At 66.7% G+C, this 55290-nt stretch carries 55 protein-coding genes and 1 tRNA gene (2 of these 56 running past the window's edge); 31 read left to right on the top strand and 25 right to left on the bottom strand.

Annotated features, from left to right (window positions below):
- The 5 genes from ACT531_RS10875 to ACT531_RS10855 all read right to left on the bottom strand — a co-directional run.
- Positions 1-321: the 5' end (the start) of a PepSY domain-containing protein gene (locus ACT531_RS10875; protein WP_476017427.1), read on the bottom strand. The gene continues 1239 nt to the left of window position 1, outside the view; only the first 321 of its 1560 coding nucleotides appear in the window; the start codon lies at positions 319-321; its stop codon lies beyond the left edge, outside the window.
- 19 nt (positions 322-340) lie between these two features.
- Positions 341-2554, bottom strand: a complete 2214-nt coding sequence (locus tag ACT531_RS10870; protein WP_476017426.1) for a TonB-dependent receptor — start codon at positions 2552-2554, stop codon at positions 341-343.
- A 135-nt stretch (positions 2555-2689) separates the two neighbouring features.
- A complete protein-coding gene (locus tag ACT531_RS10865) occupies positions 2690-3046 on the bottom strand; it encodes a DUF2946 family protein (protein WP_309822162.1) in 357 nt (118 codons plus the stop codon).
- A gap of 243 nt (positions 3047-3289) precedes the next feature.
- Positions 3290-4729, bottom strand: a complete 1440-nt coding sequence (locus ACT531_RS10860; RefSeq protein ID WP_476017425.1) for an aldehyde dehydrogenase family protein — start codon at positions 4727-4729, stop codon at positions 3290-3292.
- 309 nt (positions 4730-5038) lie between these two features.
- Complete coding sequence (locus tag ACT531_RS10855; protein WP_476017424.1) at positions 5039-5767, bottom strand: FadR/GntR family transcriptional regulator; 729 nt, start codon at positions 5765-5767, stop codon at positions 5039-5041.
- A 122-nt stretch (positions 5768-5889) separates the two neighbouring features.
- Here ACT531_RS10855 and ACT531_RS10850 point away from each other — a divergent pair, with 122 nt between their 5' ends.
- From ACT531_RS10850 to ACT531_RS10805, 10 genes are all read left to right on the top strand, one after another.
- Complete coding sequence (locus ACT531_RS10850; protein ID WP_476017423.1) at positions 5890-6708, top strand: NAD-dependent epimerase/dehydratase family protein; 819 nt, start codon at positions 5890-5892, stop codon at positions 6706-6708.
- Positions 6709-6716: 8 nt separating this feature from the next.
- Complete coding sequence (locus tag ACT531_RS10845) at positions 6717-7598, top strand: SMP-30/gluconolactonase/LRE family protein (RefSeq protein ID WP_476017422.1); 882 nt, start codon at positions 6717-6719, stop codon at positions 7596-7598.
- A gap of 42 nt (positions 7599-7640) precedes the next feature.
- A complete protein-coding gene (locus ACT531_RS10840) occupies positions 7641-8618 on the top strand; it encodes a TRAP transporter substrate-binding protein (protein WP_015015561.1) in 978 nt (325 codons plus the stop codon).
- 73 nt (positions 8619-8691) lie between these two features.
- Positions 8692-9180: a TRAP transporter small permease gene (locus ACT531_RS10835; protein ID WP_015015560.1), complete on the top strand. Its 489-nt coding sequence runs from the start codon at positions 8692-8694 to the stop codon at positions 9178-9180.
- 204 nt (positions 9181-9384) lie between these two features.
- Positions 9385-10680 carry a TRAP transporter large permease gene (locus tag ACT531_RS10830; RefSeq protein ID WP_060986924.1) on the top strand — a complete coding sequence of 432 codons (1296 nt, stop codon included), beginning with the start codon at positions 9385-9387 and terminating at the stop codon, positions 10678-10680.
- A gap of 139 nt (positions 10681-10819) precedes the next feature.
- Entirely contained in the window at positions 10820-12394 is a 1575-nt protein-coding gene (gene garD / locus ACT531_RS10825) for a galactarate dehydratase (RefSeq protein ID WP_476017421.1), read from the top strand.
- Between the two features lie 83 nt (positions 12395-12477).
- Complete coding sequence (locus ACT531_RS10820) at positions 12478-13407, top strand: DMT family transporter (RefSeq protein WP_476017420.1); 930 nt, start codon at positions 12478-12480, stop codon at positions 13405-13407.
- A gap of 9 nt (positions 13408-13416) precedes the next feature.
- A complete protein-coding gene (locus ACT531_RS10815) occupies positions 13417-14529 on the top strand; it encodes an aldose epimerase family protein (RefSeq protein ID WP_476017419.1) in 1113 nt (370 codons plus the stop codon).
- A 79-nt stretch (positions 14530-14608) separates the two neighbouring features.
- Positions 14609-15592, top strand: a complete 984-nt coding sequence (locus ACT531_RS10810; protein ID WP_476017418.1) for a catalase family protein — start codon at positions 14609-14611, stop codon at positions 15590-15592.
- Positions 15593-15745: 153 nt separating this feature from the next.
- Complete coding sequence (locus ACT531_RS10805; protein WP_015015554.1) at positions 15746-17269, top strand: DegQ family serine endoprotease; 1524 nt, start codon at positions 15746-15748, stop codon at positions 17267-17269.
- Positions 17270-17320: 51 nt separating this feature from the next.
- Here ACT531_RS10805 and ACT531_RS10800 read toward each other — a convergent pair whose 3' ends face one another.
- Positions 17321-18364 carry an ABC transporter substrate-binding protein gene (locus tag ACT531_RS10800; RefSeq protein WP_015015553.1) on the bottom strand — a complete coding sequence of 348 codons (1044 nt, stop codon included), beginning with the start codon at positions 18362-18364 and terminating at the stop codon, positions 17321-17323.
- Between the two features lie 203 nt (positions 18365-18567).
- Here ACT531_RS10800 and ACT531_RS10795 point away from each other — a divergent pair, with 203 nt between their 5' ends.
- From ACT531_RS10795 to ACT531_RS10785, 3 genes are all read left to right on the top strand, one after another.
- Positions 18568-19227, top strand: coding sequence for a response regulator transcription factor (locus tag ACT531_RS10795; protein WP_015015552.1), 660 nt, complete (start codon positions 18568-18570; stop codon positions 19225-19227).
- Positions 19227-20576, top strand: a complete 1350-nt coding sequence (locus ACT531_RS10790; protein WP_476017417.1) for an ATP-binding protein — start codon at positions 19227-19229, stop codon at positions 20574-20576. The genes ACT531_RS10795 and ACT531_RS10790 overlap by 1 nt, the downstream gene beginning before the upstream one ends.
- A gap of 227 nt (positions 20577-20803) precedes the next feature.
- On the top strand, positions 20804-21796 hold the full coding sequence (locus ACT531_RS10785) for a 2-dehydropantoate 2-reductase (RefSeq protein ID WP_476017416.1): 993 nt from the start codon (positions 20804-20806) through the stop codon (positions 21794-21796).
- A gap of 20 nt (positions 21797-21816) precedes the next feature.
- Here the strand turns inward: ACT531_RS10785 and ACT531_RS10780 are convergent, their stop codons facing one another.
- On the bottom strand, positions 21817-22308 hold the full coding sequence (locus ACT531_RS10780) for an Lrp/AsnC family transcriptional regulator (RefSeq protein WP_056066136.1): 492 nt from the start codon (positions 22306-22308) through the stop codon (positions 21817-21819).
- 100 nt (positions 22309-22408) lie between these two features.
- On the opposite strand from ACT531_RS10780, the gene ACT531_RS10775 reads away from it, so the two are divergent.
- Together ACT531_RS10775 and ACT531_RS10770 are read left to right on the top strand one after the other, a co-directional pair.
- Complete coding sequence (locus tag ACT531_RS10775) at positions 22409-23311, top strand: EamA family transporter (protein WP_476017415.1); 903 nt, start codon at positions 22409-22411, stop codon at positions 23309-23311.
- Positions 23312-23449: 138 nt separating this feature from the next.
- Entirely contained in the window at positions 23450-23845 is a 396-nt protein-coding gene (locus tag ACT531_RS10770; RefSeq protein ID WP_436074594.1) for a hypothetical protein, read from the top strand.
- A 120-nt stretch (positions 23846-23965) separates the two neighbouring features.
- On the opposite strand, the gene ACT531_RS10765 is transcribed toward ACT531_RS10770, so the two are convergent.
- The 7 genes from ACT531_RS10765 to ACT531_RS10735 all read right to left on the bottom strand — a co-directional run bounded on the left by ACT531_RS10765 (position 23966) and on the right by ACT531_RS10735 (position 33511).
- Positions 23966-24040 (bottom strand) — tRNA-Arg (locus ACT531_RS10765).
- Positions 24041-24094: 54 nt separating this feature from the next.
- A complete protein-coding gene (locus ACT531_RS10760; RefSeq protein ID WP_476017414.1) occupies positions 24095-28501 on the bottom strand; it encodes a translocation/assembly module TamB domain-containing protein in 4407 nt (1468 codons plus the stop codon).
- Positions 28501-30438, bottom strand: coding sequence for an autotransporter assembly complex protein TamA (locus ACT531_RS10755; protein ID WP_476017413.1), 1938 nt, complete (start codon positions 30436-30438; stop codon positions 28501-28503). Before ACT531_RS10755 ends, ACT531_RS10760 begins: the two co-directional genes overlap by 1 nt.
- A 137-nt stretch (positions 30439-30575) precedes the next feature.
- A complete protein-coding gene (locus ACT531_RS10750; protein ID WP_015015544.1) occupies positions 30576-31763 on the bottom strand; it encodes a vWA domain-containing protein in 1188 nt (395 codons plus the stop codon).
- Positions 31764-31787: 24 nt separating this feature from the next.
- A complete protein-coding gene (locus tag ACT531_RS10745; protein ID WP_476017412.1) occupies positions 31788-32384 on the bottom strand; it encodes a GNAT family N-acetyltransferase in 597 nt (198 codons plus the stop codon).
- 20 nt (positions 32385-32404) lie between these two features.
- The gene (locus ACT531_RS10740) at positions 32405-32656 is read right to left on the bottom strand and encodes a hypothetical protein (RefSeq protein WP_110960167.1); all 252 of its coding nucleotides are present in this window, start codon (positions 32654-32656) and stop codon (positions 32405-32407) included.
- A complete protein-coding gene (locus ACT531_RS10735) occupies positions 32657-33511 on the bottom strand; it encodes an AAA family ATPase (RefSeq protein ID WP_015015541.1) in 855 nt (284 codons plus the stop codon).
- 106 nt (positions 33512-33617) lie between these two features.
- On the opposite strand from ACT531_RS10735, the gene ACT531_RS10730 reads away from it, so the two are divergent.
- Positions 33618-34280: a c-type cytochrome gene (locus ACT531_RS10730; RefSeq protein WP_110960166.1), complete on the top strand. Its 663-nt coding sequence runs from the start codon at positions 33618-33620 to the stop codon at positions 34278-34280.
- 67 nt (positions 34281-34347) lie between these two features.
- On the opposite strand, the gene ACT531_RS10725 is transcribed toward ACT531_RS10730, so the two are convergent.
- A complete protein-coding gene (locus tag ACT531_RS10725; protein ID WP_295938156.1) occupies positions 34348-34836 on the bottom strand; it encodes a DUF3429 domain-containing protein in 489 nt (162 codons plus the stop codon).
- A 217-nt stretch (positions 34837-35053) separates the two neighbouring features.
- Here ACT531_RS10725 and ACT531_RS10720 point away from each other — a divergent pair, with 217 nt between their 5' ends.
- The gene (locus tag ACT531_RS10720) at positions 35054-36316 is read left to right on the top strand and encodes a putative Na+/H+ antiporter (RefSeq protein WP_476017411.1); all 1263 of its coding nucleotides are present in this window, start codon (positions 35054-35056) and stop codon (positions 36314-36316) included.
- A 62-nt stretch (positions 36317-36378) separates the two neighbouring features.
- On the opposite strand, the gene ACT531_RS10715 is transcribed toward ACT531_RS10720, so the two are convergent.
- Positions 36379-36840: a hypothetical protein gene (locus ACT531_RS10715; RefSeq protein ID WP_476017410.1), complete on the bottom strand. Its 462-nt coding sequence runs from the start codon at positions 36838-36840 to the stop codon at positions 36379-36381.
- Between the two features lie 64 nt (positions 36841-36904).
- Positions 36905-37339, bottom strand: coding sequence for a DUF1841 family protein (locus tag ACT531_RS10710; protein WP_056066079.1), 435 nt, complete (start codon positions 37337-37339; stop codon positions 36905-36907).
- 225 nt (positions 37340-37564) lie between these two features.
- Here ACT531_RS10710 and ACT531_RS10705 point away from each other — a divergent pair, with 225 nt between their 5' ends.
- Positions 37565-37786 (top strand): hypothetical protein, encoded by a 222-nt coding sequence (locus ACT531_RS10705; RefSeq protein WP_015015527.1) that lies wholly within the window; start codon positions 37565-37567, stop codon positions 37784-37786.
- A gap of 149 nt (positions 37787-37935) precedes the next feature.
- On the opposite strand, the gene ACT531_RS10700 is transcribed toward ACT531_RS10705, so the two are convergent.
- On the bottom strand, positions 37936-38736 hold the full coding sequence (locus ACT531_RS10700; protein ID WP_476017409.1) for an IclR family transcriptional regulator domain-containing protein: 801 nt from the start codon (positions 38734-38736) through the stop codon (positions 37936-37938).
- Between the two features lie 100 nt (positions 38737-38836).
- Here ACT531_RS10700 and ACT531_RS10695 point away from each other — a divergent pair, with 100 nt between their 5' ends.
- From ACT531_RS10695 to ACT531_RS10675, 5 genes are all read left to right on the top strand, one after another.
- Positions 38837-39538 (top strand): 3-oxoacid CoA-transferase subunit A, encoded by a 702-nt coding sequence (locus ACT531_RS10695; RefSeq protein WP_476017408.1) that lies wholly within the window; start codon positions 38837-38839, stop codon positions 39536-39538.
- Positions 39539-39567: 29 nt separating this feature from the next.
- A complete protein-coding gene (locus ACT531_RS10690) occupies positions 39568-40230 on the top strand; it encodes a 3-oxoacid CoA-transferase subunit B (RefSeq protein ID WP_476017407.1) in 663 nt (220 codons plus the stop codon).
- Positions 40231-40273: 43 nt separating this feature from the next.
- Positions 40274-41482, top strand: a complete 1209-nt coding sequence (pcaF, locus tag ACT531_RS10685) for a 3-oxoadipyl-CoA thiolase (RefSeq protein ID WP_476017406.1) — start codon at positions 40274-40276, stop codon at positions 41480-41482.
- Positions 41479-42222, top strand: a complete 744-nt coding sequence (locus tag ACT531_RS10680; protein ID WP_476017405.1) for an SDR family NAD(P)-dependent oxidoreductase — start codon at positions 41479-41481, stop codon at positions 42220-42222. Before pcaF ends, ACT531_RS10680 begins: the two co-directional genes overlap by 4 nt.
- Before the next feature lie 145 nt (positions 42223-42367).
- Complete coding sequence (locus ACT531_RS10675; protein ID WP_476017404.1) at positions 42368-43372, top strand: Bug family tripartite tricarboxylate transporter substrate binding protein; 1005 nt, start codon at positions 42368-42370, stop codon at positions 43370-43372.
- Positions 43373-43468: 96 nt separating this feature from the next.
- On the opposite strand, the gene ACT531_RS10670 is transcribed toward ACT531_RS10675, so the two are convergent.
- Positions 43469-44071: a short chain dehydrogenase gene (locus ACT531_RS10670; protein ID WP_476017403.1), complete on the bottom strand. Its 603-nt coding sequence runs from the start codon at positions 44069-44071 to the stop codon at positions 43469-43471.
- Positions 44072-44202: 131 nt separating this feature from the next.
- On the opposite strand from ACT531_RS10670, the gene ACT531_RS10665 reads away from it, so the two are divergent.
- Positions 44203-45090, top strand: coding sequence for a LysR substrate-binding domain-containing protein (locus tag ACT531_RS10665; RefSeq protein WP_476017402.1), 888 nt, complete (start codon positions 44203-44205; stop codon positions 45088-45090).
- Positions 45091-45138: 48 nt separating this feature from the next.
- Here ACT531_RS10665 and ACT531_RS10660 read toward each other — a convergent pair whose 3' ends face one another.
- The 4 genes from ACT531_RS10660 to kefC all read right to left on the bottom strand — a co-directional run bounded on the left by ACT531_RS10660 (position 45139) and on the right by kefC (position 49051).
- A complete protein-coding gene (locus ACT531_RS10660; RefSeq protein ID WP_476017401.1) occupies positions 45139-45600 on the bottom strand; it encodes a PaaI family thioesterase in 462 nt (153 codons plus the stop codon).
- Positions 45600-46286, bottom strand: a complete 687-nt coding sequence (locus ACT531_RS10655; protein WP_476017400.1) for a transglutaminase-like domain-containing protein — start codon at positions 46284-46286, stop codon at positions 45600-45602. Before ACT531_RS10655 ends, ACT531_RS10660 begins: the two co-directional genes overlap by 1 nt.
- 104 nt (positions 46287-46390) lie before the next feature.
- Entirely contained in the window at positions 46391-47035 is a 645-nt protein-coding gene (locus ACT531_RS10650; protein ID WP_476017399.1) for a trimeric intracellular cation channel family protein, read from the bottom strand.
- A gap of 99 nt (positions 47036-47134) precedes the next feature.
- Positions 47135-49051 carry a glutathione-regulated potassium-efflux system protein KefC gene (gene kefC / locus ACT531_RS10645; protein WP_476017398.1) on the bottom strand — a complete coding sequence of 639 codons (1917 nt, stop codon included), beginning with the start codon at positions 49049-49051 and terminating at the stop codon, positions 47135-47137.
- Positions 49052-49308: 257 nt separating this feature from the next.
- On the opposite strand from kefC, the gene ACT531_RS10640 reads away from it, so the two are divergent.
- The 4 genes from ACT531_RS10640 to ACT531_RS10625 all read left to right on the top strand — a co-directional run bounded on the left by ACT531_RS10640 (position 49309) and on the right by ACT531_RS10625 (position 52228).
- The gene (locus ACT531_RS10640; RefSeq protein ID WP_296338209.1) at positions 49309-49947 is read left to right on the top strand and encodes a LysE family translocator; all 639 of its coding nucleotides are present in this window, start codon (positions 49309-49311) and stop codon (positions 49945-49947) included.
- 128 nt (positions 49948-50075) lie between these two features.
- Positions 50076-50693 carry a ParA family protein gene (locus ACT531_RS10635; protein ID WP_056066024.1) on the top strand — a complete coding sequence of 206 codons (618 nt, stop codon included), beginning with the start codon at positions 50076-50078 and terminating at the stop codon, positions 50691-50693.
- Between the two features lie 96 nt (positions 50694-50789).
- On the top strand, positions 50790-51254 hold the full coding sequence (locus tag ACT531_RS10630; RefSeq protein ID WP_056066019.1) for a MaoC family dehydratase: 465 nt from the start codon (positions 50790-50792) through the stop codon (positions 51252-51254).
- A gap of 32 nt (positions 51255-51286) precedes the next feature.
- A complete protein-coding gene (locus tag ACT531_RS10625; RefSeq protein WP_056746814.1) occupies positions 51287-52228 on the top strand; it encodes a LysR family transcriptional regulator in 942 nt (313 codons plus the stop codon).
- On the opposite strand, the gene ACT531_RS10620 is transcribed toward ACT531_RS10625, so the two are convergent.
- Both ACT531_RS10620 and ACT531_RS10615 read right to left on the bottom strand, forming a co-directional pair.
- Positions 52221-52748: a tRNA (cytidine(34)-2'-O)-methyltransferase gene (locus ACT531_RS10620; RefSeq protein WP_015015510.1), complete on the bottom strand. Its 528-nt coding sequence runs from the start codon at positions 52746-52748 to the stop codon at positions 52221-52223. The two genes, ACT531_RS10625 and ACT531_RS10620, sit on opposite strands and share 8 nt — an antisense overlap.
- Before the next feature lie 116 nt (positions 52749-52864).
- Positions 52865-53587 (bottom strand): ComF family protein, encoded by a 723-nt coding sequence (locus ACT531_RS10615; protein ID WP_476017397.1) that lies wholly within the window; start codon positions 53585-53587, stop codon positions 52865-52867.
- A 35-nt stretch (positions 53588-53622) separates the two neighbouring features.
- On the opposite strand from ACT531_RS10615, the gene ACT531_RS10610 reads away from it, so the two are divergent.
- From ACT531_RS10610 to coxB, 3 genes are all read left to right on the top strand, one after another.
- Positions 53623-54525 carry a methyltransferase domain-containing protein gene (locus ACT531_RS10610; RefSeq protein WP_476017396.1) on the top strand — a complete coding sequence of 301 codons (903 nt, stop codon included), beginning with the start codon at positions 53623-53625 and terminating at the stop codon, positions 54523-54525.
- A gap of 152 nt (positions 54526-54677) precedes the next feature.
- Entirely contained in the window at positions 54678-55154 is a 477-nt protein-coding gene (locus tag ACT531_RS10605; RefSeq protein ID WP_056066007.1) for a DUF2244 domain-containing protein, read from the top strand.
- A gap of 59 nt (positions 55155-55213) precedes the next feature.
- Positions 55214-55290 carry the start of a cytochrome c oxidase subunit II gene (gene coxB / locus ACT531_RS10600; protein WP_015015506.1) on the top strand. The gene runs 1093 nt beyond the window's last position, so 77 of the gene's 1170 nt are visible here — the first part of the coding sequence; it begins with the start codon at positions 55214-55216; its stop codon lies off the right edge, out of view.

The following is a 55290-nucleotide window of genomic DNA, read 5'->3' as shown; positions in this document are numbered from 1 at the left end:
TGGTGCGGTGTCGCCGGTGGGGGCGGCGGGCACCACCAGGTACACCGCGCGCCCGCCGCTGGCCACGGCCAGCCGCAGGTCCTGCAGCGGGCCTGCCAAGCCTGCGCGCGCCAAGGCGTCAGCAGGCTCCAGCAGGCGCTCCGTGCCCAGCGTGGCGCTGCGAAGGGGCGGCAGATGGGCCAGGCGCTCGGCCTGGGTGAGCTTGGGGTAGCCCACGTACATCATCACCACGCCCGAGAGGAACCACATGGCGAAGAAGGCGCACAGCAGTACGCCCAGCCAGCGGTGGACGAGGTACAGCCAGCGTTTGGCGTGTGGCATGTCGGGTGCTCCGCCTGCGTCAGAACGCGGTGTGCAGCGTCACGTCCAGCGTACGCGGTGCGCCCAGGTAGACCTGGTCGCGCGTCTCGGCCGCGTAGATGCGGTCGGTGGCGTTGCGCACGCGGCCCGTGAGGGTGGTGGTCTTGTTGATCTTCCACGCCAGGCCCAGGTCGAGCAGCGTGTACGACGGCCAGAACTTGGTGTTGGCCGCGTTGCCATACACCTTGCCCACATGGCGCACGCCCGCGCTGGCCGTGACGGTGGGCGTGATCGCGTACGAGGCCCACAGGTTGGCCACCTGCTGCGGCACCAGTTGGGGCACATTGCCCGCGCGCGAGACGCCGCCCTGCACAAAGTTTTCATACCGTGCGCGGGTCAGCGCCAGATTGCCCTGCAGCTGCCATTGCGGCGTGGGGCGCACGCCTGCCGACAGCTCGATGCCCTTGGACGACTGCTCTCCCACCAGCACCGTGAGGTTGGGGTTGGACGGGTCTTGCGATGCGATGTTCTTGCGGCGAATGTCAAACACTGCCACCGTGGCGCTGCCCTTGCCGTCCCAGAAGTCGAACTTGCTGCCCACCTCGACCTGGCGGCCCGTGGTCAGCTCACTGTTGTTGCGCACATCGGCAAACGAGGCCGAGGCCAGCGAGCCCGAGGGTGGATCGGCCGCGTTGGAAGCCTGCGCATACAGGTTGGCGCCGGGCGCAATGTCCCACACCACGCCCAGGCGGCCGGTGGTGGGGCTGTAGTTGCGGCTGAAGGTGGCGGGGGATGTGGCCGTCACCGCACGGCGGTTCACCAGGTCGAGGTCGATGCGCTCGTGCCGCAGTGCGGTGATGAGGTTCACCCCTGAGGCCACCAGGGTGCGGTTTTCCAGGTACAGCGCGGTGTTGGTGATCTTGTTGTCCTTGTCGGGGTTCAGGACGGGCGACATGCCGGGGATGTCGAAGAAGTTTTCAGTGGTGAAGTTGTAGGGATTGACCGTGCTCACGGTGACCGAGGGACCGAACGGGAAGCGCGTCTGCTTGTTCACGCTGACATCGAGGCCAAAGGCCCAGTCGCTCTTTCTGCCTGCGAGCTGGCCCTGGTAGGTGACCTCCAGCCGGTCGCCCACCAGCTGTTGATCGTGGCGTTGCAACAGCGGGGATGTGCGCGTGACCGTCGTGTTGGCAGCGTTGAAGGTGTAGGTCTCCACGTTGCGGTAGTCGCGCAGCGCGTCGTACACGTAGAACGTGTTCTTGAGCTGCAATGCATCGGACACGCGCCATTGCGCCACCGAACGCAGCCACTGCACGCGGTGCTCGTACAGGCTGTCGGCGCTGTTGTAGTTCTTGAAGCGCGTGGCGGGGTCGATGGTCAGTGCACCCACGGCGGGGTTCAGCACCGGCGTGCCCCAGTAGGGGCGGTCCACATGGTCCTTCTGGTATTCGTAGGCCAGCGTGTGGATGAAGCCGCCGCCCAGGTCCGACAGCAGCGAGGTGGCGAGCTGGGTGGACTGCGTCTTGGTGCCCTCAGTCCAGCTGCCTGCGTCGCGGTGATTGAGGTCGATGCGTGCGTAGTGCGCAGGGCCCGTGCCGCCATCGCCGCCTGCGATGCGGCGGTTCAGGCCTACCGACACTTCCTTCATGTCGTAGGAACCCAGGCGCAACTGGCCCTCTGCAAAGTCACTGCGCTCGGCCGTTTTGGTGATGTAGTTGATGGAGCCGCCCACACCGCCCGAGCCGTACAAAAAGCTTGAGGCACCGCCGATGGCTTCCACGCGGTCGTAGATCCAGCTATCGACCGCACGCGTGGCGCTGCCGTATTGCGGATTGATGCCGTTGTAGAGCTGTGCGACCGAGTTGCTGGTAAAGCCCCGGTAGTGCGCAGACATCGAACCCGGTGCGTTGTGCGCCACCACACCCGGCACGGCGCGCAGGATCTCCTGCGTGTCTTGCGCGCCGCGTGCGTCGATGGTGGCGCGGTCTACAACGGTGACGGAGGCGGGGTTCTCGCGCACCGTCAGACCCAGGCGGCTGCCGGTGTCCACGGGCGTGTCCAGGTTGAGCTTGCCGTTGGGAGATGCGGCGGCATCGACCACATCCACGGCCTGCAATGTGGGTGTAGTGGGCTGCTGTGCATGGGTAGCGACTGAGGCCAGCGCACAAGTGGCAAACACGGCCAGACACAAAGGGGAAAGGGGCAGGCGCGGCAAGGCCGCAGCGCTGCGCGAAGCAAAGGAAATACGGGACATGAAAACGCTCTTGTCTTGAAGCGACAGCGCAGCCACGCCCGCGTGGGGTGCACGCAGGGCTGCGCCATCTGGAAACCAGCGGGAACAAGGCAGCACCCGACCACCAGGTACCGGGCACTGCCAACAAGCTTCAGATCAAGAGCGCGATGGGGGCCCGCGTGCGGGCAGGGGGGCTGCAGTGGCGGCCGCAATGCGGGCCGCCTCGACGGGCTGCAGCGCATGGGCCAGGGGGTGGGGCGGCAGCACGGCGGCTACCGGTGTGGGGGGCGGGGCGCTGGGGGTGAAGCACAAGGGGCAATCCATGCCCATTGCGCCCATTTCGACGGTGCCATCGTCGGTCTGCACCATCAGCTTGATGGCGCCCGTGCCCGAGCAGATCACTTCAAAGGCCTGGGGGTGCACCAGCGGCGATGCGATGGCCACCCCCATCGACGCCACGAACCATGCGAGCACCCACAGGCGCAGCGCAGAGAAGGTTCGGAGGGCGGTCATGGGGCGCGATGATAGCGGCTGCCGTCGTGGCCGGAATCAGCGGCGCAGAGCCGATGGATTGCTTTTGCTATACAAATAATAGCTATCAGCGCATGGTTCACTAGCGCTTGCGGTCGATTTGGCTGAAGACCGTTGGCGAATGACCTTTGCGATGCCCGTCCGAGCCAACGCGGTGCAGGCGCCTGGCCCCGCCACTCCGGGGCTGGAGTGGCGTCGCGGGCGCAGGCTTGTGTCGCGCCCGCCTCAGGCCTGCGTGTACGCGGTCTTCACCGTGGTGTAGAACTCGGCAGCGTAGCGCCCCTGCTCACGCGGGCCGTAGCTGCTGCCCTTGCGGCCGCCGAAGGGCACGTGGTAGTCCACGCCCGCTGTGGGCAGGTTCACCATCACCATGCCGGCTTGCGCGTGGCGCTTGAAGTGCGTGGCGTGCTTGAGGCTGGTGGTGGCGATGCCGCTGGCCAGACCGAAGGGCGTGTCGTTGGCCAGGGCCAGCGCCTCTTCGTAGTTCTTGGCGCGCAACACGCTCACCACGGGGCCAAAGATCTCTTCGCGGTTGATGCGCATGCCGGGCATGGTTTCGGTGAACAGCGCGGGGCGCAGGTAGAAGCCGGGTGCGCCGTCGGCGTTCTTCTCCAGTGCTTCGCCGCCGTAGGCGAGCTTGGCGCCTTCCTGCTGGCCGATGGCGATGTACTCCAGGTCTTGCGCCAGCTGGCGGTCGTCCACCACGGGGCCGATGTCGGTGCCGGCCTTGCGCGCGTCATCTACCTTCAGGGTCTTCATCTTCTCGACCATGGCGGCCACGAAGCGGTCGTGGATGCCTTCGGTCACGATCACGCGGCTACTGGCCGTGCAGCGTTGGCCGGTGGAGAAAAAGCCGCTGTTAATCGCAGCGCCCACGGCCACGTTCAGGTCCGCGTCGTCCAACACCACAAACGGGTTCTTGCCGCCCATCTCCAGCTGCACCTTGGCGCCGCGTGGCACACAGGCCGCCGCCACACGCTGGCCGGTGCCGACGGAGCCGGTAAAGCTCACGCCCGCAATGCGCTCGTCTTCGAGCAGCACGGCGCCCACGTCTGAACCGCGACCCATCACCAGGTTGAACACACCGGCGGGCAGGCCCGCGCGGTGCAGGATGTCGGCCAGCGCCCAGGCAGAGCCGGGCACCACCTCGGCGGGCTTGAACACCACGCAGTTGCCATAGGCCAGGGCCGGGGCGATCTTCCAGGCCGGGATGGCGATGGGGAAGTTCCACGGCGTGATGATGCCGATGATGCCCAGCGGCTCGCGTGTGATCTCGATGCCCACGCCGGGGCGCACGGAGGGGATCATCTCGCCGCCGGGGCGCAGCGCCTCGCCCGCAAAGAACTTGAAGATGGCAGCCGCGCGGCCCACTTCGCCAATGGCCTCGGGCAGGGTCTTGCCTTCTTCGCGGGCCAGCAGGTCGCCCAACTCTGCCTTGCGGGCAATGATCTCGTTGCCCACCGCGTCGAGAATGTCAAAGCGCTGCTGGGGCGTGGACAGGCTCCAGGCCGGGAAGGCCGCGTGTGCTGCGGCCACGGCGTCGAGTGCCTGCTCGCGGCTGGCCACGGCGTAGTCGCCGATCACGTCGCGCGTGTCGGAGGGGTTGGTGTTCTGGTACGTGCGGACGCCTTCGGTCCAGTTGCCGGCGATCAGGTTTGCGTGCATGGCGGTGGTGGTGTGAAAGGGTGGGTGGTTGAAGAAAGTCGGATCAAAGCCCAGGGGCCAGGACGGCGTGGCCGAGAGCGCTGTCCGCTGCGGGCGGCGCCCATCCAGGCCACTTGGGGTACCAATGCGGGGTAATGGCGGATTTGTTGTATGTCATCGTACAACATAAGCGCATCCATGGGTACTTCGGGTAACTACTCATGGGATCACTCCCTGCCGTCTGGGCCCTCTGGGCCTGTCTGGCTCATCGGACCCACAGGTCAGCAGGTCGGCGCGCAGGGTGGACGGCATTGCCAGGCCCCTTGGTTTTCAGCCGGCCTCGGCCTGCGCGCGCCGGCGCCGTTCGCGGCTGTTGGCCAGGTGGGTGCGCATGGCCGCGCGGGCGGCGTCGGGGTCCTGGCCGACGATGGCGTCGTAGATGCTTTCGTGCTCGCCATTCACGCGGCGCAGGTACTGCCTGCGCTCGTCATTGGGGCCCTCCACCGAATCCAGCCGCGCGCGCGGAATGATCATGCTGCCCAGCGTGCCCATCAGCTCGGCAAAGTGGCTGTTCTGCGTGGCGCGCGCGATCTCCAGGTGGAACTGAAAGTCCGCCGCCACCGCGTCGCGCCCGGCATCCACGGCCGCTGCCACGGCGTCGAGCGCCTCGCGCATCGTCTTGAGGTTGGCGGGGGTGCGGCGCTGCGCTGCCAGCGCGGCGGCCTCGGTTTCTACGCCGATGCGCAGCTCCAGCACGGCAATCACATCGCGCAGGGTGCTGAACTGGTCGGGGGTGATCTTGAAGCCCGGTGCCTGCCCGAGACCCAGCACAAACGTGCCGATGCCATGCCGTGTCTCCACCAGGCCGGACGCCTGCAGCTTGGAAATGGCCTCGCGCACCACCGTGCGGCTGACGTTGAACTCGGCCATGATCGCGGCCTCGGTGGGCAGCTTGTCGCCCAGTGCCAGGCGCCCGTCGCGGATGCGGTCACCCAGGGAGTCCACCAGCTCCAGGGCCAGGGTGCGGGGCTTGCGGCGTGGGGCAATGTCGGTGCTCATGTCTCGGTGTTATCCCTATGTGTTGGACGGGTTGAAAGGAGTACATTGCCTCCTCGTTGTATGACAACTGATGACGTTCAACCACTTGTAACGCCACTGTACCAAGAACCTCCGCAAAAGCCATGCCCTGTCACCCGACACCGATCCGTTTTCAACGCTTGTTATTGACCGGGGCCGCTGGCGGACTGGGGCGTGAATTGCGCACGCGCCTGAAGGCGTACTGCACCACCTTGCGCCTGTCCGACATCGCCGACCTGGGCAGCGAGGCGCCGGGCGAAGAACTGCGCCCCGCGCGGCTGGAAGACGCCAGTGCCATGTTGCCGCTGCTCGAAGGGGTGGACGCCGTGGTGCACCTGGGGGGCGTGTCCACCGAGCAGCCCTGGGACCCCATCCTGCAGGCCAACATCATGGGGGCGTACAACCTCTATGAGGCCGTTCGCAAGCAAGGCGTCAAGCGCGTGGTGTTTGCCAGCTCCAACCATGTGACCGGCTTTTACCGCCAGGACGAAGTGGTGGGCCTGCGCGACCCGGCGCGGCCCGATGGCCTGTACGGCCTGTCCAAGGCGTTTGGCGAGGACCTCTCGCGCTTTTACTTTGACCGCTACGGCATCGAAACCGTGTGCCTGCGCATCGGCTCCTCCTTCCCCGAGCCGCGCAACCGCCGCATGCTGGCCACCTGGATGAGCTACGACGACCTGGAGCGCCTGGTGGTGGCCAGCCTCACGGCGCCGGTGGTGGGCCACAGCATCATCTATGGCATGGGCGACAACACCACCACTTGGTGGGACAACACACTCGCCCGCCACATTGGCTACCGCCCGCAGGACAGCTCCGAGCCCTTCCGCGCCAAGGTAGAGGCCGCAGACCCGCAGCCCGACCTGACCGACCCGGCCGTGATCTACCAGGGCGGGCCGTTTGTGCGCACCGGTCCGTTCGAGTGAGCGAGCCGATGGAACTCTTGCTGCCTCACCACCAGGACCAGGTGGGCGAAAGCCCGCTGTGGAGCCCTGCCGAGCAGGCGCTGTACTGGGTGGACATTGAAGGCCGCGCGCTGCGCCGCCTGCGCTGGGCCGATCGGCAACTGATGAGCTGGACGACCCCTGAGCGGCTGGCCTGTATTGCGCTGCATGCGAGCGGTGGGCTCATCGCCGGCATGGACACCGGCGTCTTCCACCTGCAGCCTGCCGACGACGGCACTTTGGTCTGCACCCTTATCTCTGCCGTGCAGCACCCGCAAGCCGGCATGCGCTTCAATGACGGCCGCTGCGACCGCCAAGGGCGCTTCTGGGCTGGCACCATGGTGCGCGACATGTCGCTGGCCCAGCCTGCGGGCGGCCTGTACCGACAGGATGCACGCGGCCTCTCGGCGCCGCAAGTGCAGGGCCTGGTCACCCAGAACGGCCTGGCCTTCAGCCCGGATGGCGCCACCATGTACCTCAGCGACAGCCACCCCAGTGTGCAGAACATCTGGTCGCTGGACCTGCACGACGACGGCAGCCTGGGGCCGCGCCGCGAGTTCGTGGACATGCGCGAACTGCCGGGCCGGCCCGACGGCGCTGCCATCGACACCGACGGTTGCTACTGGATCTGCGCCAACGATGCAGGCCTGGTGCATCGCTTCACGCCATCGGGCGTGCTGGACCGCTCGCTGGCCGTGCCGGTCAGCAAGCCCTCGATGTGCAGCTTTGGCGGGCCCGACATGGACCTGCTGTTCATCACCTCCATCCGCCCCGGCCAGCCGCAGGGCAACGATACAGCCCACGGCGGCGCGGTCTTCGTGACCCGCCCGGGCGCCCAAGGGCTCGCAGAAGCCCCGTACCAGAGCGCGTGAGCGCAGCGCGCCGACCCCATTCAACCCAGGAGACAAAGCACCATGAACGTTCCACACCTCTTTGGCCGCGTGGCCATCGCCGCCGGCATCCTGCTTGGCAGCCTGGCCGCGCAGGCCACCGAGTTCCGCTCGTCCGACATCCACCCCGAGGACTATCCCACCGTGCTGGCCGTGCGCCACATGGGCGAGACGCTGTCCAAGGCCACCGGCGGCAAGCACAGCATCAAGGTGTACGCCAAGGGCTCGCTCGGCATCGAGAAGGACACCATCGAGCAGACCAAACTGGGCGCCATCGCCATGACGCGCGTGAACGTCGCGCCCATGAACAACATCTGTCCTGCCACCATGGTGCCCACCATGCCGTTTCTGTTCCGCGACAAGGAGCACATGCGCAAGGTGCTGGACGGCGCCATCGGCGACGAGATCCTGAAGGACTGCGAATCGCAGGGCTTTGTGGGCCTGGCGTTCTATGACTCCGGCGCACGCTCGATCTACACCGTCAAGAAGCCCATTAAGACCCTGGCCGACGTGAAGGGCCTGAAGGTGCGCGTGCAGCAGAGCGACCTGTGGGTCTCGCTGCTGGAAGCCATGGGCGCCAACGCCACCCCCATGCCGTTCGGCGAGGTCTACACCGCGCTCAAGACCGGCCTGGTGGACGCCGCCGAGAACAACTACCCCAGCTACGAAAGCTCGCGCCATTTCGAAGTGGCCAAGTACTTCAACAAGACCGAGCACTCGATGGCGCCCGAGATCCTGTTGTTCAGCAAGCGCGTCTGGGACAAGCTGAGCGCCGACGAGCAAAAGGCGATCCGCGCAGCCGCGAAGGAGTCGGTGGTGTACATGCGCAAGCTCTGGGACGAGCGGGAGGAGAAGTCGCTGGCCGTCGTCAAGGCCGGTGGCGCTGACATCGTGGAAGTGGACAAGGCGCCCTTCAAGGCGGCCATGAAGCCGGTGTACGACAAGTTCCTGAAGGACCCCAAGCTCCAGGACATGGTCAAGCGCATCGACGCGGTCCAGTGACCCTGGCCATCCCTGCCGCAGGGCCCGGCGCTCTGCGGCAGGTTTCTTTGTTTGTCTTCTGAATGTTCCTTCTATGTACACGCGACTCTGTGCCTTCATCGCGCGCACCTGCCTGAAGCTTGGCGTGGGGGGGCTTGTCCTCCTGGTGTGCGCCGTGCTCTACCAGGTCATCGGCCGCTACATCTTCAACGACACACCCACCTGGGCCGAGAGCGGCGCCGTGCTGCTGGTGCTGTACGTGACCATGCTGGGCATGGCCGTGGGCGTGCGTGACGCGGGCCACATCGGCCTCGAATCCTTCCTGGTGCTGGCGCCCGACTGGCTGCGCACCAAGCTCGAGTTGCTGATCCACGCCCTGGTGCTGCTGTTCGGCATCGTCATGGCCTGGAACTGCGGTGTGCTGGCTGAATCCGTGGCGCCTTACAAGATTCCCACGCTGGGCATCTCCGAAGCCTTCAAGTACGTGCCGCCCGCCATGGCCGGCGTGCTGGTGGCCATGTTCTCGCTGGAACACATCATCGCCATCCTGCGTGGCGTTGAAGTCGAGCCTGCCTGGCACTAAAGAGACTGGGAATCCCTTGTCCATGCCCGCCTTGCACGCCAAAACGCCCCGGCTCGTCGTTGCAAATGCTCGCCATAGCGCTGGCTATGGCTGCGCTTTGCGCCTAGATCCGGAGCGTTGTGGCGCGCCTTTCGGGCACGGCCAAGGAGTTCCCAGCCTCTAAGCCCGCTCCTTAAACGTCTTCATAAAAATTCCATCACCATCATGGCGTTGACCATCCTGTGCGTGAGCTTCACGCTGCTGCTGCTGCTGGGCGTGCCCGTGGCCTTCTCGATCGGCCTGTCCTCGCTGGCCACCATCCTGTATGAAGGCCTGCCGCTGGCCGTGGGCTTCCAGCAGATGATTTCGGGCATGAACCCGTTCTCGTTTCTGGCGATCCCGTTCTTCATCTTCGCGGGCGAGATCATGATGTACGGCGGCATTGCCGACCGCATCGTCAACTTTGCCAAGAGCGTGGCGGGCCATGTGCGTGGCGGCCTGGGCATGAGCAATGTGCTGGCTTGCACGCTGTTTGGCGGCGTCTCGGGCTCGCCGGTGGCCGACGTGTCCGCCATGGGCGCCGTGCTCATTCCGCAGATGAAAAAAGAGGGCTACCACGCTGACTACGCGGTGAACGTGACCACCCACGCCTCGCTGGTGGGTGCGCTCATGCCCACCTCGCACAACCTGATCATCTTCACGCTGGCTGCTGGGGGCAAGGTGAGCATTGCGGCGCTGATCCTCGCGGGCATCGTGCCGGCCCTGCTGCTGACCATCTGCAATCTCGCAGCCGCCTACTTCGTAGCCGTCAAGCGCGGCTACCCCGCCGGCACCTTCCCGGGCTGGGAGATTGTGTGGATCTCGTTCCGCGCCTCGGTGCCCGGCCTGGCGGTGGTGGTCATCATCATCGCGGGCATTTTGTCGGGGGCGTTCACCGCCACCGAGTCGGCGTCAGTGGCGGTGCTGTGGGCGTTGATCCTTTCGGTCTTCGTCTACAAAAAGCTCACGCGCGAGCAGTTCCTCAAGGCCGCGTCCAAGGCCGTCAAGACCACGGGCACGGTGCTGCTGCTCATTGGCATCTCGTCCATGTTCGGCTACCTCATCGGCCTGTACGGCGTGGCTGAGCTCACCGGCGATGCGCTCAAGTCCATGAGCACGTCGCCCTGGGTGATCTTCCTGTCGGTGAACATCATCCTGTTCGTGCTGGGCACCTTTCTCGACATGGCGGCCACCATCCTCATCTGCACGCCCATCTTTTTGCCCATCTGCCAGCAGTTCGGCATGAGTACCGAGCAGTTCGGCATCGTCATGCTCATCAACTGCGCTCTGGGCCTGAACACGCCACCCGTGGGCACCACCCAGTTCATCGGCTGCACCATCGGGGGCGTGTCGGTGGGTGAAGTGATGAAGACTATCTGGCCGTTCTACAGTGCGCTCATCGTGGCGCTGATGCTGGTGACCTATGTGCCCCAGTTTTCGATGTGGCTGCCAGACCTGGTGCTGAAAGGAGGCACCCCCTGAGCCGCTTCGCGTCTTCCCCCTCTCCTTCGGGAGGGGTACGCACCCAGTGGCCTGGCGAAGCCAGTTCCACGGGTGCACTGGCTTGCGCTGCGCCGATTTTGCCGGCCGCTGACGGCGCCTTGCGCCATGGAACACTGAGATGAGCAGTCCTTTGACCATCCGCATGCATGCGGAAGACAACGTCGCCATCGTCGCCAACGACGGTGGCCTGCCTGCAGGCACCCTGCTGCCAGCCGGTGTGCCGGGCGCAGGCATCACGCTGCGCGACAAGGTGCCGCAGGGCCACAAGGTGGCGCTGGCAGACATCCCCGAGGGCGGCGTGGTGCGCCGCTACAACGTGCCCATCGGCTATGCGCTCAAAGACATCGCGGCGGGTAGCTGGGTGCACGAGCGCCTGCTGCAGATGCCCTCAGCCCGCGCGCTCGAAGGCCTGCCCATGGCCACCGTGAAGCCCCCGGTGCTCGAACCCCTCACGGGCTACACCTTCGAGGGTTATCGCAATGCCGATGGTTCGGTGGGCACGCGCAACATTTTGGCCATCACCACCACCGTGCAGTGCGTGGCCGGCGTGGTGGCGCAGGCCGTGCGCCGTATCAAGGCCGAGCTGCTGCCTTTGTACCCCCATGTGGACGATGTGATCGGCCTGGAGCACACCTACGGCTGCGGCGTGGCCATTGATGCACCTGACGCCATCATCCCCATCCGCACGCTGCGCAACATCAGCCTCAACCCCAACTTTGGGGGCGAGCTCATGGTGGTGAGCCTGGGCTGCGAAAAGCTGCAGCCCGACCGCCTGCTGCCCCCAGGCAGCTTCCCCATCACCGACGAGCGCGACGCGGCGCTGGGCCCCGAGACGGTGTGCCTGCAGGCCGACGAGCATGTGGGCTTCATGTCCATGCTCGACCACATCGTGCAAAGCGCGCGGCCCCACCTGGAGCGTCTGAACGCACGCCGCCGCGAGACCATCCCCGCCAGCGAGCTGGTGCTGGGTGTGCAGTGTGGTGGCAGCGACGCGTTCTCCGGCGTCACCGCCAACCCGGCCGTGGGCTTCTGCGCCGACCTGCTGGTGCGCGCGGGCGCCACCGTGATGTTCAGCGAGAACACCGAAGTGCGCGACGCCGTGGAGCAGCTCACCAGCCGCGCCGCCACGCCCGAAGTGGCTGACGCGATCGTGCGCGAGCTGGGCTGGTACGACCGCTATCTGGACCGGGGCCGTGTGGACCGCGCGGCCAACACCACGCCGGGCAACAAGGCGGGTGGCTTGTCCAACATCGCCGAGAAGGCCATGGGCTCCATCATCAAGAGCGGCACCGCGCCCATTGCGCATGTGCTGGCCCCGGGCGAGAAGCTGCGCCGCGACCAGCGCGGCTTGGTGTATGCCGCCACGCCCGCCAGCGACTTCATCTGCGGCACGCTGCAACTGGCTGCCGGCATGAACCTGCACGTGTTCACCACCGGCCGGGGCACACCCTACGGTCTGGCCGAGTGCCCTGTGGTCAAGGTCGCGACGCGCACTGATCTGGCCCGCCGCTGGCACGACCTCATGGACATCAACGCCGGCAAGATCGCCGATGGCGAGGCCACTATCGAACAGCTGGGATGGGAGATGTTCCACATGCTGCTCGACGTGGCCAGCGGTCGCAAGAAGACCTGTGCCGAGCAGTGGCAACTGCACAACGCGCTGGTGCTGTTCAACCCGGCGCCCGTCACCTAAACCCAGCCGGGCCCTGGCCCTTTGTGTTCCCCCTTCAACAGCCCTTGCCTGCAAGGGCTGTTGTCCTTGAAAGACCGCATCTCATGGGGCATTCCCGATTTTCTGACCGCAAGGTCGTGGTGGCGCTGGCGCTGCTGTGTTGCCTGCTCTGGGGCAGCTCGTACCCCGCCATCAAAACCGGGTACGCCTGGTTCGGCATCTCACGCAATGACATCCCCGCGCAGCTCGTATTCGCAGGCTGGCGGTTTCTGGGCGCCGGGTTGATCCTGCTGGCCTGGGCTGTAGCCACGCGCAAGGTCATCTGGGGCCTGGGGCCCGGGGCCGGGCGCCAGTTGGTGGTGCTGGGCTTGGCGCAGACCACGCTGCAGTACGTGTTCTTCTACGTGGGCCTGGCGCATACCACGGGCGTCAAGGGCTCCATCATGAATGCTACGGGCACGTTTTTCAGCGTGCTGCTGGCGCACTGGGTCTATCACAACGACCGCCTGAGCCACGCCAAGCTGTGGGGCTGCCTGGTGGGTTTTGCGGGCGTGATGGTGGTGAACCTAGGGCGTGGCACGCTGGACCTGGACTTCACGCTGCTGGGCGAAGGCTTCGTGGTGATCGCCGCCCTGGTGCTGGCCGCGGCCAGCATTTACGGCAAGCAGGTGTCGCAGCGCATGGACTCGGTCGTGATGACGGGCTGGCAGCTGGGCCTGGGCGGCGTGGCGTTGTTGGCCATTGGCTGGTCGCTGGGTGGTTCGCTCACGGGCTTCACCTGGGGCTCTACGGTGCTGCTGGTGTACCTGGCGCTGCTGTCGTCGGCCGCGTTTTCGCTGTGGAGCATTCTGCTCAAGCACAACCGCGTGAGCCAGATCACGGTGTTCAACTTCACCGTGCCGATCTTTGGCGCGGCGCTGTCGGCACTGTTTTTGGGCGAGGCGCTGTGGGAGTGGAAAAACCTGCTGGCCCTGGTGCTGGTGTGTGTGGGCATATGGCTGGTCACGCGCGATACGGCCAGTGCCACCAAATAGACTCGGCCCATGGCTTACACACTCTCCCGCGACGCATTCCAGCGCGACCTGCACGGCCAGCGCACCGACCTGTTCACCCTGCGCAGCCCCGGCGGCCTGCAGGTGGCGGTGAGCAACTACGGCGCCCGCCTGGTGCAGGTGGCGGTCCCCGATGGGCAGGGCGGTCTGGCCGATGTGGCGCTGGGCTACGACAGCCTGCAGGGCTACCTGGACGGGCAGCTCTCCATGGGTGCACTCATTGGCCGCTGGGCGGGGCGGCTGCGTGCGGGCACGCTGACCCTGCCGGATGGATCGCGCCAGCAACTGCCCACCAACAGCGGGCCACACCATCACCACGGCGGCCCGCTCGGCAGCCGCTTTCAGGTGTTTGCGGTGGAGCAGGTACAGGCTGATGCACTCACCCTGAGCCACACCTTCCGCACCGAAGACGACGGCGTGCCCGGCACGGTGTGCGTGCGGCTCCACCTGCAGGTCACTGCCGACAACGCGCTGCACATGGCCTGGACGGCCGAAGTGCTGGATGCGCCCACGGTGCTTAATCTCACCGGGCATGCGTTCTTTAACCTGGCAGGCCAGGGCAGCACCCACGGCCACACCCTGCAGGTGCCCGCCAGCCGCTACGTGCCATTGGCCGCTGACGTGTGCCCCACGGGCGGGCTGTCGGGAGTGCAGGGCACGCCGTTCGACTTCCGCCAGCCCCGCCGTGTGGCGGATGCCATCGCAACACCCCATGAGCAGCTGGCTGTGGCGGGCGGGCTGGACCACTACCTGGTGCTGGACGAACAGGCTCCGCCCCTTGCCCCTCCGTCGTCATCCATCACGCCACCGGGCTTGCGCCTGGCCGCGCTGCTGGGCGAACCGGTGAGCGGCCGCGCGATGGAGGTGTGGAGCACCGCGCCCGGCGTGCAGGTGTATGCGGGCCACGGCCTCAAGGCCGACCCCTCGCGGGACCGGGGGCGTGGAGTGGGGCAGGGCGGCTGGCTGTGGCAGCCGGGCGACGGTATCTGCCTGGAGCCCATGGAGTACCCGGATGCACCCAACCACGCAGGCTTTCCGGTGCGCTGGTGGCAGCCGGGCGAGGTGGTGCGGGGCGCTATCGTGTACCGCTTCGTCAGTGGTTGAAGGCCCGTAGTGGGTTGGCATGGGAGGCCCGTGCCGCGCTACCATGCCGCCTGGCTTTTAACCAAGGTGGCTCATGCACATGTCCAACGCCCCCAGCACCCAGTGGAAAGAAGTGGTGGCACCCGATGAAGCGCAGCGCTTTGCGGGCTATGCGCGCCAGTTTGCCGAGCTGCAGGCGCGCAAGTCGCAAAAATACGGCGCTGGGCGGGGGCTGCACCGCAAGCAACTCACGGCCGCGTATGGCCGCCTGGAGGTGCTGGGCGATCTGCCCGCGTTTGCGGCCCAGGGCTTGTTCGCGCAGCCGGCGCAGTACGACGTGCGGGTGCGGATGAGCAACGGCGGCATGGACAAGGCGGCGGACCACAAGCCCGACATCCGGGGCTTTGCGATAAGTGTGCGGGGCGTGCAGGGCGACTCTGCCTTGGGCAACGGGCCCGCAAATAGCCAGGACTTCCTGCTCATCAACCAGGAAAAGTTCGCCTTCCCCCAGAGCGCAGAGTTTGTGGATTTTGTGGTCGCTGCGTCGCACGGCGGCGGCGCGCTGATCAAGTTCCTGGTGCAGCGCCATGGCTTGCTGGGTGCGGCCCGGCAGATCGCCAAGACGGTCAAGACCTTTGGGCGGCCCTTTGGGGGCTTTGCATCCCATCCCATGTTCAGCGCTGCGCCCATTGCCTGCGGGCCCTATGCCGTGCGTGTGCGCCTCGTGCCCCATGCATCCAACGGCGCGCCCGTCAGGCAGGTACAGCACGACTGGGATGCCGAATTCTCCGGCCGCCTGCGCCAGCAGGACCTGCAGTGGGACCTGCAGCTGCAGCCTTTTGTGGACGAGGCCACCACCCCCATTGAAGACGCCAGCGTGGACTGGCCCACGCCCTACACCACCGTGGCCCGGCTCACCCTGCCAAGGCAGGACCCGGCTGCCGACGCAGCCCTGGCCGCCGAGGTGGAGGCCGCCGTGTTCGACCCCTGGCAGGCGCTCGCTGCGCACCGGCCCCTGGGCGACGTGATGCGGGCCCGCAAGGTGGTGTATTTCGAAAGCCAGAAAGGCCGTGGCGCCGCGTGACCTGCGGGGTGCTGCGATCGTGGCGCTTCGTGAGGAGCGCTCTCACATGACTCAGAAAAGCAAACAGGGACTTTGAACAGGTTCTAAGTTTCGTCTAAGTGTTGGTGCCCACACTGCCCTCCATCGCAACTCCGATTGGAAAGGCACCACACCATGAACACGACAACGCTGACCTCCACCCCCCGCCGCCTCATCCTGGCCCTGGTGGCCGCCGGTGCGGTGGGTGCCACGGGCGCAGGCCTCATCACCGGGCACCAGGCCCGCGCCCTGACCCCGCCCCCCGCCATCGTGGCCCAGACGCCCGCCGCCCCCGGCGGGGCCTTGCCCAGCTTCGCTCAGATCACTGCGCAAAACGGCCCGGCAGTGGTCAACATCAGCGTGACGGGCAGCACCAAGGCCGCCATGGCCGATGACGACGGTGAAGACGAAGGCCAGCCCGCCGCGCGCCAGGGCCGGGCACCGCAAATGGACCCCAACGATCCGTTCTACCAGTTCTTCCGCCAGTTCGGCTTTCCGGGCGGCATGGGGCCACAGGCCCAGCCCAACGTACCCACGCACGGCCAGGGCTCGGGCTTTATCGTCAGCCCCGATGGCCTGGTGCTGACCAACGCGCATGTGGTCAAGGGTGCCAGCGAAGTCATCGTCAAGCTCACCGACCGGCGCGAGTTCCGCGCCAAGGTGCTGGGCTCTGACCCCAAGACCGACGTGGCCGTGCTCAAGATCGACGCCAAGAACCTGCCCACCGTGCGCCTGGGCAGCACCCGCGACCTGCAGGTAGGCGAGTGGGTGCTGGCCATTGGCTCGCCCTTTGGCTTTGAAAACAGCGTGACGGCCGGCGTGGTCAGTGCCAAGGGCCGGTCGCTGCCCGACGACAGCCTGGTGCCCTTCATCCAGACCGACGTGGCGGTCAACCCCGGCAACTCCGGTGGTCCGCTGTTCAACGCCCGTGGCGAGGTGGTGGGCATCAACTCGCAGATCTACAGTCGCTCGGGCGGCTACCAGGGGGTGTCGTTCTCCATCCCCATCGAGCTGGCCGCCAAGATCAAGGACCAGATCGTTGCCACCGGCAAGGTGCGCCACGCGCAACTGGGCGTGGCAGTGCAGGAGGTGAACCAGGCGTTTGCCGAGTCGTTCAACCTCGACAAGCCCGAAGGCGCGCTGGTGGCCAGCGTCAGCAAGGGCAGCCCGGCTGAGAAGGCCGGCCTGCAGGCGGGCGACGTGATCCGCCAGGTGGACGGCCAGCCCATCGTCGCTTCGGGCGACCTGCCCGCCTGGGTGGGCCAGGCGCAGCCGGGCCAGCAGGCCAAGTTGTCGGTGTGGCGCCAGGGCAAGCCGCTGGAGCTGACCGCCACCCTGGGCGACGCCAGCGACAAGGCAGTCAAGCAGGCGCGCAACGATGACGCCGTGGGCAAGGGCCAACTGGGTCTGTCGCTGCGCCCGCTGGACCCGCAGGAGCGGCGTGCGGCGGGCCTCAATGAAGGCCTGGTCATCGAGCAGGCACGGGGCCCCGCTGCTGCGGCCGGTGTGCAGCCGGGCGACGTGCTGCTGGCCATCAACGGTGCGCCCATCAAGGACATCACGCAGGTGCGTGCCGCCATGGCCAAGGCGGGCAAGTCGGTGGCGCTGCTGATTGAGCGCGACGGCGACAAGATCTTTGTGCCTGTGCGCCTGGGCTGACCCATGGCCTGCGCCCGCCGTCGGTTGGTACCCTGCGGCGGGCGCTGCGCATCAGCGCGGCAGGGGCTCTACTTCCTTCGTCCAGCGGTCGATCAGGCGGCGGCGTTCGGCAGCCTTGCCGTATTTCTCGAAGTCGTATTTGATGAGCTTCACGTTGTCCAGCGTCGGGATGCGCGGGTCCATCTTGAAGGTCTTGTTGGCAGGCACCTGGTAGCTGCCCACCTGCGCGCCCACGGCCTGACCTTCGGGGCTCATCAGCCAGTCGTAATATTTTTTGGCGTTGTCCATGTTGCGCGCGCCCTTGACCAGCGCAATGCCGCCCACCTCGTAGCTGGTGCCTTCACAAGGCGCCTGGGTTTTTACCGGGTACTTGTCGGCCTTCCATTTTTCAAAGTTGAACATGAAGGTGATGCCCACACCCACCTCGCCCTTGGCCACGTTGGGCGCCTGCGCCTGGCCGCTGCGGGTGTAGGTGGTGGTGTTCTTGTGCAGGGCCTTGAGGTAGTCGAACGCCTTGTCTTCGCCCATCAGCTGCACCAGCCCCGCAATCACGGTGTAGGCCGTGCCGCTGGAGGCGGGGTGCGAGATTTCTACCTCGCCCTTGTAGGCGGGCTTGATCACGTCGGACCAGCACTGGGGCTCGGGCAGCTTTTTCTTCTTGAGCGTTTCGGTGTTGTAGCCAAAGCCGATGGCCGAGCTGTAAAAGCCTCCGACCTGGTGGCCCGACATGGCGTACTGGCGCACACTCCAGCTATGCAGGTCATGCAGGTAGGCAGGGCGGTATTCGGCCAGCAGGCCCTGCTCGGCCGCCTGCAGGAACGGATCACCCGTGCCTCCCCACCAGATGTCGGTCTTGGGGTTGTTGGCCTCGGCGCGCAGCTGCGCGGCAATCTCGCCCGTGCCTTTGTGAGCCTGGTTCACCTTGATGCCGGTCTTCCGGGTGAACTCCTTGGCGGCTGCTTCGCACCAGGGGGCGTCGGTGCTGCACAGCGCGTTGACCACGCCCTGTGCCTGGGCGCCCGTGGCAGACAGCGCGGCCAGCGCAACGGCTGCAGCAACGTGGTGGAGAGGAGGGAATGTGATTGGAATTGCCATCGGTCTTGCTCCTTGTGTGTTGTCGTAATGGCCCGGCCCCTGGGGCGGGCGGTGTGCGCGTGGCGCTTTCATTGTGACAGTGATGTGTCAAATTTAAGTCGTTCTGGCAGCCCGGTGCTGCGCCAGCGCCCATGCCGCCGCTATCCTTGGCAGCCAGCCCTTTTACTGAACTCCTGACCGACCGATCTTTCTGCCCCTTTGCCATGCGCCTGCTGCTTGTTGAAGACGATTCCATGATCGGCGAAGCCGTGCTGGACCTGCTGCGCGCCGAGCAGTACGCGGTGGACTGGGCGCGCGATGGCGATGCGGCCGATACGGCACTGCGCACCCAGGCATACGACCTGGTGCTGCTGGACCTGGGCCTGCCCAAACGCGACGGCCTGGCCGTGCTGCGCGACCTGCGCGCCCGCAAAAACCGCACCCCCGTGCTGGTAGCCACCGCGCGCGATGCCGTGGCGCAGCGCATCGAGGGGCTGGATGCCGGGGCCGATGACTACGTGCTCAAGCCCTACGACCTGGACGAGCTGCTGGCCCGCATCCGCGCCCTGCTGCGCCGCGCAGCGGGCCGGGCCGAACCGGTGTACGAGCACCAGGGCGTCAGCATCAACCCTGCCACGCGCGAGGTCACCGTGCGCGGCACGCCCGTGGTGCTGTCGGGGCGCGAATGGGCGGTGCTGGAGCCGCTGATTGCGCGGCCCGGCATGGTGCTGTCGCGCCAGCAGCTGGAGGACAAGCTCTACGGCTGGGGCGACGAGGTGAGCAGCAACGCGGTGGAGGTTTATATCCACGGCCTGCGCAAGAAGCTGGGGCCCGAGCTGGTGCTGAACGTGCGCGGTGTCGGGTATCTGGTACCGAAGATGTGATGGAAAAAATCTTGCGCACCTTCCAGGGCCTGCTTCCGCGCTCCTTGCGCATGCGGCTGCTGATGTTCTTGCTCGCCGCCATCGTGCTGGCCGGGGCGGTGCAGGGCGCGCTGGCCTACCGGGGCGCGCTGGAAGAGGCCGATGCGCTGTTCGACTACCACATGCAGCAAACCGCGCTGGCCCTGCGCTCGGGCCTGCCGGTGGATGCGCAGGGTCTGGGCCCCGGGCTGGACCCCGAGGACGAAAACCACGAATTCATCGTGCAGGTGTGGACTAACGAGGGCCTGCGCATTTTTGAATCCGCCGTGGGCGCGGCGCTGCCGCAGATTGCCGTGCTGGGCTTCACCAACGTGCAGGCGCGCGGCGGCACCTACCGGGTGTTCTCCATGCAGACGCGCTCGCAGGTCATCCAGGTGGCGCAGAACATGGCCGCGCGGCGCGACATGGCCCGCAGCCTGGCACTGCGCACGCTGGCGCCGCTGGCCATCATGGCGCCGCTGCTGGTGCTGGCCGTGTGGTGGGGCGTGAGCCGGTCGCTGGCCCCGGTGGAGCGCGTGCGCCGCCAGCTGGCAAAGCGCCAGGCCGACGACCTCTCGCCCGTGAGCGACGCGCAGCTGCCCGACGAGGTGCAGCCGCTGGTGAGCGAACTCAACCTGCTGTTCGAGCGTGTGCAGCATGCGTTCGAGGCACAGCAGCACTTTGTGGCCGACGCCGCGCACGAGCTGCGGTCCCCCCTGGCCGCACTGCGCCTGCAGCTGCAGGGCCTGCAGCGTGCGGGCGACGACGCCGCGCGGGCGGCCGCCGTCGAACGCCTGTCGGCCGGCATCGAGCGCGCCACGCGCCTGGTCGAGCAGCTGCTCACCCTGGCGCGGCAGGAGGCCAGCACGGCCGTCAACGATCCGGTTGACCTGCGCGCCACGGCGCAACTGGCGCTGGCCGACGTGGCCCCCGCCGCCCAGGCGCGCAGCATGGATGTGGGCCTGCTGGAATCGGACGCCGCCACCGTCACCGGCAACGCCGAGGCCCTGCGCATGCTGGCCCGCAACCTGCTGGACAACGCCATCAAATACAGCCCGCCTGGCGGCCAGGTGGACCTGCAGGTGCGCCGCGAGGGCGACCACGCCGTGCTCACCGTGGAAGACAGCGGCCCCGGCATTGCCCCCGAGCACCGCGAGCGGGCCATGCAGCGGTTTGTGCGCGTCACCGCCGACGGTGTCCCCGGCAGCGGCCTGGGCCTTGCCATCGTGCAGGCCATTGCCCAAGGCCATGGCGCCACCGTGGTGCTGGACAGCTCGCCGCGCCTGTGCGGCTTGCGGGTGACCGTGCGGTTTGCAGCCGCCAAGCCTTGAGCTGTGTGATGAACTGTTTGCTATTAATTACATAGCTGTTCAGGCAAGTTGCACTAGCGCTACCGGCCAAAAAGCCTTCAAAAGCACCCGCAGAGCGCTTCAATGCGCCTCGTCACGTGTGCGCCACGCCGCCAGGGGCCTGCCCCGCACAATGCGGGGTAGCGCGCAGGCTGTGCCGGTTCCCGGTCTGCCTGCGTCCACTTCCACCTCAGCACACACGCATCGGCATGAACTTCATCGTTTTGGGCGCAGGCGCCATTGGTTGTTATGTGGGTGGGCGCCTGGCCGCGCACGGCCAGCCCGTGTGCCTGGTGGGCCGCCCGCATGCGCTGGAGCCCATCGCGCAGCACGGCCTGAAGGTCACCGACCTGGACGGCTTTGACCGCACCGTGCCCGCGTCCGCACTGCAAATGGCCCCTACGCTGGCCGATGCCGCGCCCGGTGCCGACAGCGTCATCCTGCTGTGCGTCAAAAGCGGCGCCACCGAGTCGGCCGCGCGCGAGCTGGCGGCGGCCTGTGCGCCCGGCACGCCGGTGATCTCGCTGCAAAACGGCGTGGACAACGTGGCCCGCATCGCAGCCTTGGCGCCCGGCCTGAACGTGCTGGCGGGCATGGTGCCCTACAACGTGGTGCTGCGTGGCGCGCAGGTGCACCGCGCCACCGCAGGCCATTTGCAGCTGCAGCGTGACGCGGTCACCGAGCGCATCGCGCCCCTCTTCAACGCCGCCGGTCTGGCCACCATGCTGCCGCCAGACATCCGCGCCGTGCAGTGGGGCAAGCTGCTGCTCAACCTCAACAACCCGGTCAACGCGCTGTCCGACCTGCCCCTGCGGCAAGAGCTGCTGGACCGCGACTGCCGCCGCGTCTTTGCCGCGCTGCAGACCGAGGCGCTGCGCGTGATGGCGCGCGCGGGCATCACCCCCGCCCAGGTCACCGCCGTGTCGCCCACGCTGCTGCCCCATGTGCTGCGCCTGCCCAACTGGTTGTTCACCCGGCTGGCAAAGCGCATGCTGCAGATCGACGCTACGGCCCGCTCGTCGATGTGGGACGACCTGGAGGCCGGACGCGTGACCGAGATCGACGCCCTGTCTGGCGCCGTGGTGCGGCTGGCGGCGCAACACGGCATCGCAGCGCCGCTCAATGCGCGCATGTGCGAGCTGCTGGGCGGGCCGCGCCAGCGCCTCACGGGCAAGCAGATGCGCCAGATGCTTGGGCTGTGATCGGGGTTATGGCCTCGTGATCAGGCCGCGGGTGCTGCGCTGTCCAGCGGCACGCGCAGCCCGGTCTTGAGGCTGGCCAGCGCCACCGAGGTCCGAAAGCGCTTGATGTTGTCGTCCCCCTCAAACAGCCGCCGCGTCAGCGCCTCGTAGTCTGCCATCGACGCCACGTTCACCACCAGCAGGTAGTCTGCCTCGCCCGTCACGCTGTAGCACTGCTGCACCGCGTCTTCCGCCGCAATGCGCGCGCGCAGCGGGGCGGTGCGGTCGGGGCGCTCGTTGTCCAGGTGCACCTCCAGCACGATGGTCAGCGGCTTGCCCACCTTCACCGGGTCCAGCACGGCCACGTTGGCGCGGATCACGCCGCTGTCCTTGAGCCGCTGAATGCGCCGCTGTACCGCAGGCGCCGACAGGTTCACCGCCTGCGCAATCGCGCGCTGGGGCGTGGTGTTGTCGGCCTGCAGGATGTCGAGGATCGCGAGGTCGAAGCGGTCAAGTGCTGCCGGGGTGGACATGGGGGTTCCTTGGAACGGGGTCTCAGGGTGAGCGAAAGTTGCGTGCAGGCCCCGAAATTCGAGCCAAAAGCACGCTGGGGTCGCACTATATTTTCAGCCCATGAGCGCTTCCCCCCTCCGTTCTCTTCTGCACCGGTTCTTCCCCTTCCTGGCCGTGCTGGGTTCCGTCACCGCATTGGGCATTGGCACTTCGTGGGCCAAACACTGGCTGTTTCCGGTGGTCGGGGCGCAGGGCACCACCGCCGTGCGCGTGGGTTTTTCGGCGCTGCTGGTGCTGCTGCTGTGGCGGCCCTGGCGCTGGTACCTGTCGCGCGCCGACGCGCGGGCCGTCATGCTGTACGGCGCGGCGCTGGGCGGCATGAACCTCATGTTCTACATGTCGCTGCGCACCCTGCCGTTTGGCCTGGCGGTGGCCATCGAGTTCGCAGGCCCGCTGGCGGTGGCGATCTGGTCATCGCGCCGCGCGGTGGATTTTGTGTGGGTGGCGCTGGCCATCGCGGGCTTGGGCATGCTGCTGCCGCTGGGGCTCAACGGCAGCACACTGGACCCGGTGGGCGTCTTCTACGCCCTGGGCGCGGCCGTGTTCTGGGGGCTGTATATCGTGTTCGGCAAGCGCGCCGGGCATCTGCACGCGGGGCATTCGGTATCGCTGGGCCTGCTGGTGGCCGCGCTGGTGGTGGTGCCCGTGGGCGTGGTGCATGCGGGCACGGCGCTCTTGTCGCCCGCTGTGCTGCTCATTGGCGTGGCGGTGGCGGCGGTGTCGAGCGCCATCCCGATCTCGCTGGAGATGATGGCCCTGAAGCGCCTGCCCAAGGAGGCCTTCGGCATCATGATCAGCATGGAGCCTGCGGTGGCTGCACTGGTGGCCATGGCGCTGCTGGGCGAGCACCTGAGCGTGGTGCAGTGGCTGGCCATTGGCTGCATCATGGCCGCGTCGATGGGCAGTGCGATGACGGCTGCCCGGCCCGCTGCTGCAGACCGCGCGGCACCGCAGGCGGCCTGAGGGCGGTGCCATGGCACGGCGCATTGCCTGACAGTGGTGTGGTCTGCAGGCTGGCAAGGGCGGCCTAGCTGCAGGGCTAAAAAAGGGACAGTGACGGCACCCCGTTGGCGCCGTCGCCCCATGTCCAAGGAGCCGATCATGATTCCATCCACCATCCATTCCGCTGCGACCGCCACACCGGTGGACGAAGACCTGGCCGAGCAAGCACGCCCCGGCTACGGCATCCCATCGCAAGACCCCCGGACCGGCGCACAGACCGCGTTGGAGCCTGAAGACGCAGAGCGCGAAGCCCACTCCGCCTTGATGGGCGGCGGCATGATGGCTGGCGCCGCAGCCGGCGCCGTCGTGGGCGTGGCCGTCGCGGGCCCGGTGGGGGTGGTGGTTGGGGGCACTTTGGGCGGCATCGCCGGTGCGCTGGGTGGTGCCGCAGCGGGCACCCTGGTCAGCCCGGACGATCTTTCGTCCGATGCTGTGGCCGCAGAACACCTTGCGCTGCCCCTGCGAGGGCCGGAAGGCAGGACAGACCCGAAGTAGGGTGTGCGGGGCTCACTACAGGCTGGCTGGTGCAGCGTACGTAGTGTGTGAGTCTGCTTCAAATTTGATAGCTTACAGCGCATATTGCACTAGCGCTTGCCGCTATTTTGGCTGTGAATTTGGTCCCCTCGACAGGAATCGAACCTGTATCTAGCGCTTAGGAGGCACTCGTTCTATCCATTGAACTACGAGGAGCAAGGCAGCCGCGCATTGTAGTGGCGCGCGGGTGCCTTCCTGGCCGGTTGCGCCTCAGTCGTACTTCACGGTGTAGATGATGTCCACCGCGCTTTTCTCGCCAGTCTGCCCGCGCAGCGTGAGGCGGCGGGACAGGTCGTAAAAGATGTACAGCGTGCCCAGCGTGCCCGACAGGCTGCGCTCATATGTCACGTACAGGTCTTTGGACAGGCGCTTGCCGAAGGTGAGGGCGGCGGCGCTGGCGTCTTCGCCCGTGGTGGCGCCGCGAAAGCCGATTTCGTCCAGGCCCAGGCGGCTGGCGGCGTTGGCCGTGGGGCTTTGGCCGCCGTTGCGGCCCAGCAGCGCCAGCGCGGCCTGTTGCAGCACGGCCGCTTCGGCGCCTCCGGCCGAGGCATTGCGGCCCAGGACCACCCACGACAGCTTTTCGGCATCGGGCAGTTCAGGGTCGGAATACAGCGTGACGCGTGGCGCCTGCGCGCTGCCGGTGACCTGCACGCCCGCGCGTACGCTGATGTTGGGGCGCAGCGCCAGGATGTCGAGCGAGGGGTTGTTGTACGGGCCGTTGAAGCGGATCAGGCCCGTCTCCACGTCCAGCATCTGGCCCCAGGCGCGGTAGCGGCCCTGGTCGGTGCGCACCTCGCCGGTCACACGCGGCGGGGCGCCGGGCACGGCGCTGCTGCGGATGTCCACCTCGCCGGTCAGCCGGGTGGTGATGCCCTGGCCTTGCAGCGCAAAGTCGCGCCCCAGGTTGAGGGTGACGGCGATGTCGGGCGGCTTGGCGGTCTCTGCCTGCGCGGCCACCTGGTTGGCCTTGGCGGCGGCCTGGGCCTTGGCCTGGTCTTCGCGGTCCTTGGCGGCGGAGCGCACGACCACGTCCGAGCCCAGGCGCGGCGCGGATTCGTCCGGCAGGATGATGGTGGCGCGGTCGGTGGTGAGCTTGCCGCGCAGGCTGATCTGGCCCTGCTGCAACTGGGCCTGCAACTGGCCCGACACGCTGACCTGCCGGTCGGCACGCACCAGCACCTGCAGGGCCTTGGCCTCGGCCTGCAGAGACATGGTGATGCCTGACATGCCCGTGCCTGCAGTGGCGCTGTCGCCCCAGGCCACGCGGCCGGTGGCGGTCAGCGTGCCGCCGTCTTGCGCGGCGGCTGTGCGGTTGCCGCTGAAGCCTGCGATGCGCGCGCTGCTGCCCCGCCCGCCTTGCAGGCGGAACTCGGTGATGTGGAGCTGGTTGCCCTGCAGCGTGGCGCGAAGTCGGCCGCCTTGCAGGTCCACGCCGTCCACCACCGATCTCACTGCCATGTCATCGGCGCCCAGGGTGCCCGCCCAGCGCGGCGCATCGCGCGTGCCCGACAAGGTCGCACTGGCGTCCAGCGTGCCGCGCACGCGCCAGCCGGGTGGTGCCAGCGCAGACCACACGCCCACGTCGGGCAGGCGGGCGCGCAAGGTGCCGGCCAGTGGCGCGTCGGCAGGCCAGGTGAAGGGGGCATCGGCGTTGGCGGCGGCGAGGCGCGTGCTGGCGGTGGCGTCGATCTCGCCTGCGCGGTCGCTGGCCCAGAGCAGGCGCGCGCGCAGCGTGTCGCCTTCGGCGGTGACCGTGATTTCTGCCTGGCGCACGCCGGCGGGAGTGCCTGGGGCGCTCGATGTGCTGGATGCACCTGCAGGCGGGGTGGCCGCAGTCGCCAGCACGGTGGTGGCTCCGGCGCCGGTGCCCTGGCCGCTGCTTTGCACCGCTGTGACGGCCGTGGCATCGCCCGCCAGGATGCGCAGGTCGCCACTGGCGCGGCGCAGGCTGACGCTGGCGCGCAGGGCGTCGCCCGTGGTGTCCACGTTCCATTGCCCGTCGAGCACGACGGTGCTGGCCAGCCCCATGCGCGCAAGTAACGGCTGCGCGGGCCGGCCCGCGGCGGCGGGCGTCTCGCCTAGGCCCAGCGCATCCACCCAGGCCATGGGCAGGCCCTGTAGCGTGCCCTGCGTCTGCAAGCGCGAGAGGGCGCCCGGTGCCGTCGCTGCTGACCATTGCACCGGCGACCAGCGCAGGGTGACGGTGCCCGGCAAGGGACCGGTGATGCGGGCCTGACCGGCCGATGCCTGCAGGCTGAGGGAGCTGGTGGTGGGCGATGGTGACGCCCGCCCGCTGGCCGGTGACCTGGGGGCTCCAGGTGTAGGGGCGCCGGTGCGCACGGTCAGGCCCAGGGGCTCAGCCAGTTGCAGCGTCCACGGCCCGGGGCGCTGGGCGACCTGGGCTTGCAGGCGCAGTTCGCTGACCTGCAACTGCCATTGCCCGGCACCCACCAGGGTGCTGGCAAGGCGGGTCTGCACCGTGGTCTGCAGGGCCTGGGGCGCTGGCGTGCGGACCTCGCCGGTCAACGCCAGAGAGGCCTGCGCCAGGTTGCCCCCCAGTTCGGCTTTGAAGGCGCGCAGTTGCAGGGCTTGCCCGGCGGATGTGCCGCCGCTGGCGTTGGTGGTGGCCGGGAGCGTCAGGTCCAGCTGGGGGGTGTTCAGCGTGGCTTGCAGATCAAAGCGGTCGGGGTTGCGGGCGGCTGCGCTGTGGGTGGTGGCAGTCTGAAGTTGCTCGGTCAGCGTCTGCCAGCCGCCCTTCCACCGCGCTGCGATCTGTGCGGCGCCCTGGGCGCTGGCCCCTTGCAGAGTGCGCTGCACGGCGGTGCCCACCACTGGCAGGCCCGCCAGCCAGCGCTGCGTGAGCGCTGCGTCGGCCCACTGCACCTGCAGGTCGCCCGCGCCGCTGCGCGGGGCCAGCGTGCCTTGTGCCTGTGCGGTGGCGCCGGGCACTGCCAGGGTGACCTTGCCTTGTGCGGACTGCGTGCCCAGTGCGACCTGCAGCCCGGTGGCTTCCACGCGGGCCTGCAGTGCGTCCAGGAGCAGGCGGTCCAGCCGCACCGTGCCGCCGTCTGCGGCCTGCCAGGTGCCTTGGGTGCTGACGGTGTTGATGCGCAGCGGTGCGCCCGCTGCCGCCGGGGTCTTTGTGGTTGCCGCGCGCGCAGCCGGGCCGGTGTCTGCCCGCACATCGGCACTGAAGCGCACGGCCTCGCCCTGGGTTTGTGCGGTGACGCGGCCGGAGAGCGGGGCGGCGGCCAGCAGCGTGTGCAGGGCGTCGGGGCGCAGCGCGCGCAGGGTGGCCTGGCCCTCCAGCGCGTGGGTGGCGGGGGTGTAGTGGCCCTGCGCGGTGATGTTGCCCGTGCCCGCTTGCAGGGTGGCGTTGGGCACGGTCCAGCGGGTACCGTCGTAGCTTGCGCTGGCGTCCAGGGCGGTCAGGGGCAGGCGGGTGGTGTCCCAGGGGCCGGGCAGGTCGTTGCGCAGCGCGGCCTGCAGGCTCCAGCCTGCTGTGCCTGCCGTGCCTGCGCCGCCGGATTTGGGCCCGGCTTGCAGCGTGCCGTGCAGCTGCGTGACCGGTGCCTGCGGCCACAGGGCCGCCAGGTTGACGGCGCGCAACGTGGCGTTGGCGGACTGTAGGGGCTGCTGCGCCCACGGCGCCAGCGTGGCGGCCAGATCAGCCTGCATGGGGTCGGCAGCGGGCGCAGGGGTTGTGCGTGGGGTAGGAAGTCTTGATGCGCCCGGTTGGCTGGCGGGCGCGGCGGCGGGTGGTGTGGCGGTTTCGCTGGTCGGCTCGGGCTTCAGGCGCGCCTGCAGTTGTAGCTGCGCAGCGGCGGTGGCCAGCGTGCCCTGCAGCGTGGCGTGGGCGCCCACCTGCAACGCAGCGCCGCCGCCGGGCACAGCGGTGCGCACGGTGCCATCCACGGTGGCGTCCAGCGCCATGGGGGCTTGTGCGTCCAGCGTGGCGCGGGCGCTGTACTGGCCCTGGGCCAGCTCCACCGCGCCGATGTTCAGGCGGTGCTGGCGGCCATCAAACCGGTAGTCGCCCAGCAGGCCTTGGGCTTCCACGGCGGGTGACCCGGCCCACAGCAACTGGTTGACCCGGAACGGCACGCCCAGCTGCAGCGGCAGCACCAGGCTGGTAAGGGGCGTGGGGGGTGGCTCGGGTGTGTCAGTGGTTTTGGGCTGGGGTGTGATCTCCACGCGGGCGGCATGCACCTCGCCCAGCTCCAGGCGGCGCTGCAGCAAGGGGGCCAGCTGCCAGCCCAGGCGGATGTCGGTCACTTCCACCGCCAGGGTGGGGCTGCTCCAGCGCAGCCAGCCAATGCGCCCGCCGCTGCGCAGCGAGCCGCTGACATCGCGGCTCTCGAGCGTCTGGTTGGCGGGCAGGTATTGCGCTGCACGGGCCAGCGTGGTGGCCAGCGACGTGCCGCTGCCCGCCCACCACCACAGCAGCGCGCTGGCCGCCAGCAATAAGGCCAGCAGCGTTGCCAGCAGCCAGCCCACGGCTCGGAGCCAGCGCGGCGTGCGAGGGGGTTGAGGGCGGGGTGCCGACGAGGACCCGGCGCTGAAGTCCGACGCACGGGCGCGCGGCTTGGGAGTGTGGGGGGCGTCGCTCATCGCCATCAGAAGCTGAACCCCAGCCGCAGGTGCAGCCGCACCTCTTTGGTCTTGAGGCCATAGGCCAGGTCGGCCTGCAGCGGGCCCACGGGGCTGCGCCAGCGCACACCGGCGCCCACTCCCACGCGCGGGCTCAGGTCGCCCACCTTGTCGGCGACGGCACCGGCATCCACAAACAGCGTGCTTTCCCAGTCGGTCATCGCTCCCTTGTAAACGATGGGGCGTTGCCATTCCACGCTGCCCACGGCCAGGTAGCGGCCCCCGTACAGCTGGCCGTTGTCGGTGCGCGCGCCGATGCTGCGGTAGCCGTAGCCGCGCACGGTGGTGTCGCCGCCCGTCACAAACAGCTGCGTGACGGGGATCTGCGCGCCCTCGCGCGCCAGCACCGCGCCGGCCTCGGCCCGCAGGGCCACACGGGCATTGCGGCCGATGCCTGCGTCGTCCTGCACGCGCCCTGCGGGGATGAAGGACTGCCACCGCACCAGGGTGCGCACAAACGGGTCGCGCTCGGGTCGCAGCGTGGTGCCCAGGCCCAGCTCCACCGCCACGCCATGGCCCCGCGTGGGGGCGGTCATGCTGTTGAAATAGCGGCCGGTCCACCCGTAGTTGATGCTCAGGGCGGTGCTGGTGTCGGAGGGCGACAGCGTGTTGTCGGTCAGGCCCTGGCTGTTGGCGTAGTCGTACTGCAGGAAGTAGTTGCGGTCGATGGATTTGGTGCTTTTGCTGCGACCCGCGCGCAAGCGACCGCTGTTCACGTCGTAGTCGCCCGTGGCCTCGCGCAGCAACTGGCCGCCCGCAAACCAGCGCCAGCCGTTGTCATTGGGCAGGTCCGTCCATTCGGTGTTGGCGAGCTTGGTTTCGCGGTCGAGCGCGAGTTTGGTCACCGCGCGCCAGCCCAGCACGGGCATCTGGTTGTGGATGTGTTCCAGGGACAGGCGTGCGCCGCTGTCGGTCGAGAAGCCCGGGCCGAACACCAGCTTTTGCATCGGGGCCTCGCGCACCTGGGCCACCACGGGGGCGGCCTGCGGGTCGGTGCCTTCGGTGTCGAGCGTGAGGAACACGGCGTCGTAGTAGCCGCTGCTGGCCAGGCGCAGCTGGGCGTCCAGCATCTCTGCCTCGTCATACACGGCGCCCGTGGGCAGGCGGGCAAGGCGCCGCGCACCGTCGCTGTCGTAGCGCTGGCTGCCCTGCACGCGCAAGGGGCCGAAGCGGTAGGCGGGGCCGGGGTCGTAGCTCACGCCCAGCTGGGCTTGGTGCCGGTCGGCATCGATCTCGGCCCGGCTGTTGGCGATGTGGGCCGTGGGATAGCGCCGGGCCTGCAGCTGGCGCAGCCCGTCGGTCTTGGCGCTGTCCCAGGCCGACTGGGTAAAGGGCTGGCCGGGGGCGAGGGACCAGTTGCGCTGCAGGCGTTGCTGCCGTCGCGCCAGGTTGTCCTTGTCGGCTTCGTCGGTGCCTGCCACCGTGATGTCGGCACGGGCAATGCGGGTTTGGGGGCCGGGCTCCACGGTGACCGTGACGGTGCGGGGCGCGCCCTTGCGAGTGCCCGTAGTCTCCTGCGCCTCGGTCAGCTCCACGGTGATGGTGGGCGCAAAGTAGCCCAGGGTGCCGAGCAGTTCGCGCGCGTTGGCGTCGGTGGCGCCCAGCAGGCGCTGCAGCTCGTTGGCCTGCAGGTCGGGCAGCTGGCGAAAGCGCTGCAGCTCCAGGTGGCGCTCCAGCGTCTCGCGTACCGCGTCGGGGGCGCGCACCACCACGTCAAACGATGGGGCGCCACTGCCGGCTTCGGGGCCGGCAATGTCGCTGCGGGTGTCGCCGGGCGTGGGCTCGTCGGCACGCGGCAGCAGGCTGCAGCCGCTCAGGCACAGTGCGCCGGAAAGCAGCAACGCCGACCACAGGGCCGGCGTTGGGGTACTAGCAGTGGCGGGGCGCAAAACGCGGAAGGGCACGGTGCGAGAGGATGTGTCAGGGGATCGTGTGGGGGGCAAGCCTATCGGCCCGCCCGATGCATCCCCGACTATGCCCTGAAACGGCGGCGCCCCCTGTCGGACAGATGCTCACAAGGCATCCGTCCCTGCGGCAGGGCCTATTTGGACAGCAGCCGCATCGTCTCTTCCAGCCCCTTGAGCGACAGCGGGTACATGCGGTTGCCCACCAGCTGCTGGATGATGCTGATGCTCTGGCGGTACTGCCACACGCCCTGGGGCTCGGGGTTGATCCACGCAAACTTGGGGAAGGCGTGCGTGAGGCGTTGGATCCACTCGGCGCCCGGCTCCTCGTTGTTGTATTCCACGCTGCCGCCGGGCTGCAGGATTTCATACGGGCTCATGGTCGCGTCGCCCACAAAGATCAGCTTGTAGTCCTTGTTGTACTTGCGGATGATGTCCCAGGTCGGGAATTTCTCGGCAAAGCGGCGGCGGTTGTTCTTCCACATGAAGTCGTAGACGCAGTTGTGGAAGTAATAGAACTCGAGGTGCTTGAACTCGCTCTTGACCGCGCTGAACAGTTCTTCGACGCGCTGAACGTGTTCGTCCATGGTGCCGCCCACGTCCATCAGCAGCAGCACCTTCACGTTGTTGTGCCGCTCGGGCACCATCTTGATGTCCAGGTAGCCCGCATTGGCGGCCGTGCTGCGGATGGTGTCGGGCAGGTCCAGCTCCAGCTCATGTCCTTCGCGCGCAAACTTGCGCAGGCGGCGCAGCGCCACCTTGATGTTGCGCGTGCCCAGCTCCTGCTGATCGTCGTAGTCCTTGTAGGCGCGCTGCTCCCACACCTTCACCGCGCTCTTGTTCTTGCCCGCGCCACCAATGCGCACGCCCTGCGGGTTATAGCCGCCGTGGCCAAAGGGGCTGGTGCCGCCGGTGCCGATCCACTTGTTGCCGCCTTCGTGGCGTTCTTTCTGTTCTTCGAGGCGCTTCTTCAGCGTTTCCATGAGTTCGTCCCAGCCCATCTTCTCGATGGCGGCCTTCTGCTCGGGCGTGAGTTCGTTCTCCAGGATCTTGCGCAGCCAGTCGGCCGGAATCTGCTTGGTGAAGTCGGCCACCATTTCGACGCCCTTGAAGTAGGCGCCGAAGGCCCGGTCGAACTTGTCGTAGTGCTTCTCGTCCTTGACCAGCGTGAGGCGCGAGAGGTTGTAGAAATCGTCCAGGCTCCACGCGTCATCTGACTTGGGGCCCACCACACCGGCCTGCAGCGCTTCGAGCAGGGTGAGGTATTCCTTGACCGACACGGGCAGCTTGGCCGAGCGCAGGGTGTAGAAGAAGTCGATGAGCATGATTTGGACCTCTAGCGCCAGTGTTTATTGCGCGTGACGCTCTAAAAGATATAGCAACTGTGCCCTGGCCTCCGGCCATTCGCCAGCACGCATGCTGTACATCACCGTATCGCGGATGGTGCCGTCACGGCGCAGCGCGTGGCCGCGCAGCACGCCGTCCTTCTTGGCGCCCAGGCGCTCGATGGCGCGTTGCGACGCAAAGTTGTAGTTGTCGGTGCGCCAGCCCACCACATGGCAGCCCAGCGTATCGAACGCGTGGCCCATCATCAGCAGCTTGGCGGTGGTGTTGACGTGGGTGCGCTGCACGCTGTGGCGGTACCAGGTCCAGCCGATTTCCACGCGCTTCACGGCGGGCACGATGTCGTGGTAGCTGGTGGAACCGAGCACTTTGTCGGTGGCATCTTCCACCACGGCAAAGGCAAAGCGGTTGCCGTCTTCGCGCATCTTGAGCGCGGCTTCGATGTACGCGCGGGTGTCCTGCGGATCGGGCACCGAGGTGATGCGCAGCTTCCACAGCTCGCCATCGGCAGCAGCGGCCCGCAAGCCGTCTTCGTGGGCCAGCGCCAGCGGCTCCAGGCGGACGCCGCGATCCCGCAGCGTGACAGGTTCTACAAAAGCCATGGGTCTCTACCCTTTGATCATCAGTCTTTGGACGGCTGGCTGCGGCGGCTGTTCTGCCAGCGCCGGGCCCCATGCAGGCCCAGGCCGCCGCCGAGGCCCACCAGGGCAATGCCCACCAGGCTGCCGGTGCCGTAGCCAGGCGCGAAAATGTCGAGCCCCAGCAGCTGGCCGAGCCAGAAGCCCAGCAGCGCACCCCCCACAAAGCCCACGGCATCCGCAACGCCGTTGACCAGCAGCTGGCGGGTGTTGTCGTGGCCGTTGCTGTGGCTCACTCAGCGGTTCCTCTGGTTCATGAACACCAGCTTTTCAAACAGGCTCACGTCCTGTTCGTTCTTGAGCAGCGCGCCCACCAGCGGGGGCACGGCCACCTTGTTGTCGGCGCTTTGCAGGGCGGTGAGCGGAATGTCTTCGGCCACCAGCAGCTTGAGCCAGTCGATCAGCTCGCTGGTCGAAGGCTTCTTTTTGAGGCCGGGCAGGTTGCGCACGTCATAGAACGTCTTCATCGCCACGGTGAGCAGTTCGCTCTTGAGCGTGGGGAAGTGCACGTTGATGATCTGCCGCATGGTGTCGGCTTCGGGGAACTTGATGAAGTGGAAGAAGCAGCGGCGCAAGAATGCGTCGGGCAGTTCCTTTTCGTTGTTCGAGGTGATGAACACCAGCGGGCGGTGCTTGGCCTTGATGAGTTCGCGCGTTTCGTAGCAGTAGAACTCCATGCGGTCAATTTCGCGCAGCAGGTCGTTCGGGAATTCGATGTCGGCCTTGTCGATCTCGTCGATCAGCAGCGCTACGGGGCGGTCGGCCGTGAAGGCCTGCCACAGCACGCCCTGGATGATGTAGTTGCGGATGTTCTTCACGCGCTCGGCGCTGTCGCCATCGTTGAGCTGGCTGTCCCGCAAGCGACTCACCGCGTCATATTCATACAGGCCCTGCTGGGCCTTGGTGGTGGACTTGATGTGCCACTGCAGCAGCGGCATGTCCAGCGCCTGTGCCACTTCCTCGGCCAGCATCGTCTTGCCCGTGCCGGGCTCGCCCTTGATCAGCAGCGGCCGTTGCAGCGTGATGGCTGCATTCACGGCAAGCATCAGGTCTTGGGTGGCGACGTAGTTCTGGGAGCCTTGGAATTTCATGGGGGAAAACACCGGATCGTTGATGAATGGGCTTGACAGGGCGCTGGCTATAATCAACGGCTGATCAGAGCCCAGAGCTGAACTTCCACGAGATTGTGCGCGCAAAATGAACAAAACGTTGACCACGCTATTTGCCCTGGCTGTCGCTTCCGTGACCGCCTTGTCCCACGCCCAGGAAGCCAAGGGCGACGTGGAAGCCGGCAAGCAAAAGATTGCCATGTGCATTGGGTGCCACGGCATCGTCGGCTACCAGGCCAGCTTCCCCGAGGTGCACAAGGTGCCCATGATCTCGGGCCAAAGCGCCAAGTACATTTCGGCAGCGCTGGTCGCCTACCAAAAGGGTGAGCGCAAGCACCCCACCATGCGCGGCATCGCCGAGTCGCTGTCTGAAAAAGACATCGCTGACGTGTCGGCCTATTACGAACAACACGGCAAGACCGGCGCCGAGCTGCCCGCCAAGCCTTCGCGCGAACCCAGCGTGCAAGTGGCTGAGCTGCTGAAGAAGGGCGCTTGCGTTTCGTGCCACGGCGACAACTTCGCCAAGCCCATCGACCCGTCTTATCCCAAGATCGCTGGTCAGCACGCTGATTACCTGTTCGTCGCTCTCAAGTCCTACAAGGTCGAGAAGAACGCCAACGTGGGTCGTGGCAACGCCATCATGGGCGGTGTGGCCAAGCAGTTCACCAACGCCGAGCTGAAGGCTTTGGCCAACTACGTGAGCAGCCTGGATGGCGACCTGCACACAGTGCCCCAGTCGCGCTTCCGTTGATCAGCAGTCTTGCTGAGCGCAACAAAAAAGCCCGCTTCTGCGGGCTTTTTGCTGGGCGACTGAATTCTCAACGGCTGGCGGCCCATGCCCCCACCGCCAGACACACGCAAGCCGTGACCGTGAGGCGCCATCGCAGCGGCAAGTACCACGCAGGAAGCGAGGTGCGCGCAGCCAGTCGATGGTCTTGCACCAGGTGCGCAGCAAAGCCCGCGACCAGCAGCACCGACCCTGCTACAGGGGGCAATAGCGTGGCAGGCCAGGCCATCAGCGATGGCACCACGCTCCATACAAAGCAGCGCGTGCGCTCTGGGGCGCTCAGCCCGCTTTGCGCCATGGCAAAGCCCCAGTGCAGCGCCCCCACAAAACTCAGAATCACTCCGCCGTAGGCCAGCAGCGCTGCGCTCCACCACGGTGTGCTTGGCGCCCACAGGCCCACCGCTGCCAGCGCCAGGAACGGCAGCAGGCCGCCGTAGCCCAGCCAGGCCACTACCGGCGGGATAGGGGCGGAGGAGGGCGAAGGCAAAGGTGGTGTGGGCGTGTGGATATGCGTCGACATGAAAGCCTCCAGATGTGTGTCTGCATTGTCTGGAAAGTGAGACTCCCGAGTGCCATGCATGGTTGTGCGTGCCAGCCTTCTTTTCGCGGGTGCCTCAAGCCCTATGCCTACAAAGCAGCCCGGTATCGCCAGTTAAAATATTCGCTGGGTGTCGGCGCCATGGTGGCCCGGCAGGTTCATGCGCTGGTCGGGCCGCCGCGCGGCTTTTCTGCGACCCATGAACTCCTCCCCCACCCTGATCCAGGTGGTTGGTGCCGTCCTGTTCGGCCTGGCCATTCTTCACACCTTCTCCACCAAGTATTTCGAGCACCTTGCGCATACGCAGCCACGGCACGCGGGCATCTGGCATCTGCTGGGCGAGGTAGAGGTCGTCTTCGGCTTCTGGGCGATGGTACTCATGCTGTTCATGTTCTCCATCAGCGGCAAGCAGGAGGCCACGGCCTACCTGGACTCGCGCAATTTCACCGAGCCGCTGTTCGTGTTCGCAATCATGGTGATCGCCGCCACCCGCCCCATCCTTGAGATGGCCGGGGCGCTCGTCCGGGCGCTTGCCGCTTTGTTGCCGGTGCAGCGCGGCATGGCCATGTATTTTGTGGTGCTAGCGTTCGTGCCGCTGCTCGGGTCGTTCATTACCGAACCGGCGGCCATGACGCTGGCCGCGCTGATGCTGCGGGACACGCTGTTCTCCCACCCCATCTCCAGCCGGCTCAAGTATTCGACCATCGGCGTGCTGTTCGTGAACATATCCATTGGTGGAACGCTCACGTCCTTTGCGGCGCCGCCCGTGCTGATGGTGGCTGCCAAGTGGAACTGGGACATCTGGTTCATGCTGTCCAACTTCGGCTGGAAGGCGGCGGTGGCCGTGCTCATCAATGCGGCCATCGCGATGCTGATCTTTCGCAACCAGCTGGGCCACATGGGCCGCAAGATCCCTGCCTCCGAGTCCCCCGTGCCGTGGACCGTGACGGGCGTGCACCTTGCCTTCCTGGTGCTGGTGGTGGTGTTTGCCCACCATCCCGCCGTGTTCCTGGGCCTGTTCCTGTTCTTCATGGGGTTCACCACGGCGTACCAGCGCTACCAAAGCCCGCTGATCTTGCGCGAGGCGCTGCTGGTGGCGTTCTTCCTGGCTGGGCTGGTGGTGCTGGGCGGCCTGCAGCAATGGTGGCTGCAGCCCCTGCTCATGAAGATGGATGCCAACGCTGTGTTCTTTGGCGCCGCGGCACTCACCGCGTTCACCGACAACGCTGCGCTGACCTACCTGGGCTCGCTGGTCGAAGGCCTCAGTGACGAGTTCAAGGTGGCCCTGGTGGCGGGTGCCGTCACGGGGGGCGGCCTGACGGTGATTGCCAACGCGCCCAACCCGGCCGGTGCGTCCATCCTGAAGGAGAAATTCTCGGACGGCGTCATCAACCCGCTGGGCCTGCTGCTGGGGGCCTTGCCGCCTACGCTGGTGGCGGTGATGGCGTTTCGGGTGTTATAGGTGCAAGGAACAGCGCCGGGCTACTTGGTAGCGAAGCATGGCAAGGGGCCTAAGGCGCACGTCTATCTCTGCCCGCGAAAACTCCGCCATTGCACGCGGGTGAACCACGCGCACACACCGCCGAGCCCCGCGTAGAAGGCAAACAGGCTCCAATCCACTGCTGGGAAGTGCCAGACATCGCTGATCACCGCAGACACGCTGATCGCGCACAGAAGGCCGGAAAGCAGCGCCAAGATCAAAGCAATGGACCGTTCCACGCCGGACTTGACCTGCTCCATGGTGTGTCGGGTTTGTTGCCATGCGTCTGCCGCATCTTTGAGTGGGCTATCGGCCTGCGCAGCCAGCGCCTGCGCGATGTTGTGCTTTTCCACCAAGGCGGCAAAGTCCCCTTGCCGGGGGCGTGCCGCACGTCCGCGCAACCAAAAGCCCCCAAAAACCAAGGCAATAGCCAGAAGAATGAGACCTGCGTACAGCAATTGGTCTTGCCATGGGACCGTGGATGCATGAAGCAGGTAGTGGAGCATGGGCAGTCGGTGGTGCGACCTGGGGGCGGGCGTTGGTTGCCTCTAGCGAATTGACCGTGGCAGTTCAGTCACGCGTGGCGCGGCGTTGCACGGCGGCAATGTAGGCGTTGCCATCGGGCGGGCGGCCGGAGCGCTGGCTTTCCCAAAGCATCTCGCCCAGGCAGTCCATGGCGGCGTGGTGCGCGTCGTGCAGCGAGTCGAGGCGTGCTGTCAGCAACTCGACCGCCTGGCGGATGCCACGGGGCTGGTCGATGCTGCACTGTTCACTGATCGACAGGTGCATCGACAGGTGCAAAAACGGATTGGTCTGGCCCGGTGTTTCGTCGTAGTTGCGCGCCACGGCTGCGTCGGCATCCGACAGGTCGGCGTGGTATTCGGGGTGCTCGGCGATCCACAGGCTGGCCAAAGTTTCGATGGCTTCCATGGGGGCGCCGCTCTGGGTCTTGGCGTGCACGCCGCACAGAAAGCGGCGCACATCGGCTTGGGAGGGGCTGAACATGGAGCGTGAGGGTAGCACGCAGGGCAAGGGCTTGGCATGCGCAGGGGCGGTAACTACGGAGGACAGAGATTGGGCCGTGCGGTTCGCGCCTGTGCGCTACAGGGCGCCGGGGCGGCGTCCTACGCGGGCGGCGGGTTCGCGCACCTACATTGGGCTGGCGCAAAGGCAGGGAGCCGGGTCCCCTTTGTCGCAGCCCTCAAAACCCGGCACTTTGGGAGAACTGTCATGAAGGCAATGCGAATTGTGGGTGTCCTGCTGCTGGTGCTGGGCCTGGCCGGGTTTTTGACCGGTGGCTTCAGCTTTACCAAGGACACCACTCAGGCCAAGCTGGGGCCGCTGGAACTCACCGTGAAGGAAAAAGAGTCGGTCAACATTCCGCAGTGGATGAGCCTGGGCGCGATGGTGCTGGGCGGCGTGGTGTTGGTGCTCGGCTTTCGCAAGAACTGATTTCACCCGTCGTGGCGAGCGACTGGGGCTGCGGCTCTGGCTCTTGCCCTATCCACGTAAGACGAGTGTCTGAGGTTCATCTCTAGGCGCTCGTTGCGATGGGTGATCCCCAAAGTTCGCCGGGCGTCGTCCTGCTTCCTCCTGGACTCTTACCCCCTTGGCGCCCCCATCATGCGCGAAATGGTTCGCGCCGCACTCAGCAGCGCGGGCAGCAGGCTGTCCTGCATCATGGCCGCACTCGTGCGGTTGGCCTGACCGCTGATGTTGAGCGCCGCCACCGTCTGCCCTGTGCGGTTGGTCAGAGGCGCAGCAATCGAAATCAAACCCTCTTCCAGTTCCTGGTTCACCAGGCACCAGCCTTGCTGCCGCGCCTGGCGGATGTGCGCCAGCAGCGCCTCCATATCCGTGGTGGTGTGCGCGGTAAAGCGTTGCAGGGGGTGGCTCTCCAGTCGGGCCTGCAGTTCGTCGTCCGGCAGCCCGGCCAGCAGCATGCGGCCCATGGACGTCCAGCACGCGGGCAGGCGCGAGCCCACGCCCAGCGTGGTGCGCATGATCTTGTGCGTGGGCACGCGCAGCACATAGACGATGTCCAGGCCGTCGAGCACGGCGGCCGATGACGACTCGCGCACCTCTTCCACGAGGTCTTCCATCACCGGCTCGGCCAGGTTCCAGATGGGCAGCGAGGACAGGTATGCAAACCCCAAATCCAGGATGCGCGGGCTCAGGCGAAACAGCTTGCCGTCCGTTTCCACATAGCCCAGCGTCTGCAGCGTGAGCAGGATGCGGCGCGCGCCTGCGCGGGTCAGGCCGGTCTGCGCGGCCACTTCACTCAATGTCTGCTGCGGTGTGGCCGCGCTGAACGAGCGGATCACCTCCAGCCCGCGCGCGAACGACTGCACATAGCTGTCGCTCGGTTTGGGGTCTTTGGCTTCAGGGGTTTGGGAATTCATACGTATGCCAACTATAATTCTTTAAGCGAACATTTGTTCTATATACGAACAAATTTCAGAGAGATGAGACAACAAACAAGCAAACCAAGAAAGCGCTGCAATGATCAACAAACTGGCGGACTCGGTGGCCCAGGCCCTTGCGGGAGTGAAGGATGGTGCCACGGTGTTGATAGGCGGGTTCGGCACGGCCGGCATTCCGGGTGAGCTGATCGACGGCCTCATCGCCCAGGGCGCACGCGACCTCACCGTGGTCAACAACAACGCGGGCAATGCCGACCAGGGCCTGGCCGCCCTGCTCAATGCCGGGCAGGTGCGCAAGATCATCTGCAGCTTTCCGCGCCAGGTCGACAGCTATGTGTTCGACGAGCTGTACCGCAGCGGCAAGCTCGAACTCGAACTCGTGCCCCAGGGCAATCTGGCCGAGCGCCTGCGCGCTGCGGGCGCGGGCATTGGCGCCTTCTTCTGCCCGACGGCCTACGGCACTGAATTGGCGGCGGGCAAGGAGACGCGCGAGATCAATGGCAAACACTACGTGCTGGAGTACCCCATCCACGGCGACGTGGCCCTGATCAAGGCCGAGAAGGGTGACCGCTGGGGCAACCTTACCTACCGCATGTCGGCGCGCAACTTCGGCCCCGTGATGGCCACGGCTGCCAAGACCACGATTGCCACCGTGCATGAGGTGGTGGAGCTGGGCGCGCTGGACCCGGAGGCCATCGTCACCCCCGGCATCTACGTGACGCACGTCGTCAAGATCGACCGCACGGCCACGCAGGCGGGCGGATTCAAGAAATCCGCTTGATATTAGCCGCAAGCGCAGGAAAAATAAGCATGAGAAGCTATCAAAAGCGTAGCAAGGAAGAGTTGGCGAAACGCGTGGCGCAAGACATCCACGACGGCGCCTACGTCAACCTGGGCATCGGCCAACCCACCCTGGTGGCCAACCACATTCCTCCCGGCCGCGAGGTCATCCTGCAAAGCGAAAACGGCATCCTGGGCATGGGCCCGGCGCCCGCTGCGGGACTGGAGGATTACGACCTCATCAACGCGGGCAAGCAGCCCGTGACCCTGCTGCCCGGCGGCGCGTACTTCCACCACGCCGACAGCTTCGCGATGATGCGCGGCGGCCACCTCGACATCTGCGTGCTGGGCGCGTTCCAGGTGTCGGCCACGGGCGACCTGGCCAACTGGAGCACGGGCGAGCCCGCCGCCATCCCCGCCGTGGGCGGCGCGATGGACCTGGCCATCGGGGCCAAGCAGACCTGGGTGATGATGGACCTGCTGACCAAGCAGGGCGCGAGCAAGATCGTCACGCAATGCACCTACCCGCTCACCGGTGTCGCGTGCGTGAAGCGCATCTACACCGATCTGTGCACACTGGCCTGCACGCCCACCGGGCTGCAGCTCATCGACACCGTGCCCGGCCTGTCGCTGGCGGAGCTGGAGCAATTGGTGGGCCTGCCCATCCGGGCCCCGCAGACCACGGCGGCCTGACCGCACCTATCAAACCCACCCGAGAACCGAGGAGACAAAAACCATGACGACCCGCCAAGCCTTCATCTGCGACGCGATCCGCACCCCCTTCGGCCGCTATGGCGGCGCGCTCTCCAGCGTGCGCACCGACGACCTGGGCGCCGTCCCCATCAAGGCGCTGATGGAGCGCAACCCCGGCGTGGACTGGGCGGCCGTGACCGACGTGCTCTACGGCTGCGCCAACCAGGCCGGTGAAGACAACCGCAACGTGGCCCACATGAGCAGCCTCCTCGCGGGCCTTCCGATCGACGTGCCTGGTGCCACCATCAATCGCTTGTGCGGTTCGGGCCTGGATGCTGTGGGCACCGCCGCACGCGCCATCAAGGCGGGCGAGGCCGGCCTGATGATCGCGGGCGGCGTGGAAAGCATGAGCCGCGCGCCCTTTGTCATGCCCAAGGCCGAGTCGGCCTTCAGCCGCAACAACGCGGTGTATGACACGACGATTGGCTGGCGCTTTGTCAACAAGCTGATGAAGGAAAAGTACGGCGTGGACTCCATGCCCGAAACCGCCGAGAACGTGGCGACCGACTTCAAGATTGAGCGCGAAGCCCAGGACCAGATGGCCCTGCGCAGCCAGCTCAACGCCGTGGCGGCCATCAAGGCCGGCCACCTGGCGCGCGAGATCGTGCCTGTGAACATCCCGCAAAAGAAGGGCGATGCCATCATCGTCAGCCAGGACGAACACCCGCGCGAGACCAGCCTGGAAGCGCTGGCCAAACTCAAGGGCGTGGTGCGGCCCGATGGCACGGTGACGGCGGGCAACGCCAGTGGTGTGAATGACGGCGCCTGCGCGCTGCTGCTGGCCGATGAAGCCCACGCCGCCAAGTACGGCCTCAAGCCCCGCGCCCGCGTGGTGGGCATGGCCGTGGCCGGTGTGGCGCCGCGCATCATGGGCTTTGGCCCCACGCCGGCGACGCAAAAGGTGCTGGCGCAGACGGGCCTGACCATCGATCACATGGATGTGATCGAACTCAATGAAGCCTTTGCCGCGCAAGGCCTGGCCGTGCTGCGCGCGCTGGGCATCAAGGACGACGACGCGCGCGTGAACGCCTGGGGCGGCGCCATTGCACTGGGCCACCCGCTGGGCGCCAGCGGCGCGCGCCTGGTCACTACCGCCGTCAACCGCCTGCACGAGCACGCCGGAAAGTACGCGCTGTGCACCATGTGCATCGGCGTGGGCCAAGGCATTGCCGTGATCCTGGAGCGCGTGTGACCGAGATCGAGCGCAACCCCACACCGGTCACCGTCATCACGGGTGCCAGCAACGGCATCGGCCGCGCGATTGCCGAAGCCGTGCTGGCCCAGGGACACGCCGTGGTCAACCTGGACTACGTGCTGCCCACCTGGAGCCACCCGCAACTCACCTCGTACCAGGGCGACCTGACCGATGAGGCAACGACGCGCGAACGCGCGGCCGAGATCGCCGCGAAGCACAACGTCACCGCCTTGGTGAACAACGCGGGCGCCACGCGCCCCGGCACCATCGACACCGCCACCACCGCGCAGCTGGATGACGTGGTGGGCCTGCATCTGCGCGCGCCCATGCTGCTGGTGCAAGCCTTTTTGCCCACGCTGCGCGCCAGCGGCCAGGGCCGCATCGTCAATATGTCGTCGCGTGCCGCTCTGGGCAAGGGCGAGCGCATCGTGTATTCGGCCACCAAGGCCGGGATGATCGGCATGACGCGTACGCTGGCCATGGAGCTGGGGCGCGACGGCATCACCGTCAACGCGATTGGTCCAGGCCCGATTGCCACCGAACTCTTCCGCCAGAGCAACCCCGACGGAGCGCCGCAGACGCAGCGCATCCTGAACAGCATCGCCGTGGGCCGCATGGGCACGCCCGACGACGTGGCGCGCGCGGCGCTGTTTTTCCTCTCGCCCGACAACGGATTCGTGACCGGGCAGGTGTTGTACGTGTGCGGCGGCACCACGCTGGGAGTGGCGCCGGTTTAGCAATCTGAACTGATCTTCCCTGCCGCCCCGTAAGGGGCACCCCCTGTTCTCGCCCGGAGGCCTCGGCGCCCGGTTGAGGCCACGGCGCGGCCGGATGTCGCGTCCGTGGGACCTATTTCATCCACCTTCTTGAAGGAGACAAACCATGACCCGTTCCATCCACACCACCCGCCGGTTCGCGCTATCGGCCGCCGCTGTCACCGCCCTCGCAGGTATCGGCCTGCTGGGCAGCAGCGCTGCGATGGCCCAGGCCTACCCGAGCAAGCCCGTCACCATCGTCGTGCCTTTTGCGGCAGGCGGCACCACCGACATCCTGGCCCGCATCATCGGCCAGGCGCTGACCACCGAGCTGGGCCAGTCGGTCATCGTGGACAACCGCGCGGGTGCGGGCGGCAACATCGGCGGCGCCATGGCGGCCAAGGCCCCGGCAGATGGCTACACCTTGTTCATGGGCACGGTGGGCACCCACGCCATCAACGCCAGCCTGTACAAGAAGATGCCGTTTGACCCCATCAAGGACTTCGCGCCGCTGACGCGCGTGGCCAACGTGCCCAACCTGCTGGTGGCCAACCCCGCCCAGCCCTACAAGACGGTGAAGGAACTGATCGCCTACGCCAAGGCCAACCCCGGCAAGGTCAACTTTGGCTCGTCGGGCAACGGCAGCTCCATCCACCTGTCGGGCGAGCTGTTCAAGAGCCTTGCCAAGGTGGACATGGTGCACGTGCCCTACAAGGGCAGCGCCCCGGCCGTGACCGACCTGCTGGGCAACCAGATCGGCATCATGTTCGACAACATGCCCTCGGCCATCCAGCATGTACGCAGCGGCAAGCTAGTGCCCATTGCCGTGACCACCGCCAAGCGCTCGCCCGAGCTGCCCAACGTGCCCACCATCGCCGAAGCGGGCGTGCCGGGCTATGAAGCCACCTCGTGGTTCGGCATGTTTGCACCCGCAGGCACACCCGGGCCGGTGCTGGCTAAGCTCAACTCCGCACTGGTCAAGGTGCTGAACCAGGCCGATGTGAAGAAGAAGATCAACGAGCAGGGCGCAGAGACCTACAGCGAAACGCCCGAGCAGTTCGCTGCTTTCATCCAGGCCGAGTCGGTCAAGTGGGGCAAGGTCGTGAAGGAATCTGGGGCGAGCCTGGACTAAGCGCTACTGAGATTTTTCAGCTACCAAATTGATAGCTGCTACCGCGTGTACAACAGGCGGTAGCAGCTATTTTTGTTTTATATCAGGCAGCCGGGCTCACTGCACCCGGTACACACGCCCCGTCTGCGCACCTTCCACGCTGCGCTGGTAGGCCAGCGCCACGCGCGCGGCGGGCACGGGCTCGAACCCCGGGAAGAACGGTCCGTAGCTGCCCATCGACTCGGCCAGCACCGTGGGGCTGATGGCGTTGATGCGCAGGCCGCGCGGCAGCTCGATGGCTGCGGCGGCCACAAAGCCTTCGATGGCCGCGTTCACTGCTGTGGCGCTGGCGCCGTTGCGAATGGGCTCGACCGACAGGATGCCCGCCGTGAGCGTGATGGAGCCACCATCGTTCAGGTAATTCTGGCCGACCAGTGCCAGCTGCACCTGGCCCAGCAGCTTGTCCTGCAGGCCGATGTTGAACTGCTCGGCCGTCATCTCTGCCAGCGGGCCAAAGTGCAGATTGCCCGCCGTGCTCACGATGGTATCCACCTTGCCCACGGCCTCGAACAGTTGGGAGACCGCGCCTGGCTGTGAGAAGTCTGCGCGGTGCGTACCGCTGCTGCGGCCCACGGTGATCACGTCGTGGCGTGCGCCCAGGTTGGCCAGCACAGCTTGCCCGATGGTGCCGCTGGCGCCGATGAGAAGAATCTTGGACATGGTGTTTTCCTTGGGTGTGAAAAAGGGGTTGATGAGGAACTGACAACCCGATTCTTTTGCTAATCAATCAATGCATAAAGCATCTGCAAGTTATTCTTGTACTAACTATTGATAAGGAATATTCAGGAGCCATGGACAAGCTGCGCAACATGGAAGTCATGGTGGCGGTGGTGGAGGCGGGCAGCTTTGCCGGCGCCGCGCGCCAGCTGCAGATATCGGCCGTGATGGTGGGCAAACACATCCAGCAGCTAGAGGCCCATCTGGGCGCGCGCCTGTTCCAGCGCAGCACCCGCCAGAACAGCCTGACCGAGGTGGGCGCCGCGTTCTACGAAGACAGCAAACGCGTGCTGGAGCAGGTGCGCTGGGCCGAGTCCGCCGTGGAGCGCAGCCGCGCCGTGCCCCAGGGCCTGCTGCGGGTGAGTGCGCCGTTCACGCTGGGCAACCACGTGATCGCGCCGCTGGTGGCCGACTTTCTGCAGCGCCACGACCAGGTCCGCGTGGACCTGCAGCTCACCGACAGCGTGGTGGACCTGGCAGGCGAGGGCTTTGACGTGGCCGTGCGCATTGGCCAGGTGGTGAACGAGGGCCTGGTGGCGCGCCCGCTGCGCCCCTACCGGATGGTGATTGCCGCCGCACCCGCTTACCTGCAGCGCCACGGCTCGCCCAGGCTCGCGGCCGACCTGGCGCGGCACCAATGCCTGAGCCACTCGGTGTGGCAGCGCCGGGTGGAATGGACGCTGCGCGACGGCAAGGAGGAGTTCTTCTGGCCTGAGAACGCGCGCTTTGTATGCAACCAGGGCGACGGCCTGCGCCAGGCGGCACTGCGCGGCCTGGGCCTCATCATGCAGCCCGAAGTGCTATTGGCCGACGACCTGGCCAGCGGCGCGCTGGTGCCGGTGATGCAGCACTGCCTGCCAGCGCCGCGCCCGGTGCATCTGGTGTATGCGCCCGACCGGCGGCAGTTGCCCAAGCTGGCGCGGTTTGTGGAGTTTGTGGTGGGTGCGCTGGGCACCGCCTGAGCGGTGCGGTTCAGGTTTGGACCACTGTGGCCTGCGGCCCAGGGCTGCTCACTCCACCGCGTTGCTGGGCGCCTCAGGCCCGATCTTGAACACCCCGCTAACCCGCGCGCACGGTACGCCGTCGGCGGTGACCAGGCCCTGCGCAAACACCAGCGAGCGTGTGATGCGCAGCGGCTCGGCCTCGCCCTCCACCCAGGCGCCCAGCGGGGCTGGGGCCAGGTAGTCAATCTGCAGGCTGATGGTGGGCAGGAAGCGGTTTGACACCTGGTCGCTTTTGCGGTGCACCGACAGGGGCACCAGCATGTCGCAAAAGGTGGCCATCATGCCGCCGTGCAGGTTGCCCATGGGATTGGTGTGGCGCGGCTCCACGCGAAAGCCGAACTTCACCACGTTGCCCTGGTGCAGCACATACAGCGGACCGTTGTGCTGGATGTAAGGGCCGCCCGCCACCAGCGGGGCAAAGCCCTCGGGAAGGGGGGCGGTGGTGGTGTTCTCGGGGGCGTGGGTCATCAGCGGGCTTCCTTTTCAATGTCGTTGGCAAAACTGGCGTCCTGCAGGCTGCTGCGGGTGGCGTCGCCCTGCAGCCAGCCGTCGTACACCATGCGAAAGTCGGCCACGATCTGTGCGAGCGGCAGGTCGTCAAACGCGCCGCGCTGGTGCACGTATTCCATGTGGCGTGCGCCCGACTTGTCGAACGGGTGGTAGATGGAATCGTTCTCGCCATCGAACTCCAGGGGCAGCAGGCCAAAGCGCTCGCACAGCTCGATGTTGAACGCGGGCGTGGCCTTGCGCCAGGCGCCATCGAGCCAGATGTCGGTGTAGCCGTGCCAGATGAAGAGGTCGGTCTTCATGGTCTCGCGCATGCGCTCGGTGCTGAGGTGGTTGCGCACATCGGCAAAACCCATGCGCGCCGGGATGCCCGCCGCGCGGCACACAGCGGTGAGCAGCGCGGCCTTGGGCACGCACCAGCCGTAACCGTTGGCCAGCACGGTGCTGGCCTTCATGCCCTGGGGCGACAGGTCGATGCGGTAAGGGTCGTAGCGGAAACCGTCGCGCACGGCGAGGTACAGGGCCACGGCGCGCTCGCGGTCGGTGGTGCCGCGCGCGTGTTGGGCGGCAAAGGCCTTGATGGCGGGGGCGTCGCTGTCGATGAGGGCCGTTGCAAGCAGGTGGGCGGGCGTGGGGGCGGTGGTCATTGTGGTGTGTCTCCTGCAGTCGGACGGGGGCCAGTGTGCGGGCCCCGGGCCCCTGATGCTGTCACAGGCGCGCCAGCCTTGCTCGGCAGGGCTATATGCGCCTGTCACACCCTCCAGGCGGGTAGCTCCCAGTTGCGCCACACCGCCAGCCCGCGCAGCCCGGCCGTGAGCACCACGCAGGCCACCAGCGGCGCCCAATCCGGCGCCTGCAGGTGGCGCAGGGCCACGTCGGCCCAGCCACCGGCAAATGCGCACAGGGCGTAGGGCCGGTGGTCGCTGAAGGCCTGGGGCACCTCGTTGCACAGCACGTCGCGCAGCACACCGCCAAACACGCCGGTGATCACGCCCATCATCACGCCGATGATGGGGGGCATGCCGATGGCGGTGGCAATGTCCACACCCACGGCGGCGAACAAGCCCAGGCCGATGGCATCGGGCAGCAGCATGGCGCGTTCGGTGGGCTCAAAGTGCCGCTGGCGCATGAACAGCATGGCGCCAATGCACAGCGCCAGAATGCCCCACACAAATTCGGTGTGGCGGATCCAGAAGAAGGGCCGCTGGTCCAGCAACAGGTCGCGCAGCGTGCCGCCGCCGAACGCAGCCACAAAAGCCACCACGCACACGCCCACAGCATCCAGACGCTTGCGTGCGGCGGCCATCACGCCCGACAGTGCGAACGCCACGGTGGCGGCCACCTCCAGGATGAGGCGCAGGGTCTGAATCCATGTGGCGTCGAGTGGAATGTTCATGGGCACGATTACGGCGGGGCAATGGGGTAAGTGTCGCTATAAGCAGTAACTGCTTGAGGAATAAACGCCATGAAAGACGGAGCCAGGAATCTCTCTTCTTCAGCGATTTGAAGTCTGCTTTTCTACCTCCGGCGCGTCCTCTGCTCCGCCGCGCCTCTCTCCGTCTGCGACTCCGCTATACCCCGGGTACTCCACCCCCGCCGCATTCATCGCCGCACTCTCCTGCCGCTCCCGTGCCATCTGCTCCGCAAACTGGTTGCGGCCTTCGCGCGCCACGGCAATGAACTTGGCGCGGTCCTTGTGGTGCGGGTACATGCGGTCGGCCAGCGCGATGTTGTGGGTGCGAAATCGCTGGGTGATGGCGGTGGCCTGCGCGGGGGGCAGGCCCATCAGCTCCAGCACGGTGTGGGCGCTTTGCAGGCTGGACTCGAACAGCTCGCGCTGCACCAGTGTCACGCCCAGGTCGCGCAGCTTGTTCCAGTGGGTCACATCCCGTGCGCGGGCCACGATTTGCAGGTGGGGGAAGTGCTCGCGCGCGAGCTTGGCGATTTGCAGAGACTGCTCGGCATCGTCCACGGCCACCACCAGGATGCGCGCGTGTTCGGCCCCGGCAATACGCAGCAGGTCGAGGCGGGTGGCGTCGCCGTAGAACACGCGGTAGCCAAAGGTGCGCGCCACTTCCAGCATGTCCACGCTGTGGTCCAGCACGGTGGTGGGGATGCCCTGGGCCAGCAGCACGCGCGAGACGATCTGTCCGTAGCGGCCGAAGCCCGCGATGATGATGGGCGCCTCCTGCGGCTCGGAGATTTCCTCGGCCTGGGGCTTGGCGGACTTGAGCTGGGCATAGCGACGCAGCAGCACGCGGTCCAGCAGCACCAGTAGCAGCGGGCTGATCAGCATCGACAACGCCACGGCGCCAATCAGCAGCGAGGCGGTTTCGGCGGGGAACACGCTGGCACCCGCCGCGGCCTGGAACACTACAAACGCGAACTCGCCGCCCTGGGCCAACAGCAGGGTGAAGACGGGGCGCTCCTGGTAGGGAATCTCGACCACCTTGGCCAGGGCGTAGATGACCACCGCCTTGGCCGCGAGGAAGCCGACCAGGATGGCGGCCATGAGGCCGGGCGAGCGCAAGATGACACCGAAGTCAATGCTCATGCCCACGGCGATGAAGAACAGCCCCAGCAGCAGGCCCTTGAAGGGCTCGATGTCGGCCTCCAGCTCGCGCCGGTATTCGCTGTCGGCCAGCAGCACGCCGGCGAGGAAGGCGCCCAGCGCCATCGACAGGCCCACCAGCACCATCAGGTAGGCAATGCCCACCACCAGCAGCAGCGCGGCGGCGGTGAAGATTTCGGGGGTTTTGCTCTTGGCGATCCAGCGCAGCACGGGGCGCAGCAGCAGGCGCCCGCCGAGGATGATGGCGGCGATCACGCCGACGATCTTCAGCACCTCCAGCACCATCTCGCCCGGGGTGTGGCCTGCGCCTTCACCGGCGGCCGCGCCCAGCACGGGCAGCAGGGCCAGGATGGGGATGGCCGCCACGTCCTGGAACAGCAGGATCGAGAAGCCGGCCTGGCCGCTTTGTGTGCGCATCAGGTTGCGCTCGGCCAGTGATTGCAGCGCAATGGCGGTGGACGACAGCGCCAGGCCCAGCGCGCCCACCAGGCTCACGCGCCAGGGCAGGCCGGCCAGCGCACCCAGCGCGAACAGCACCGCCGCGCAACCCAGCACCTGGGCGGTGCCAGTGCCAAAAATGGGGCGGCGCAGCGCCCACAGGCGGCTGGGTTGCAGCTCCAGCCCAACCAGGAACAGCATGAGCACCACGCCAAACTCGGCAAAGTGCAGGATGTCCTGCACGTTGCTGACCAGCCCCAGGCCCCAGGGCCCGATGGCGATGCCCGCTGCCAGGTAGCCAATGATGGCGCCGAGGCCCAGCGCCTTGGCAATGGGCACGGCCAGCACAGCGGCGGTGAGGTACAGGAAACCGTAGGTGAGCCAGGTGGGGGCGTGTTCCATGGATGGGCGTGCGCTTGGGGGTCGTCGTGGGGAGGCAGAACACCGCGCCCCCGAGGAGTGGGGCGGGTGTGGCAGATTCTGGCACCGCTGCAAGGCGTTGGGTTGGGTGCCGTGGGTTGGATCTGTGGCGCTATTTATTTGATAGCTATTAAGGCATGATTATCTAGCGCCTGAGCCTGTTTTTATGCAGATCATGGTGCATGGAGCCCCGCGTTGCTAAGATGCGGGCCCTTCTTCGCACACAGGCACGGTGACCCATGGATTTGCAGACTTGGCTGGCTTTTTTTGCGGCGTCTTGCCTGATTGCGGTGTCGCCGGGCTCCGGGGCCGTGTTGTCGATGAGCCATGGGCTGTCGTTCGGCGTGCGCAAGACGGGCGCCACCATCCTGGGCCTGCAGCTGGGGCTGCTGCTGATTTTGCTGATCGCCGGGGCGGGCGTGGGCTCGCTGCTGCTGGCGTCCGAGGTGGCTTTCAGCGTCGTCAAGGTGCTGGGCGCGTGTTACCTGATCTATGTGGGCTTCTGCCAGTGGCGGGCTGGCGACAAGTCGCCCGTGCAAGGGAACGAGACCGAGTCGGCGGGCACTTGGCAAAAACGCTGCCTCACAGGTTTTCTGACCAACGCCACCAACCCCAAGGGCATCATCTTCATGGTGGCCGTGTTGCCCCAGTTCATGACCGACACGCGCCCGCTGTGGACGCAGCTGCTGGTGATGGCTGCCACCACCGTGACGGTGGACGTGGTGGTCATGCACGGCTACGCTGCGGGGGCCAGTGCCCTGCGCCGTCTGATGCGCAGTGCGCGGGCGGTGCGGGCGCAGAACCGCGTGTTCGGCGGTTTGCTGATGGCGGTGGGGGCGGGGCTGTTCTTCGTCAAGCGCGGTGGTCAGCACGCCTGAGGCGGCTGCGGCACCGCTGGGTGTCAGGGGATGCTTCTGATTTGATAGCTGCTAGCGCATATGGATATTGCGCTTAAGGCTGATTTGGCTTGTATTTTCACGGACCTGCAGATTCCAAGGAGCTTGTCATGCCAGTAGTTGTTGTCGCCAACCCGAAGGGCGGAGTGGGCAAGTCCACGCTGTCCACCAACATCGCGGGCTACTTTGCCAGCCAGGGGCATCCCGTGATTCTGGGCGACACCGACCGGCAGGAGTCCGCCCGGCTGTGGCTGGGCCTGCGCCCGCCCGCTGCGCGCCCCATCGGCAGCTGGGACACCAGCTCGGACGTCATCAGCCGCCCGCCCAAGGGCACCACCCACGCGGTGCTGGACACGCCCGCCGGCCTACACGGCTGGCGCCTGAACGATGTGCTCAAGCTGGCCGACAAGGTCATCGTGCCGCTGCAGCCTAGCGTGTTCGACATCTTTGCCACGCGGGCCTTTCTGGACCAGCTGGCCGAGCACCGCCACGCCGCCGGGGTGCCCGTGGGCATCGTCGGCATGCGGGTGGATGCGCGCACCAAGGCGGCCGAGCAACTGCACCACTTTGTGGACAGCCTGGGGTTTCCGGTGCTGGGCTATCTGCGCGACACGCAAAACTACATCCACCTGGCAGCGCACGGCCTCACGCTGTTTGACGTGGCCCCCGGCCGCGTGGCGCGCGACCTGGAGCAGTGGCAAGGGATCTGCACGTGGCTCAATTCTTGAAGGACAGCGTGAAGCACGACGTACATCCACTCCCCCGGGAAAACACCTGTCACCCGGCAGACAAGGCGCGCCAGAGCGCGGGGCTACATTGCAACGATGAAAATCTTCCGCTCTTATTCCGAAGTCAGCGCCTGCGTAGGTCAAGAGGTCGCCGTGACCGACTGGATCACCATCACGCAGGAACAGGTCAACCTGTTTGCCCAGGCCACGGGCGACCACCAGTGGATCCATGTGGACCCCGAGCGTGCCAAGGCCGGGCCGTTTGGCGCGCCCATTGCGCATGGGTTTCTCACGCTGTCGCTGATTCCGCAGTTCTTCGAGACGGGCCTGACCATAGAGGGTGCGCGCATGGGCGTCAACTACGGGCTGAACAAGGTGCGTTTCACCGCGCCGGTGCCGGTGGGCAGCCGCTTGCGGGCGCGCCTCACGCTGCAGGCTGCCGAGCCCGTGGCGCCCGATGGCATGCAGATGACCTGGCTGGTGACCGTGGAGCGCGAGGGCAGCGACAAGCCGGTGTGTGTGGCGGAATCCCTCGCGCGCAACTTCGGCGCTCCGGCCTGAGCCGGTTTGCCACCGGGCAGGAGGTCTGAACCATGGACCGCCTGCAAGCCATGAAAATTTTCGAGCGCGTGGTGGAAGAGGGCGGCTTTGCTGCCGCTGCCCGCGCCATGGACATGTCGCCCCCCGTGGTCACCCGCATGGTGGCCGAGCTGGAGCAGCACCTGGGCACGCGCCTGCTGCAACGCACCACCCGCAAGCTGGCGCTGACCGACGCGGGAGAGTCGTACCTGCAGCGGGTGCGCGCCATCCTGCACGAGATCGATGATGCCGAGGCCGCTGCCGCTGCCAGCACGCGCGATCTACGCGGCACCATCCGCATCGTGGCGGCGCCGGTGCTGGCCACCAACTTTCTGGCCCCCATGGTGGCGGTGTGGCATGCCTACTATCCCAAGCTCATGCTCGACATCAGCATGGACGCCTATGCCTCCAGCCGTGTGGATGAGTTCGACGTGACCATCATGGTGGCGGGCGAGGACTTTGATGCCAACATCGTCGCGCGTCCTCTGGTGCAGGGTGAGGCGATTGTGGTGGCGTCCCCCGATTACCTGGAGCGCCGGGGCATTCCGCGCGAGCCGCAAGACCTGATTCACCACGACTACCTGCGCGACTCGAGCGCGCCCGTGCGCCTGCAGTCAGGGCCTGGCCGCAAGCTGCGCCTGCAGTCGCTGCGGGCGGATGTGCCAGACGAAGAGGTGGACGCACCGGCGGTGCTGCAGTCCGTCAGTACCGAGCTGCTGATGCGTGCCGCTGTGGACGGGGCGGGCGTGGCTGTCACGTCGCGCCTGCTGGCCGAGGAGCACCTGGCCCGGGGCGAGCTGGTGCACATCTTGCCGGGCTGGATCTTTTCGCGTTACACGATCTACGCAGCGTTGCCCTCGGGCCGCATGCTGCCCGCGCGCACGCGGGTGTTTCTGGACTTCCTGACCGAACATGTGCCCCGCGCCATGGCGGAAAAGTCCGGCCAGCTCAGTTGAGCTGTGCGAACCCGCTGATGATCGTGCCCTCGGGCTCGACCATCACCTGCCCATCAGGCATGGCAAAGCTGTTCTGCCGCCAGGCCTCGAACACGGTGACCGCCACGGCGTTGGACAAATTGAGGCTGCGCTGACCGGGCACCATGGGCAGGCGCAGGCGCTGCGCTGGTGGGAAGCTCTCGCGCAACTCGGGGGGCAGCCCCCGCGTTTCCGCGCCAAACACCAGCCAGTCGCCGGGCAGAAAGCAGGTGGAGTGCACGGGTTGCGAGCCGTGGGTGGTCATCGCAAACATCCGGGTCGGGTCCGGCTGGGTGTCCCGCAGAAAGGCCGTCCAGCCTGCATGGACCTGCACGCTGGCATATTCGTGGTAATCCAGCCCTGCACGACGCATCTGGCGGTCTTCCATCGAGAACCCCAGGGGCTCGATCAGGTGCAGCGAGCACCCGGTGTTGGCCGCCAGGCGAATCACATTGCCGGTGTTGGGCGGAATCTCGGGTTCGACGAGGACGATATGGAACATGACCGCCATTGTCATCGTTGGACCTGTGAGTTGAGCAACCGCTCGTAATCAAAAGTATCCCTTTAGTACCTGTTCGGTGTTCGTTCGGTGCCGGTTCGGTACCTGTCTGGCGCTTTTCAGTCAAGCCCCGTGCGCGCCAGCACAGTGGCCGTGACATGCGCGACACCTGCCTCGCGCAGTGCCAAGGTGGCTGCATGCAGGGTGGCGCCCGTGGTCATCACGTCATCGATCAGTACCACCCGCTGGCCACGCAGGCTGGCTGCGCGGGCGGGCTCTACGGCGAAGGCGCCGCGGAGATTGCGCAGCCGCTGCACCCGGGGCAGGCCGCTTTGGACTTCGGTGGCATGCAGTCGCAGTAGGGTGTGGCAGTCCGCCTTGGTGCCAGCCAGTTGCCTTGCCAGAAGGGCCGACTGGTTGAAGCCCCGCTCGCGCAGGCGCTCGGTGGACAGGGGGACTGCCAGTACCCGGTCGGCCGCCTCCAGTGCCGGCTCCATCCAGGGCGTGCTGCGCATCAGGGTGGCCAAGGCCCTGGCCCATCCCGGGTCGCCCCTGAACTTGAACTGCGCCAGAGCGTCGGCCCATGGGTACGCGTAGTCCACGGCGGCAATGCAGGCGTCGAAGCTGGGCGGGTTCTGCAGGCAGGCGCCGCACACGGCAACCCCTGCGGGCACCCGCAGCGCGCAGCGCTGGCAACGCGTGGCAGGCTGGGCAAACCGCATCACACACGCATTGCAGACACGCTGCGACGGCCAGGCGTGGCACACGGCGCACTGGCTAGGCACTTTGTCCACCCAGGCGTGGAGGCGGCGTGAAATCCCTGGCAAACCCAAAAAGAGCATGAATCAATATACTCGCGCGTCCTTCTGCCCCGCCCATGTCCTCCGAGCGTCCCCCCACCATTGATCCTGTTGCCGCAGCCCGCTGGCATGCTGCGGCCCCGGCCGCGTCCCCCTGGCTGCACGAAGAGGTGGCGCGCCGCATGGAGGACCGGTTGCAGTGGATTCGCCAGGCACCCGCCTCCTGGTGCCATTGGGACCCAGTGCGTGGGGGTCTGCAGGCGCATGCCCTGGTGAGTGCTCGCTACCCGCAGGCGCGTTGCCAGGTGTATGAGACCAGCGCGCATTGCGAACCTGTGGCGAGGCAGGCATTGGCCAAGCCCTGGTGGAACCCCGCCCGCTGGGGTGCAGGGGCCTTGCAAGTCGGGCCGCCAGCCGATGCCAGCGTACAGATGTTGTGGTCCAACATGGCGCTGCACATGGCGGCCGACCCGCAAGACCTGATCGGCCGCTGGCACCGCGCCCTGGCGGTGGACGGCTATCTGATGTTCTCGTGTCTCGGACCGGACACCCTCCGTGAGCTGCACGGCGTGTACGCCGCCATGGGGTGGCCGCCCGCGGGCCATGCATTCACCGACATGCACGACTGGGGAGACATGCTGGTGCACGCCGGTTTTGCAGAGCCGGTGATGGATATGGAACGCATCACGCTTACCTTTGCCACGCCCGAGCGGCTGGTTCAAGAGCTGCGCGAGCTGGGTGCGAATTTGCATCCTGATCGCTTTCCCTCATTGCGCGGACGGCGCTGGCGCGACAAGCTCTACCAAGTGCTGTCCGAGCGTCTGGCCGATCCGGGCCAGAAAGGTCAGTTGGCACTGACTTTTGAAATCATCTATGGCCATGCCTTCAAGCCTGCACCCCGGGTGCGCGTCAGTTCAAGCAGTGCGGTGTCGCTGCAGGACATGCGCGCCATGTTGCGCAAGGGCGGCACTGAGAACTAACCTGTAACGGCGTGTCAATGACTTGGAACAAGGCACGCTACAATTCTTGGTTATTGAGATTTCGGGCATCTTCCCGCGCAATTTGGCAGGCTGTGCCTGTTGTGCCCAAGGCGCAACGTGTGCTGCAGCCGGCAGTCTTGTGAGCACTCACGGTGACGGGCTTGGTTTTTCGTTTTGCCACGGTGTCGGGTCAGCGCATTGACTGGCGTCTGGTTCGCAATTGTTCGGTCACGCCGACGCAATTGGGCTGGATGTATCTGTCGCTGTGTGTGGTGTCCCTGGGAATCGCGACATTCTTCTGGATGCTCGGCGCCCACCTGGTGATGCCCTTCGCCTGGCTCGAAATCGTGGCAGTAGGGATTGCATTCGCCATGTACGGTCGCCATGCGGCAGATGGCGAGAGGATTTCATTGCAGGGCTCACGCCTTGTAGTGGAGCTGGAGACAGCAGGCAGGCTGGAGCGCGCGGAGTTTGACCGGAGCCGGGTTCGCGTAGAGCCCAAGACGGGAGACCATTCGCTGATCACGCTGTCTGCACAGGGCCGTTCGGTGGAGGTGGGGCGCTATGTGCGCCCAGAGCTCCGGCCGGCCTTGGCATCGGAGATCCGCATGGCCTTGCGCGCTGCCTGACCCCACGCAGGCGCGCGAAAGGGATTGGTTAAATTGAGGCTTAGAAGTAAGTGAGAACTATGAAGAGCATTTCCAACAAGCTGGCTTCTCTGCTGCTGATTGCCGGTGCATGGGTGGGCTCCGCAGCCCATGCCGT

The organism is Acidovorax sp. DMC1 (assembly GCF_056314325.1).
The sequence above is the reverse complement of the archived record's forward strand: the minus strand, read 5'-3'. Positions and strand labels throughout refer to the sequence as shown.

Excerpts from the sequence above, each read along its gene's own strand:
- ACT531_RS10870 (WP_476017426.1), bottom strand. The coding sequence starts at position 2,554 with ATGTCCCGTATTTCCTTTGCTTCGCGCAGCGCTGCGGCCTTGCCGCGC.
- ACT531_RS10865 (WP_309822162.1), bottom strand. The coding sequence starts at position 3,046 with ATGACCGCCCTCCGAACCTTCTCTGCGCTGCGCCTGTGGGTGCTCGCA.
- ACT531_RS10860 (WP_476017425.1), bottom strand. The coding sequence starts at position 4,729 with ATGCACGCAAACCTGATCGCCGGCAACTGGACCGAAGGCGTCCGCACG.
- ACT531_RS10855 (WP_476017424.1), bottom strand. The coding sequence starts at position 5,767 with ATGAGCACCGACATTGCCCCACGCCGCAAGCCCCGCACCCTGGCCCTG.
- ACT531_RS10850 (WP_476017423.1), top strand. The coding sequence starts at position 5,890 with ATGCCCTGTCACCCGACACCGATCCGTTTTCAACGCTTGTTATTGACC.
- ACT531_RS10845 (WP_476017422.1), top strand. The coding sequence starts at position 6,717 with ATGGAACTCTTGCTGCCTCACCACCAGGACCAGGTGGGCGAAAGCCCG.
- ACT531_RS10840 (WP_015015561.1), top strand. The coding sequence starts at position 7,641 with ATGAACGTTCCACACCTCTTTGGCCGCGTGGCCATCGCCGCCGGCATC.
- ACT531_RS10835 (WP_015015560.1), top strand. The coding sequence starts at position 8,692 with ATGTACACGCGACTCTGTGCCTTCATCGCGCGCACCTGCCTGAAGCTT.
- ACT531_RS10830 (WP_060986924.1), top strand. The coding sequence starts at position 9,385 with ATGGCGTTGACCATCCTGTGCGTGAGCTTCACGCTGCTGCTGCTGCTG.
- garD (WP_476017421.1), top strand. The coding sequence starts at position 10,820 with ATGAGCAGTCCTTTGACCATCCGCATGCATGCGGAAGACAACGTCGCC.
- ACT531_RS10820 (WP_476017420.1), top strand. The coding sequence starts at position 12,478 with ATGGGGCATTCCCGATTTTCTGACCGCAAGGTCGTGGTGGCGCTGGCG.
- ACT531_RS10815 (WP_476017419.1), top strand. The coding sequence starts at position 13,417 with ATGGCTTACACACTCTCCCGCGACGCATTCCAGCGCGACCTGCACGGC.
- ACT531_RS10810 (WP_476017418.1), top strand. The coding sequence starts at position 14,609 with ATGTCCAACGCCCCCAGCACCCAGTGGAAAGAAGTGGTGGCACCCGAT.
- ACT531_RS10805 (WP_015015554.1), top strand. The coding sequence starts at position 15,746 with ATGAACACGACAACGCTGACCTCCACCCCCCGCCGCCTCATCCTGGCC.
- ACT531_RS10800 (WP_015015553.1), bottom strand. The coding sequence starts at position 18,364 with ATGGCAATTCCAATCACATTCCCTCCTCTCCACCACGTTGCTGCAGCC.
- ACT531_RS10795 (WP_015015552.1), top strand. The coding sequence starts at position 18,568 with ATGCGCCTGCTGCTTGTTGAAGACGATTCCATGATCGGCGAAGCCGTG.
- ACT531_RS10790 (WP_476017417.1), top strand. The coding sequence starts at position 19,227 with ATGGAAAAAATCTTGCGCACCTTCCAGGGCCTGCTTCCGCGCTCCTTG.
- ACT531_RS10785 (WP_476017416.1), top strand. The coding sequence starts at position 20,804 with ATGAACTTCATCGTTTTGGGCGCAGGCGCCATTGGTTGTTATGTGGGT.
- ACT531_RS10780 (WP_056066136.1), bottom strand. The coding sequence starts at position 22,308 with ATGTCCACCCCGGCAGCACTTGACCGCTTCGACCTCGCGATCCTCGAC.
- ACT531_RS10775 (WP_476017415.1), top strand. The coding sequence starts at position 22,409 with ATGAGCGCTTCCCCCCTCCGTTCTCTTCTGCACCGGTTCTTCCCCTTC.
- ACT531_RS10770 (WP_436074594.1), top strand. The coding sequence starts at position 23,450 with ATGATTCCATCCACCATCCATTCCGCTGCGACCGCCACACCGGTGGAC.
- ACT531_RS10760 (WP_476017414.1), bottom strand. The coding sequence starts at position 28,501 with ATGGCGATGAGCGACGCCCCCCACACTCCCAAGCCGCGCGCCCGTGCG.
- ACT531_RS10750 (WP_015015544.1), bottom strand. The coding sequence starts at position 31,763 with ATGCTCATCGACTTCTTCTACACCCTGCGCTCGGCCAAGCTGCCCGTG.
- ACT531_RS10745 (WP_476017412.1), bottom strand. The coding sequence starts at position 32,384 with ATGGCTTTTGTAGAACCTGTCACGCTGCGGGATCGCGGCGTCCGCCTG.
- ACT531_RS10735 (WP_015015541.1), bottom strand. The coding sequence starts at position 33,511 with ATGAAATTCCAAGGCTCCCAGAACTACGTCGCCACCCAAGACCTGATG.
- ACT531_RS10730 (WP_110960166.1), top strand. The coding sequence starts at position 33,618 with ATGAACAAAACGTTGACCACGCTATTTGCCCTGGCTGTCGCTTCCGTG.
- ACT531_RS10725 (WP_295938156.1), bottom strand. The coding sequence starts at position 34,836 with ATGTCGACGCATATCCACACGCCCACACCACCTTTGCCTTCGCCCTCC.
- ACT531_RS10720 (WP_476017411.1), top strand. The coding sequence starts at position 35,054 with ATGAACTCCTCCCCCACCCTGATCCAGGTGGTTGGTGCCGTCCTGTTC.
- ACT531_RS10715 (WP_476017410.1), bottom strand. The coding sequence starts at position 36,840 with ATGCTCCACTACCTGCTTCATGCATCCACGGTCCCATGGCAAGACCAA.
- ACT531_RS10710 (WP_056066079.1), bottom strand. The coding sequence starts at position 37,339 with ATGTTCAGCCCCTCCCAAGCCGATGTGCGCCGCTTTCTGTGCGGCGTG.
- ACT531_RS10705 (WP_015015527.1), top strand. The coding sequence starts at position 37,565 with ATGAAGGCAATGCGAATTGTGGGTGTCCTGCTGCTGGTGCTGGGCCTG.
- ACT531_RS10700 (WP_476017409.1), bottom strand. The coding sequence starts at position 38,736 with ATGAATTCCCAAACCCCTGAAGCCAAAGACCCCAAACCGAGCGACAGC.
- ACT531_RS10695 (WP_476017408.1), top strand. The coding sequence starts at position 38,837 with ATGATCAACAAACTGGCGGACTCGGTGGCCCAGGCCCTTGCGGGAGTG.
- ACT531_RS10690 (WP_476017407.1), top strand. The coding sequence starts at position 39,568 with ATGAGAAGCTATCAAAAGCGTAGCAAGGAAGAGTTGGCGAAACGCGTG.
- pcaF (WP_476017406.1), top strand. The coding sequence starts at position 40,274 with ATGACGACCCGCCAAGCCTTCATCTGCGACGCGATCCGCACCCCCTTC.
- ACT531_RS10675 (WP_476017404.1), top strand. The coding sequence starts at position 42,368 with ATGACCCGTTCCATCCACACCACCCGCCGGTTCGCGCTATCGGCCGCC.
- ACT531_RS10670 (WP_476017403.1), bottom strand. The coding sequence starts at position 44,071 with ATGTCCAAGATTCTTCTCATCGGCGCCAGCGGCACCATCGGGCAAGCT.
- ACT531_RS10665 (WP_476017402.1), top strand. The coding sequence starts at position 44,203 with ATGGACAAGCTGCGCAACATGGAAGTCATGGTGGCGGTGGTGGAGGCG.
- ACT531_RS10660 (WP_476017401.1), bottom strand. The coding sequence starts at position 45,600 with ATGACCCACGCCCCCGAGAACACCACCACCGCCCCCCTTCCCGAGGGC.
- ACT531_RS10655 (WP_476017400.1), bottom strand. The coding sequence starts at position 46,286 with ATGACCACCGCCCCCACGCCCGCCCACCTGCTTGCAACGGCCCTCATC.
- ACT531_RS10650 (WP_476017399.1), bottom strand. The coding sequence starts at position 47,035 with ATGAACATTCCACTCGACGCCACATGGATTCAGACCCTGCGCCTCATC.
- kefC (WP_476017398.1), bottom strand. The coding sequence starts at position 49,051 with ATGGAACACGCCCCCACCTGGCTCACCTACGGTTTCCTGTACCTCACC.
- ACT531_RS10640 (WP_296338209.1), top strand. The coding sequence starts at position 49,309 with ATGGATTTGCAGACTTGGCTGGCTTTTTTTGCGGCGTCTTGCCTGATT.
- ACT531_RS10635 (WP_056066024.1), top strand. The coding sequence starts at position 50,076 with ATGCCAGTAGTTGTTGTCGCCAACCCGAAGGGCGGAGTGGGCAAGTCC.
- ACT531_RS10630 (WP_056066019.1), top strand. The coding sequence starts at position 50,790 with ATGAAAATCTTCCGCTCTTATTCCGAAGTCAGCGCCTGCGTAGGTCAA.
- ACT531_RS10625 (WP_056746814.1), top strand. The coding sequence starts at position 51,287 with ATGGACCGCCTGCAAGCCATGAAAATTTTCGAGCGCGTGGTGGAAGAG.
- ACT531_RS10620 (WP_015015510.1), bottom strand. The coding sequence starts at position 52,748 with ATGTTCCATATCGTCCTCGTCGAACCCGAGATTCCGCCCAACACCGGC.
- ACT531_RS10615 (WP_476017397.1), bottom strand. The coding sequence starts at position 53,587 with ATGCTCTTTTTGGGTTTGCCAGGGATTTCACGCCGCCTCCACGCCTGG.
- ACT531_RS10610 (WP_476017396.1), top strand. The coding sequence starts at position 53,623 with ATGTCCTCCGAGCGTCCCCCCACCATTGATCCTGTTGCCGCAGCCCGC.